This is a genomic window from Chryseobacterium sp. BLS98 (genome assembly GCF_001045445.1).
Taxonomy (GTDB): Bacteria; Bacteroidota; Bacteroidia; order Flavobacteriales; family Weeksellaceae; genus Chryseobacterium.
In genome coordinates this window covers 1-57,671 of the sequence record NZ_LFNF01000001.1, presented here as the reverse complement: position 1 = coordinate 57,671, position 57,671 = coordinate 1, and the positions used below count along the sequence as shown (strand labels likewise).

The 57,671-nt window shown below is 38.1% G+C and carries 51 protein-coding genes (1 of these 51 running past the window's edge); 28 read left to right on the top strand and 23 right to left on the bottom strand.

The features are described from left to right. Positions 1-191: the final stretch of a phenylacetate--CoA ligase family protein gene (locus ACM40_RS00250; protein ID WP_048500881.1), read on the top strand. Its footprint begins 1,102 nt before the window's first position; 191 of the gene's 1,293 nt are visible here — the last part of the coding sequence; its start codon lies beyond the left edge, outside the window; it ends in the stop codon at positions 189-191. 200 nt (positions 192-391) lie between these two features. On the opposite strand, the gene ACM40_RS00245 is transcribed toward ACM40_RS00250, so the two are convergent. Beyond that, entirely contained in the window at positions 392-1,642 is a 1,251-nt protein-coding gene (locus ACM40_RS00245; RefSeq protein ID WP_048500880.1) for an NAD(P)/FAD-dependent oxidoreductase, read from the bottom strand. Positions 1,643-1,739: 97 nt separating this feature from the next. On the opposite strand from ACM40_RS00245, the gene hutH reads away from it, so the two are divergent. The 8 genes from hutH (at position 1,740) to ACM40_RS00205 (ending at position 10,317) form a co-directional block, all read left to right on the top strand. Then, positions 1,740-3,260, top strand: a complete 1,521-nt coding sequence (gene hutH / locus ACM40_RS00240; protein WP_048500879.1) for a histidine ammonia-lyase — start codon at positions 1,740-1,742, stop codon at positions 3,258-3,260. Between the two features lie 76 nt (positions 3,261-3,336). Next, positions 3,337-4,068: a 3-oxoacyl-ACP reductase FabG gene (fabG, locus tag ACM40_RS00235; protein ID WP_048500878.1), complete on the top strand. Its 732-nt coding sequence runs from the start codon at positions 3,337-3,339 to the stop codon at positions 4,066-4,068. Between the two features lie 71 nt (positions 4,069-4,139). Further along, on the top strand, positions 4,140-5,360 hold the full coding sequence (locus ACM40_RS00230) for a beta-ketoacyl-[acyl-carrier-protein] synthase family protein (RefSeq protein WP_048500877.1): 1,221 nt from the start codon (positions 4,140-4,142) through the stop codon (positions 5,358-5,360). Positions 5,361-5,364: 4 nt separating this feature from the next. After that, positions 5,365-5,619: an acyl carrier protein gene (locus ACM40_RS00225; RefSeq protein ID WP_040999465.1), complete on the top strand. Its 255-nt coding sequence runs from the start codon at positions 5,365-5,367 to the stop codon at positions 5,617-5,619. A gap of 112 nt (positions 5,620-5,731) precedes the next feature. Continuing rightward, the gene (locus ACM40_RS00220) at positions 5,732-6,616 is read left to right on the top strand and encodes a lipid A biosynthesis acyltransferase (RefSeq protein ID WP_048500876.1); all 885 of its coding nucleotides are present in this window, start codon (positions 5,732-5,734) and stop codon (positions 6,614-6,616) included. A gap of 134 nt (positions 6,617-6,750) precedes the next feature. Continuing rightward, positions 6,751-8,286 (top strand): phytoene desaturase family protein, encoded by a 1,536-nt coding sequence (locus tag ACM40_RS00215; RefSeq protein WP_048500875.1) that lies wholly within the window; start codon positions 6,751-6,753, stop codon positions 8,284-8,286. Beyond that, complete coding sequence (locus ACM40_RS00210) at positions 8,273-9,955, top strand: acyl-CoA--6-aminopenicillanic acid acyl-transferase (RefSeq protein WP_048500874.1); 1,683 nt, start codon at positions 8,273-8,275, stop codon at positions 9,953-9,955. Before ACM40_RS00215 ends, ACM40_RS00210 begins: the two co-directional genes overlap by 14 nt. Next, positions 9,952-10,317 carry a DUF1648 domain-containing protein gene (locus tag ACM40_RS00205; RefSeq protein WP_048500873.1) on the top strand — a complete coding sequence of 122 codons (366 nt, stop codon included), beginning with the start codon at positions 9,952-9,954 and terminating at the stop codon, positions 10,315-10,317. Before ACM40_RS00210 ends, ACM40_RS00205 begins: the two co-directional genes overlap by 4 nt. A gap of 158 nt (positions 10,318-10,475) precedes the next feature. Here ACM40_RS00205 and ACM40_RS00200 read toward each other — a convergent pair whose 3' ends face one another. The 17 genes from ACM40_RS00200 to ACM40_RS00120 form a co-directional block, all read right to left on the bottom strand. Next, positions 10,476-11,648 (bottom strand): DUF2062 domain-containing protein, encoded by a 1,173-nt coding sequence (locus ACM40_RS00200; protein ID WP_048500872.1) that lies wholly within the window; start codon positions 11,646-11,648, stop codon positions 10,476-10,478. Positions 11,649-11,652: 4 nt separating this feature from the next. Further along, a complete protein-coding gene (locus tag ACM40_RS00195) occupies positions 11,653-12,129 on the bottom strand; it encodes a hypothetical protein (protein ID WP_048500871.1) in 477 nt (158 codons plus the stop codon). Between the two features lie 3 nt (positions 12,130-12,132). Then, entirely contained in the window at positions 12,133-12,504 is a 372-nt protein-coding gene (locus ACM40_RS00190; protein ID WP_083996752.1) for a 3-hydroxyacyl-ACP dehydratase, read from the bottom strand. A gap of 115 nt (positions 12,505-12,619) precedes the next feature. After that, positions 12,620-13,261: a hypothetical protein gene (locus ACM40_RS00185; protein WP_048500870.1), complete on the bottom strand. Its 642-nt coding sequence runs from the start codon at positions 13,259-13,261 to the stop codon at positions 12,620-12,622. Then, positions 13,227-13,853 carry a LolA family protein gene (locus ACM40_RS00180; RefSeq protein WP_048500869.1) on the bottom strand — a complete coding sequence of 209 codons (627 nt, stop codon included), beginning with the start codon at positions 13,851-13,853 and terminating at the stop codon, positions 13,227-13,229. The genes ACM40_RS00185 and ACM40_RS00180 overlap by 35 nt, the downstream gene beginning before the upstream one ends. After that, complete coding sequence (locus tag ACM40_RS00175) at positions 13,846-14,601, bottom strand: polysaccharide deacetylase family protein (RefSeq protein WP_053077077.1); 756 nt, start codon at positions 14,599-14,601, stop codon at positions 13,846-13,848. The genes ACM40_RS00180 and ACM40_RS00175 overlap by 8 nt, the downstream gene beginning before the upstream one ends. Before the next feature lie 64 nt (positions 14,602-14,665). Beyond that, on the bottom strand, positions 14,666-15,730 hold the full coding sequence (locus tag ACM40_RS00170; protein WP_048500868.1) for a beta-ketoacyl synthase N-terminal-like domain-containing protein: 1,065 nt from the start codon (positions 15,728-15,730) through the stop codon (positions 14,666-14,668). Next, positions 15,727-16,926 (bottom strand): beta-ketoacyl-[acyl-carrier-protein] synthase family protein, encoded by a 1,200-nt coding sequence (locus tag ACM40_RS00165; protein WP_048500867.1) that lies wholly within the window; start codon positions 16,924-16,926, stop codon positions 15,727-15,729. The genes ACM40_RS00170 and ACM40_RS00165 overlap by 4 nt, the downstream gene beginning before the upstream one ends. Before the next feature lie 76 nt (positions 16,927-17,002). Further along, entirely contained in the window at positions 17,003-17,260 is a 258-nt protein-coding gene (locus ACM40_RS00160; protein WP_048500866.1) for a phosphopantetheine-binding protein, read from the bottom strand. A 60-nt stretch (positions 17,261-17,320) separates the two neighbouring features. Beyond that, a complete protein-coding gene (locus tag ACM40_RS00155) occupies positions 17,321-17,881 on the bottom strand; it encodes a hypothetical protein (protein ID WP_048500865.1) in 561 nt (186 codons plus the stop codon). A gap of 2 nt (positions 17,882-17,883) precedes the next feature. After that, on the bottom strand, positions 17,884-18,450 hold the full coding sequence (locus ACM40_RS00150; RefSeq protein WP_048501663.1) for a 3-oxoacyl-ACP synthase: 567 nt from the start codon (positions 18,448-18,450) through the stop codon (positions 17,884-17,886). 10 nt (positions 18,451-18,460) lie between these two features. Continuing rightward, positions 18,461-19,594, bottom strand: coding sequence for a beta-ketoacyl synthase N-terminal-like domain-containing protein (locus ACM40_RS00145; protein ID WP_048500864.1), 1,134 nt, complete (start codon positions 19,592-19,594; stop codon positions 18,461-18,463). After that, positions 19,594-20,019, bottom strand: coding sequence for an acyl-CoA thioesterase (locus tag ACM40_RS00140; protein WP_048500863.1), 426 nt, complete (start codon positions 20,017-20,019; stop codon positions 19,594-19,596). Before ACM40_RS00140 ends, ACM40_RS00145 begins: the two co-directional genes overlap by 1 nt. Next, complete coding sequence (locus tag ACM40_RS00135) at positions 20,009-21,277, bottom strand: ABC transporter permease (protein WP_048500862.1); 1,269 nt, start codon at positions 21,275-21,277, stop codon at positions 20,009-20,011. The genes ACM40_RS00140 and ACM40_RS00135 overlap by 11 nt, the downstream gene beginning before the upstream one ends. Next, positions 21,264-22,022, bottom strand: a complete 759-nt coding sequence (locus tag ACM40_RS00130) for an ABC transporter ATP-binding protein (RefSeq protein ID WP_048500861.1) — start codon at positions 22,020-22,022, stop codon at positions 21,264-21,266. Before ACM40_RS00130 ends, ACM40_RS00135 begins: the two co-directional genes overlap by 14 nt. Position 22,023: 1 nt before the next feature. Next, positions 22,024-23,019, bottom strand: a complete 996-nt coding sequence (locus ACM40_RS00125; protein ID WP_048500860.1) for a BtrH N-terminal domain-containing protein — start codon at positions 23,017-23,019, stop codon at positions 22,024-22,026. 64 nt (positions 23,020-23,083) lie between these two features. Next, positions 23,084-23,488, bottom strand: coding sequence for a hypothetical protein (locus ACM40_RS00120; protein WP_048500859.1), 405 nt, complete (start codon positions 23,486-23,488; stop codon positions 23,084-23,086). Between the two features lie 246 nt (positions 23,489-23,734). On the opposite strand from ACM40_RS00120, the gene ACM40_RS00115 reads away from it, so the two are divergent. Next, positions 23,735-26,647 (top strand): M16 family metallopeptidase, encoded by a 2,913-nt coding sequence (locus tag ACM40_RS00115; protein WP_048500858.1) that lies wholly within the window; start codon positions 23,735-23,737, stop codon positions 26,645-26,647. A 306-nt stretch (positions 26,648-26,953) separates the two neighbouring features. Here the strand turns inward: ACM40_RS00115 and ACM40_RS00110 are convergent, their stop codons facing one another. The 5 genes from ACM40_RS00110 to ACM40_RS00090 are packed head-to-tail and all read right to left on the bottom strand — an operon-like array spanning position 26,954 to position 33,588. Beyond that, positions 26,954-27,397: an ABC transporter permease gene (locus ACM40_RS00110; protein ID WP_048500857.1), complete on the bottom strand. Its 444-nt coding sequence runs from the start codon at positions 27,395-27,397 to the stop codon at positions 26,954-26,956. 7 nt (positions 27,398-27,404) lie between these two features. Then, entirely contained in the window at positions 27,405-27,836 is a 432-nt protein-coding gene (locus ACM40_RS00105; protein ID WP_048500856.1) for a hypothetical protein, read from the bottom strand. Then, positions 27,836-28,975 (bottom strand): beta-ketoacyl-ACP synthase III, encoded by a 1,140-nt coding sequence (locus ACM40_RS00100; protein WP_048500855.1) that lies wholly within the window; start codon positions 28,973-28,975, stop codon positions 27,836-27,838. The genes ACM40_RS00105 and ACM40_RS00100 overlap by 1 nt, the downstream gene beginning before the upstream one ends. A 1-nt stretch (position 28,976) precedes the next feature. Continuing rightward, a complete protein-coding gene (locus ACM40_RS00095) occupies positions 28,977-29,891 on the bottom strand; it encodes a hypothetical protein (protein ID WP_048500854.1) in 915 nt (304 codons plus the stop codon). Between the two features lie 43 nt (positions 29,892-29,934). Further along, positions 29,935-33,588 carry an MMPL family transporter gene (locus tag ACM40_RS00090; RefSeq protein ID WP_048500853.1) on the bottom strand — a complete coding sequence of 1,218 codons (3,654 nt, stop codon included), beginning with the start codon at positions 33,586-33,588 and terminating at the stop codon, positions 29,935-29,937. A 331-nt stretch (positions 33,589-33,919) separates the two neighbouring features. On the opposite strand from ACM40_RS00090, the gene ACM40_RS00085 reads away from it, so the two are divergent. The 18 genes from ACM40_RS00085 (at position 33,920) to ACM40_RS00005 (ending at position 57,284) form a co-directional block, all read left to right on the top strand. Then, positions 33,920-35,059: an EpsG family protein gene (locus ACM40_RS00085; protein ID WP_048500852.1), complete on the top strand. Its 1,140-nt coding sequence runs from the start codon at positions 33,920-33,922 to the stop codon at positions 35,057-35,059. Between the two features lie 290 nt (positions 35,060-35,349). Next, positions 35,350-38,781 carry a T9SS type A sorting domain-containing protein gene (locus ACM40_RS00080; RefSeq protein ID WP_048500851.1) on the top strand — a complete coding sequence of 1,144 codons (3,432 nt, stop codon included), beginning with the start codon at positions 35,350-35,352 and terminating at the stop codon, positions 38,779-38,781. A 262-nt stretch (positions 38,782-39,043) separates the two neighbouring features. Then, a complete protein-coding gene (gene topA / locus ACM40_RS00075; RefSeq protein WP_048500850.1) occupies positions 39,044-41,602 on the top strand; it encodes a type I DNA topoisomerase in 2,559 nt (852 codons plus the stop codon). Positions 41,603-41,756: 154 nt separating this feature from the next. Further along, on the top strand, positions 41,757-42,824 hold the full coding sequence (locus tag ACM40_RS00070; protein WP_048500849.1) for a formimidoylglutamase: 1,068 nt from the start codon (positions 41,757-41,759) through the stop codon (positions 42,822-42,824). 11 nt (positions 42,825-42,835) lie between these two features. Continuing rightward, on the top strand, positions 42,836-43,612 hold the full coding sequence (locus ACM40_RS00065) for an SGNH/GDSL hydrolase family protein (RefSeq protein ID WP_048500848.1): 777 nt from the start codon (positions 42,836-42,838) through the stop codon (positions 43,610-43,612). Beyond that, entirely contained in the window at positions 43,609-44,595 is a 987-nt protein-coding gene (locus ACM40_RS00060; protein WP_083996750.1) for a glycosyltransferase family 2 protein, read from the top strand. The genes ACM40_RS00065 and ACM40_RS00060 overlap by 4 nt, the downstream gene beginning before the upstream one ends. Positions 44,596-44,709: 114 nt before the next feature. Continuing rightward, on the top strand, positions 44,710-45,837 hold the full coding sequence (locus ACM40_RS00055) for a glycosyltransferase family 4 protein (protein WP_048500847.1): 1,128 nt from the start codon (positions 44,710-44,712) through the stop codon (positions 45,835-45,837). A 29-nt stretch (positions 45,838-45,866) separates the two neighbouring features. Next, positions 45,867-46,727 carry a polysaccharide biosynthesis/export family protein gene (locus ACM40_RS00050; protein WP_048500846.1) on the top strand — a complete coding sequence of 287 codons (861 nt, stop codon included), beginning with the start codon at positions 45,867-45,869 and terminating at the stop codon, positions 46,725-46,727. A gap of 2 nt (positions 46,728-46,729) precedes the next feature. Beyond that, entirely contained in the window at positions 46,730-49,228 is a 2,499-nt protein-coding gene (locus ACM40_RS00045) for a polysaccharide biosynthesis tyrosine autokinase (RefSeq protein ID WP_048500845.1), read from the top strand. An 81-nt stretch (positions 49,229-49,309) separates the two neighbouring features. Next, positions 49,310-49,483 carry a bacteriocin-like protein gene (locus tag ACM40_RS20885; protein WP_407712616.1) on the top strand — a complete coding sequence of 58 codons (174 nt, stop codon included), beginning with the start codon at positions 49,310-49,312 and terminating at the stop codon, positions 49,481-49,483. Positions 49,484-49,814: 331 nt separating this feature from the next. Continuing rightward, positions 49,815-50,705: a DUF6089 family protein gene (locus tag ACM40_RS00040; protein ID WP_048500844.1), complete on the top strand. Its 891-nt coding sequence runs from the start codon at positions 49,815-49,817 to the stop codon at positions 50,703-50,705. Between the two features lie 5 nt (positions 50,706-50,710). Beyond that, positions 50,711-51,460, top strand: a complete 750-nt coding sequence (locus ACM40_RS00035) for an isoprenyl transferase (RefSeq protein WP_040999451.1) — start codon at positions 50,711-50,713, stop codon at positions 51,458-51,460. Between the two features lie 27 nt (positions 51,461-51,487). Then, positions 51,488-54,025, top strand: a complete 2,538-nt coding sequence (gene bamA, locus ACM40_RS00030; RefSeq protein WP_048500843.1) for an outer membrane protein assembly factor BamA — start codon at positions 51,488-51,490, stop codon at positions 54,023-54,025. Positions 54,026-54,033: 8 nt separating this feature from the next. After that, complete coding sequence (locus ACM40_RS00025) at positions 54,034-54,591, top strand: OmpH family outer membrane protein (protein WP_048501661.1); 558 nt, start codon at positions 54,034-54,036, stop codon at positions 54,589-54,591. 64 nt (positions 54,592-54,655) lie between these two features. Then, complete coding sequence (locus ACM40_RS00020) at positions 54,656-55,159, top strand: OmpH family outer membrane protein (RefSeq protein WP_048500842.1); 504 nt, start codon at positions 54,656-54,658, stop codon at positions 55,157-55,159. Between the two features lie 63 nt (positions 55,160-55,222). Next, the gene (locus tag ACM40_RS00015; protein ID WP_048500841.1) at positions 55,223-55,708 is read left to right on the top strand and encodes an acyl-CoA thioesterase; all 486 of its coding nucleotides are present in this window, start codon (positions 55,223-55,225) and stop codon (positions 55,706-55,708) included. 21 nt (positions 55,709-55,729) lie between these two features. After that, the gene (rfbD, locus tag ACM40_RS00010) at positions 55,730-56,593 is read left to right on the top strand and encodes a dTDP-4-dehydrorhamnose reductase (protein WP_048500840.1); all 864 of its coding nucleotides are present in this window, start codon (positions 55,730-55,732) and stop codon (positions 56,591-56,593) included. Position 56,594: 1 nt separating this feature from the next. Next, the gene (locus ACM40_RS00005) at positions 56,595-57,284 is read left to right on the top strand and encodes a hypothetical protein (RefSeq protein WP_228376110.1); all 690 of its coding nucleotides are present in this window, start codon (positions 56,595-56,597) and stop codon (positions 57,282-57,284) included. The last annotated feature ends 387 nt before the right edge of the window (positions 57,285-57,671 follow it).

Sequence of the window (57,671 nt, the reverse complement as noted above, 5' to 3'; positions counted from 1 at the left end):
GGTTGGATGAAATTATTATCAAACTGAGTACAGAACAGGATCATGAAACTTTCGTCAATGAAGTTCGCGATCATTTCCGTGCAAAATTGAGAGTAAGTCCTAAAATTGAAATCATAGATTTTGATATCCTTTCCAAGACCGTTTTCAATCCAAACAGCAGAAAACCCATTACATTTATAGATTTAAGATAAAAACCCAGCACAACCATGAAAAAAATATTTTCTTATCATTTTAGTAACTCTTTTCACAGACTTGACGGCGCAGAGGGTAAGGGTAGTTTCCGGCGATTATAAATTCCTGAAGGATGAAGTTACGGGTAAAAAACTCGGGGCGGAAATAAAGAAAGTACTTAAATAAAACAAAAAGGGTCTGAAAATATTCAGACCCTTTTTTATGATTGTTCCTGCTGTTTCTCCATTTTGATGAGGTTCGCAAGGTTTTTAATGACTGTATCGTGTTTTCTTACAAAAGGATTGTCCTTATTCCAGACATAACCGGCCAGAACTGCACATATTTTTCTCTTCACATCTTCATTTTCAGGCCTGTGGAAAAATAATTCCTGAAGATTTCCCGTATACCATTCCTTCACATAGGTGGTGAAAACATCCACGCCATAAAGAATATAATCCGTGTACTCTTTCTGCCAGTCGATTTGTTCGCCATTAAGCTGCCTTAAAGCTAATTTTGCGGCAAGCATCCCGGATTCTGTGGCAAATGCCATTCCTGATGAAAAAACAGGGTCAAGGAATTCAGAAGCATTCCCGGTAAGGGCATATCCGTCTCCAAACAGCTGCTTTACCGAGCAGGAATAATCTTTCAGATGTCTTGGTTCAAAAAGAAAATTCACATCGCCAAAACGTTTTACATAATAGTCAGAAAGAGAAATAGCTTTTCTTAATGCTTCCGTTGCATCACCGTTTTCAGATAGTTTTTCAATATATTCTGTAGGACCTACAATTCCCACACTCGTATTTCCGTTGGAAAAAGGAATCACCCAAAGCCATACTTCAGTTTCGATGATATCAAAAGAAATAAGAGTACCTTCTTCACCTTCTTCTCTGTTAATGTCCTCTACGTGAGAAAAAATGGCAGAATGAGGAGACAGTTTAGAAGGTTTTTCAAGATCAAGCAATCTGGGCAGCACTCTTCCGTAGCCACTGGAATCAATAACGAATTTAGCATGGATCTCCTTCGTTTCGCCGTCCTTATTTTTTACTGTGATAACAGAATCTGTACCGTTGAATCGGATATCAATGACTTCCGTTTCAAATTCAAGATCAATTCCTTTGTTGATGACTTCCTGGGCCAGTGTATTATCAAAATCAGCTCTGGGAACCTGCCAGGTCCAGTCCCAGCCCTCTCCGAATTTATCACTAAAATCAAAAATGCAGACTTCATTGCCTCTTAAAAACCGTGCTCCCAGCTTTTTTTCGAAGCCCATTTTATCCAGAGCCGGAAAAAGACCTGCTTCATCAAAATGATCCATTACCCTGGGAATTAAGCTTTCGCCCACAACCAGTCTTGGGAATTTTGTCTTTTCAACAACCTTTACGTTGACATTGTTCTTCTTTAAGTATGAAGAAGATACGCATCCGGAAGGTCCAGCACCGATTACGAGAACGTCAACAAATTCTTTGCTCATCTTGATTTTTTATTTTAATAATAACTTCTATCTTTGCCGCTAAATTAGTGACAAATAATTAATATTTTACAAAATTAGCAACTATTACTTTTAATTGATGAAAATAAATAACTTTTTAGAACTGAAGGATTTTCAAAAAATTATCATTGAGAACGGAAAAATTGAACTGGACGAATCACTTTTGGATAGAGTAGAAACGAGTTTTCAGTTTTTAAAGGAATTTTCGAAAAATAAAGTAATATATGGGGTCAATACTGGTTTCGGACCAATGGCCCAGTTCAAGATCAGTGATGAAGATACCCACCAGCTTCAGTATAACCTGATCAGAAGCCATTCTTCAGGAATCGGGAACCCATTGCCTGCAGAGGAAGTAAAAGCATGTATGCTGGCCAGGTTGAATACCCTTTCCCTTGGAAATTCAGGTGTTCATCAGTCTGTTATTCATCTGCTTAAAGAATTGATCAACAGAGATATTACACCGTTGATTTTCGAACACGGAGGGGTAGGAGCAAGTGGTGATTTGGTACAGCTTGCCCACCTTGCTTTAGTCCTGATTGGAGAAGGTGAAGTTTTTTATAAAGGCGAAAGAAAAGCCACAAAAGAAGTTTTTGCAACAGAAGGATTGGAGCCGATCAAAGTAGAAATTCGTGAAGGTTTGGCTTTGATGAACGGAACTTCTGTTATGTCCGGAATAGGAATTGTTAACGCATACAAAGCGAGTCAGTTAACAGATATTTCCATCAGGCTTTCATGTGCCATCAACGAAATTGTTCAGGCTTATGATGATCATTTATCAGAAGCTCTGAACGGAACCAAAAAACATTATGGTCAGCAGAAAGTGGCAGAAAGAATGCGTGAACACTTGGCTGACAGTAAGCTGATCAGAAAAAGAGAAGATCATCTTTATACCCACTTTGAAGAGCAGGAAAAAGTATTTAAGGAAAAAGTTCAGGAATATTATTCTTTAAGATGTGTTCCTCAGATCCTGGGACCTGTTTTAGATACTTTGGAGTATACTGAGAAAGTTCTTGAAAACGAGATCAATTCAGCTAATGACAACCCAATTATTAATGTAAAAGACAAACATGTATATCATGGGGGGAATTTCCACGGAGACTATATTTCGCTGGAAATGGACAAGCTAAAGATCGTTGTTACCAAGCTGACCATGCTGGCGGAAAGACAGCTGAACTATCTCTTAAATGCAAAGATCAACGAAATCTTGCCTCCCTTCGTAAATTTAGGTAAATTAGGCTTTAATTTTGGAATGCAGGGAGTACAATTTACGGCAACATCTACCACTGCAGAAAGCCAGATGCTGTCGAATTCCATGTATGTTCACAGTATACCTAATAATAATGATAATCAGGATATTGTAAGCATGGGAACCAATGCTGCGGTAATCTGCCGGAAAGTGATTGAGAATGCATTTGAAGTATTGGCGATTGAGGCCATTACTATTATTCAGGCAGTTGAATATCTTGGTTTTCAGGATAAAGTATCATCTTCTACCAAAGAATTGTATGACGAGATAAGAAAAATCATTCCTGCATTCTCAGATGATATGGTGATGTATCCGTATCTGGAAGAGGTGAAGAAATATTTAAAGGCTATGTAATTATCCCTGATAATGAATTGTCATAAAGGAAGAATAGGATTTAACTTAAAAAAACTAATAAAATAAACACTAACACATGAAATGTGCAATTGTCACAGGCGGCTCCAGGGGAATTGGAAGAGCAGTCTGTATAAAACTGGCGGAAGAAAAAAACTATCATATACTCATCAACTACGCTTCTAATGAAACCGCGGCAAAGGAAACTTTGGCTAAAGTAGAAGAGCTTGGAGCTACAGGAGAAATCCTTAAATTCGATGTAGCCAATGCTGAAGAAACCTTGAATGTTTTAACGGAATGGCAGGACAAAAACCCTGATGCCATTGTTGAAGTGATCGTAAACAATGCCGGTATTACAAGAGACGGATTATTCATGTGGATGCAGAGGGAAGACTGGAACAGTGTGATCAATACAAGTCTGAACGGATTTTTTAATGTAACCAACTTCTTTATCCAGAAGCTTCTACGCAACAAATATGGGAGAATTATTAATATGGTCTCTGTTTCCGGGGTAAAAGGAACCGCAGGACAAACTAATTATTCTGCAGCAAAAGCAGCTTTGGTAGGTGCTACAAAAGCACTGGCCCAGGAAGTTGCCAAGAGAAATATTACGGTAAATGCGGTGGCTCCAGGATTTATCAGAACAGATATGACCCAGGATTTTAATGAAGACGAGATGAAAACAACGATCCCTGCCAACAGATTTGGAGAGGCCGAAGAAGTAGCAGATCTTGTAGCCTTTTTAGCTTCCAGGAAAGCTTCATACATTACCGGGGAAGTAGTGAACATCAACGGGGGAATTTATTCATAAATCAGGTAGCAGATAAAAGGTAGCAGTGCAACCTGCAACCTGTAGCCTGCAATCTAAAATCTTAATTATCAATGGAAAATAGGGTTGTAATTACCGGAATGGGAATTTATTCTTGCATCGGGACCTCTTTGGAAGAGGTCAGAGAATCCCTATATCAAGGAAAATCCGGTATTGCTTTAGTACAGGAGAGAAAAGAATTCGGTTTCAGGTCCGGCCTTACAGGGGTAGTGCCTAAGCCGGATCTTAAAAATCTGCTTAACAGACGCCAGCGTGTAAGCATGGGGGAAGAAAGCGAGTATGCTTATCTTGCTACCATAGATGCATTGAAACAGGCAGGAATAGAACAGGATTTCCTGGACACTCACGAAGTAGGAATTTTATACGGAAACGACAGTGTTTCTCAGGCAGTTGTAGAATCTATCGACATTGCCAGGGAGAAAAAAGATACAACATTGATGGGGTCCGGAGCGATCTTCAAATCAATGAATTCAACAGTAACCATGAACCTTTCAACCATTTTTAAGCTGAAAGGGATTAACCTTACCATCAGTGCGGCCTGTGCGAGCGGTTCCCATTCTTTGGGGCTTGCTTACGTGATGATCAAAAACGGCTTTCAGGATATGATTATCTGCGGAGGAGCGCAGGAAACCAACAAGTATTCAATGGCGAGCTTTGACGGACTTGGTGTTTTCTCTGTAAGGGAAGACGAGCCTACAAAAGCTTCAAGACCTTTTGATGCCGAAAGAGACGGCCTCATCCCAAGCGGAGGAGCTGCCAGCCTTATTGTAGAAAGTCTGGAATCTGCACAGAAAAGAGGGGCTACAATTCTTGCAGAAATTGTAGGTTATGGTTTCTCTTCAAATGGCGGACATATCTCAACACCTAATGTTGACGGCCCGGCCTTAGCCATGGACAGAGCCCTGAAACAATCCGGATTAAAGGCAGAAGATATAGATTATATCAATGCTCATGCGACTTCTACACCAATCGGTGATGCCAATGAAGCTAAAGCCATCCATGAAATTTTCGGAAGCGAAGTTCCTGTAAGCTCTACAAAATCCATGACCGGTCATGAATGCTGGATGGCAGGAGCAAGTGAGGTGGTTTACTCCATTCTGATGATGCAGAACGATTTCGTTGCACCGAACATTAACCTGGAAAACCCTGACGATGAGGCGAAAAAGATAAATTTGGTCTCAAAAACGAAAAATCAAAAAATTGACGTATTTTTGTCGAATTCTTTCGGATTTGGGGGAACCAACTCCGCATTAATAGTTAAAAAATTTGATTAAAAACATGGAAAGGGAAAAAATTGTTGACATCGTTAATGATTTCTTAGTAAACGAATTCGAAGTGGATGGCGATGAGATCAGCAATGATGCCAACCTAAAAAAAACACTCGGGCTGGACAGTCTGGACTATATTGATATGGTCGTTGTTATTGAATCTAATTTCGGGGTGAAATTAGGGGAGGCAGATTTCAAAAAAATGGTAACATTTGATGATTTCTACACTACTATTGAAAATAAAATTGCTGAAAAAAACGCATAACTATCGATTGAACTTTATTTTTTAATAATGTAACAATAGAACAATGTACCAGTATAACAATAAATTAAGCTATTGTCATACTGGTACACTGATAAATTGGTAAACTGTACTTATGAACAAGTGGAAAGGTAAATCTAAAGGAACCATAACAGGATATAAAATATTCGTTTGGTGTATTAGAAATATCGGCATACGGAGTTCATATTTTGTGCTTTATTTTGTAGCTTCCTATTATTTTTTATTCCTTAAAAAAAGCAACCGGTATATCTTTTACTATTTTCAGAAAAGATTGGGCTATGGATATTGGAAATCAAAGGTTTCCGTATTCAAAAGCTATTTTACCTTCGGAAAAGTCCTGATTGATAAAACGGCAATTTCTGCCGGCTTAAGAGAAAAATACACCTATGAATTTGATGGTGTTGAAAACCTTACCAATCTTCTTGCTGAGAAAAAAGGTGGAGTTCTTATCAGTGCTCACATCGGAAATTTTGAAATCGCAGAACATTTCTTTGCAGATATCGATTTCGACTGCCAGATCAATCTGGTAACCACAGATCAGGAAGTAACCGTGATAAAAGAATACCTGGAAAGCGTTGCCGTAAAACAGAGCAATATCAAATTCATCTACGTCAAAGATGATATGTCCCATATTTTTGAGATCAACCAGGCTTTGTCCAATAACGAGCTGATCTGCTTTACGGGAGACCGTTATTTTGAAGGTTCAAAATATCTTGAAGCGGATCTTCTGGGCAAAAGCGCCAGGTTTCCGGCCGGCCCTTTCCTCATTGCCTCACGACTTGGTGTACCCGTAGTCTATGTGTATGTGATGAAAGAAAAGAACCTGCATTACCATTTATACGCAAGGGTGGCAAAAAATATTAAAAACCGTGATTCTCAGGGACTTCTCAATTCCTACGTACAGAATCTTGAAACCATGATCAGAAAATATCCGCTTCAATGGTTCAATTATTTCGATTTTTGGGATGATATTGATTAATTTTTCTAATTTTAACAACGAAAACTAATTAATAAACTCAAATCATCCGGCAATTCAGAAATGAAATATGGTTTAGCGCCATTTTCCTGCAACTGCATTTCCGTTTAAATTAAAAACACACAGCTTTTCCTCTTTTGAAAAAAGAATACGACATACTTGTGATCGGCAGCGGATTGGGAGGTCTGGTTTCGGCTCTTATTTTAGCCAAAGAAGGCCTGAAAGTTTGTGTCCTGGAGAAAAATAACCAGTATGGCGGGAATCTTCAGACTTTTTCAAGGGAGAAGCTCATTTTCGATACCGGAGTTCATTATCTTGGAGGTCTTTCAAAAGGGCAGAATCTTCATCAGTTTTTTTCCTATCTGGAAATTATGGGCGATCTGAAGCTACATAAAATGGATGATGACGGCTACGACAGGATTTCCTTCGGCGATGAAAATATGGAATACCCTCATGCACAGGGCTATGAAAACTTCATTGAACAACTGGCAGCCCATTTTCCCAACGAGAGGCAAAACTTAGAAAGCTATTGTGAAGAAATCCAGTATGTTTGCGCCCAGTTTCCAAGGTATCAGGTAATTGGGAAAGAAAGTTACAATGAAGAAATCCTTCACCTTAATACCAAAAGATTTATAGAATCTGTTACCCAGGACAAAAAGCTGCAGGCCGTATTGCTGGGTTCCAATTTTTTATATGGTGGGGATTCTGAAAATATCCCTTTTTATGTTCATGCGCTGACGGTAAATTCCTACATTCAAAGTGCTTACAAATGTGTAAAAGGAGGAAGCCAGATCACAAAACTGCTCATTAAAAAACTTCGTGAGCATGGTGCAGAAGTACATAAACATTCCGAGGTTTCTGAATTTATTTTCAATGAAACCGGAGTTTTATCTTCCGTAAAAACAAAAGAAGGAAAGGAATATGCAGCAAAGAAATTCATTTCCAACATAGAAATACGTTCCTTTATTAAGTTAATCGGAGAAGAAAAGCTCAGAAAATCCTTTCTGAACAGGGTCCTGAGCTGGGAACCTATTTCATCGTGCTTCAGTGTTTATCTGGTCCTGAAACCACAGTCGTTCCCGAGCTTCAATTATAATATTTACCACTATTCGTCAGAAGAAATGATATGGAAGGCATTCCGCTACAGCAAAGAAAACTGGCCGGAAACCTATATGCTTTCCTCTACGCCTTCAAAACACCATCCTGATTATGCTGAAAGCCTTACGGCAATCTCCTATATGGATTTTGAAGAAGTCAGAGCCTGGAAAGAAACTGTAAATACCGTTGCTGATGAGCATGAAAGAGGGTTAAAATATGAACAGTTCAAATTAGAAAAAGCAGAAAAAATGATTGCTGCTCTGGAAAGGAAAATTCCTAACCTCAGACATTCCATAAAAAGCATTTATACTTCATCACCCCTGTCTTACAGGGATTATATCGGCAGCTTTGAAGGAAATATGTATGGTTACATGAAAAACTCAGATAATCCGCTGAAAACAATGGTTTCTCCAAGGACAAAAATTGATAACCTGTTTCTGACAGGCCAGTCTGTGAATATGCATGGAATTCTGGGAGTAACGATTGGAGCTTTCAATACCTGTGCGGAAATCCTGGGAAAAGAACTGATAGACGGCCGTCTGAAACAAATGATCAATGCCCATGAAAAAAAATAGCAGACTTACCACCCTGTTCCTGGGAATCCGGTTTTTCCTTATCCTTTCCCTTATTTCATGCGGAATCTCAAAATCAGTCCACCATGTTCCCGATATAAGCACCTATGCTCTGGAAACTCCGGAAGTGAATAAGATCAACGATTCTACGTTCAGTTTCAACCGGAATTATTTAACCAAAAATAAGCAGCAGATCTGGGAACTTTATATCAAAGGAAATCCTTTACAGCTTGGATATAACAACGGAGCTTTAACCCAGAATCTGATGCAGAAGCAGGAAGAAATATTCTTCTCAAAAGTGGAAGGTTTCGTTCCTTCAAAATTTAAACAGAAACTGCTTCGCGGATTCCTGAAATGGTACAACAGAAAAATGTACCTCAATGTAAGGGAGGATTACCAGGCGGAATTATACGGTCTGTCGCAGTATTCCTCAGATAAGTACAATTTTATTGCACCCAAATACCTTCGGAGTCTGTATCTCCACGGAGCTCATGACATTGGCCATGCTATGCAGGATCTTGCTATGGTAGGATGTACTTCACTGGCTGTCTGGAATGAAAATACAGAAGACGGGGATCTTCTCATCGGAAGAAACTTCGATTTTTATGTCGGAGACGATTTTGCTAAAAATAAGCTGGTCGAATTTGTAGAACCGGAAACTGGAATTCCCTATATGTCCGTAAGCTGGCCGGGAATGATTGGTGTAGTCTCCGGGATGAATAAAGAAGGAATTACCGTAACGATCAATGCCGGGAAATCTAAAATTCCTTTGACTGCCAAAACCCCGATTTCTCTGGTAACCCGGGAAATTCTGCAGTATGCAAAAAATATTGATGAAGCAATTGCTATTGCTAAAAAAAGAAAAGTTTTTGTCTCGGAATCCATTCTGGTGGGCAGTGCACAAGATAAGAATGCCATAATTATTGAAGTTTCGCCTAAAAATTTCGGCGTTTATAAGGTAGAAAATACGAGCAAGGTGTTCTGTACCAATCATTTTCAGTCCGAAGCTTATAAAGACGATAAAAGAAACCAAAAGCATATTATAGAAAGCCACTCCGAATACCGTTATGAAAAGCTTCAGGAACTTCTTCAGGAAAACAAAAAACTTAATCCCGAAAAAATGGCAGCCATTTTACGGGATAAATCCGGTTTAAAAGGTGAAAAAATAGGCTACGGCAATGAAAAAGCAATCAACCAGTTACTGGCGCATCATGCGGTTATTTTCTCTCCTGAAAAAAGATTGGTTTGGGTTTCCTCAAATCCCTATCAGCTGGGAGAATTTGTATGTTATGACCTGAACGAGATCTTTTCCGGCAAAAAAGCTGAGGAAAGCTTACAGGCAAAAACGGTATTCAATATTGCCAGAGATCCTTTTGCGGATTCAGAGGAATACCATCATTATGAAATATCCAAAAAGTTGGGGGCGGAAATAAATAATGCCATCGATCATAAGGATATAGTATTGACAGACGATTTTATTCCCTATTATCAGTCCATGAATCCGGATTTTTGGCTGGTCTATTACCTGGCCGGGAGGTATTACTTCGGGATCAATGATTTTGAAAAAGCCAAAACTGAGTTTGAAACCGCTCTGACAAAAGAAATTACCACTGTTCCGGACAGGCAGAATGTGGAAAAGTACCTTAAAAAAACGCTAAAGAAATTAAAATGATCCCAAGACATATAAAACTGCTATTCTGCATTCCTTTGATAATTATTATCGCTTACACTGCTTACCTGTTTACAAGATATGGTTCTATTCCGGATATTATTCCCATCCATGGATACGGAGGAAAGAATGACGGGTTTGGAAGCAAATTGTTTCTTTTCGCTCCTGTTGTATTGAACCTTATTATTCTGGCTTTTATCTGGATGATGATCAGGAAACCGGAAAAAATTAAGTTTACTTTTGAAGTGAAAGATGAAGATAAAGCAAAAACCTACTATCAGTATCAGTTGGTCTTGATTATTCTTGCCCTGTTTGTTACCTTGATTATGAGTCCGTTATCATTTTCGGATGTTGTCTTTAAGTAATTAACCTGAGCTCGGGATAAGAAACTTAGGATAAATGGATGGAAGTTGGAAGCTTGGAGCTGGAAGTTATTATCAAAACTGCAATTTGTCTCAGTATTTCAATAACTTTCTTCTTCGGACTTCAAGCTACCTTACTTATTAAACAAAGTGTATTCAGGTTAATTATTCTCCGGGTTCAGTTTATTCAGGAAAAGAAAAGTCCCGACCCCGCAAAGGGCAGACATTGAAGTAGCCAGAATAGCACTTCCGATCACATACTGGAGAAGATTATTTTTAATCAGCTCAAAATTCAGTTCACTGCTTAAAATATTACTGTCACTATGTACAAAAGGTGATCCCAGAAACAGCGATGCTGCAATCACAAAAGGGATAAAAGGCGGAAGGCTTACATTGGACGCAATAAATGCCAGCACTTTATTCAGCTTAAAAAGAACAGATAACGAGATAACAAGTAAGGTATGGAATCCCCAGAAAGGAGAAAGTCCTATAAAAACGCCGAGGGCTATTGAAAAAGCCTTCGTACGGTTGCTGCCATCACTTTCCAGTACATCTTCCTTTAAGAATCTTTTAAAGCTTTTTTTTTTGAAATTATTCACGAAGTTTCTCGGAATAATGTAAAGCAGGGTTATCGTCACCAGAATCGTATTCAGGATACTGATTCTTGTGAAATCTTTGAATGGCCTGAAATGTGAAACTCTTTCTGCAGGATCATATAAAACCTTTACCGGGACATTTTTTACAGGAACATGCCTCCAGGCTGTTCTTACGATAATCTCGATCTCAAATTCAAATTTTGGGGTAAAATATTTCTTAGGAATTTTCAGCAGTGGGTACAATCTGTATCCGGATTGGGTATCTTCAAGCTTTATTCCGGTCTCAAACCAGAACCAGAAGTTAGAAAACCGGTTTCCAAAGCTGCTTTTTTTTGGAATTCCGTCCTGCGACATATTCCGGTTTCCAATCAGAAGCACATCTTCTTTTTCCTGAAGCAGGGCTTCTACGAATACAGGGATGTCATCCGGATAATGCTGGCCGTCAGAATCAATGGTAATAGCGTAATGATAACCCAGTTCTTTTGCTTTTCTGAAGCCGATTTTAAGCCCGTTACCTTTGCCTTTGTTCTCAGGCAGGGAGATCACCGTTATCTGAGAATATTGGGATAATATTTGCAGGGTGGAATCTGTAGAGCCGTCATTGACTACAATAATGCTTTCAGTGTATTCCAGCACGCCGTCTATCACTCTTTTCAGAGTTTTTTCATTATTGTAGGTCGGTATTAAAACGCAGATTTTCTTTTCAGAAATTGCATTTTGTACTTCAGGAAGGGTCATTGGTTTATTTTATGGAAGCTCTTTCAGTATCTGTAAAGGATTTGGACTGCGTCACGAATTTTTTCACATAGCTTTTCAGGGCTGTGTTCTGCTTGCTGTAGTTGTTGATCAGGAATGCTTTATCTTCTTTAATACTGCCTCTGTACCCAACTATTTTCGGAATGTTTTCCTGAACACTTAACCTAATCACCCTCAGTTCTATATTATTCGGGTTGCTTTTGATAATACTTTCAAGGCTGGTGGCACCGTTTTTTACAAGGGCTTTCCTGTCTTTTTTGGTAATCTTGGCTTCCATGATTTTAGCTGCTGCTTTATAGCCTGTTGTTACAGCATCAGAGCCGGACTGCTTCTCAGCAAGGCTGATGAATGCTTCAGTGTTGGCATTGGACGCATTGGCTTTTGCATAGCTGTTTCTTAAAGCTTCCAGATTGCTTTGAAAGAAAAAAATAAAAGCGGTGATGAGGGATAAGAAAAGTTTCATAAATTATTTTTTATAGCTTACTGACATTTTTAATGCAATAGTCTCGCCAAAAGAAGTTGTATTTTTTACTTTAACATCGTCTTCATTTTCAGTAATATCCAGTTGGAGTTTCAGGTCCGGAGTCTCAAAAGGGTTGATAATCGCCATGAACTTTACATTGGAAGCTGTTTTCAGAAATAGTTTGGAACCTGTAAACTCTTCCGTAAGTTCTTTTACAATCTGCATCATACAGACTCCCGGCGTTACCGGATTACCCGGAAAGTGGCCTTTAAAAATATCATGATCCTTATTCAGATGAATATGGGCGGTGAAACTTCCGTTTTCTGCCTTTTCATAAGATTCTAAAGTGTAAAAGTCTGTAAGAATAGTTTGCATAATGCTATTTTTTCATGTTAAATGTATAATAAAGGCCCGTCTGGAAAACAACGTTAGAGAGGTTTCTGTTGTAGTTGTCTACAGGGACAAAACCTTTTTTTGCCTGAGCTTCATGTTAATTCTGTTCGGTTTCGGTTATCTGAAATAGTTTTATATTGATCTTAAAGTCCTTGTGTTGCAGGTTTAAGCTATCCGCGAAGATATGTTTTTTTGCCTCAAAAGTAAAATCGATTTTTTCCTTATTGTTTTTGGTATAAATAATCTCTTTCAGAAGATTGTTTTCTTTATTGAAAAACAGGTAATAGGCTTTATTATCAATCTTTGACAGGTAAATTTTAGAATGATCATTTTCAAAAGATTCATTCACAGGATACTGCCTTTTCAACAGCTGCTGGAAATCGTTCTTTAAAAAATTAATCACAATTTTTTTATCCAGATCCGGAAGAACATAATTCAGTTTAAAATTATTCTCAGAAATCTCAAAATCAATCAGTTTGTTTCCGAAATCGGAGGTCATGGCTACGCGGTGAGTCGTTTCGTTCAGTTTTTTAATGATCAGAATTCCGCTGACGTGATTTTTATAAATATCCATCTGGCATTTATAAACATAGTCTTCATTTGAAGAAAAATATAAATTTTCTACAGTTTTTTCAGAGCCTTGAACCGGTTTTGCATCCGTAAGCTTATAGCTTTTACAAGAAACAAACAGCACAAGAATAAGGCTATAAGCTAAATTCCGAAGCAGCAATTGCGGCATTGATCTTTGTATTTTTGAAAACAATATTGGTAGTATCACCGGAAGCTTCCGTCATATTCACCTGCGAAACCGTAGACTGGTTTTTAGGGAAATGAAGTTCAATCTGTTTGATGTATTTCAGCAGCTGGGCAGATTTAGGAGTAAATTTTGCCACATTGAAGTTTCCGTTTTTGAAGTAGGAAACAGAAAATTCAGGATCGCTGAACATTTTTCCGTTTGAACTTCCTACAATCAGCTTATTGATCTTCTCGAAGGTTTTGCTTTTGGCATCCACGGAAGATTTTTTTCCCTGGTCGTTAATGAAAATTTTATTTTCCTTAAAAACGATACTGTACTGGTAAGGTTTTGTGTATTTCCAGCTCAGCATATTCGGAGTCTTTAGGGACATTTTACCATAAGTAACAATGTTTTTATCCAGAAAATCCATTTTTTTGGTCTGGGTGAAGTCGCTCTGTAGTGTCTTGATCTCCTGCGTTTCAGAAGATACTTTGGCTACAAATGCTTTTGCTTCTGCTCCTGACATTGCCGTCATTTGTGCAGAAATGAAGCCTGAAACTAATAAAAATGCTCCAAAAGCAATATTTTTAATCATTTTTCTTTGATTTTTGTATTGAATCGACTGTAAACGCCGAGTATTTTTTCTCCTTCAAAAATAGCAATAAATCTACCAATACGTTATACGTCTTTTCAGAGGTATCGTGAAGAAGGATGATACTGCCTTTTTTCAGGCCTGTGGTTACTCTCTTAAAGATTTTTTTTTCATCATCGGTAATGGTATCCAGCGAACGAACATTCCAGCCGATGCTTTTTTTATGGGTTCTTTTGATAGCTTTGGCAATACTTGGATTGGTAACCCCGAAAGGAGGGCGGTACAGTTCATTTTGTATATTACCGGTTTTCAACATCACTTCGTCACACTTCCTGATTTCCTCTGTCATTTTTGAAGCAGATAAAAATCCGGTATTATTGGAATGTGAATAGGTGTGATTCCCCACAGTATGGCCTTCCGCGATAATCCTCTGAAAGGTTTCAGGGTATTTTTCTATTTGTTTTCCGATGCAGAAAAAAGTGGCTTTTACCTGATATTCTATAAGTAAATCTAAAAATTGGGGAGTAAATTCAGTCGGTCCGTCATCAAAAGTCAGGGCAACCTCATTGATTTTTGTTCTTTTGTGAGTAATGCTGTTCACGAAATAGCCAAGGCCAATATCAAAAGAACCCCAGACCACTACGGCAGAAAAGGCTAAAAAACAAGCTATATAAACCCAAAAACTGCCATGAAACGCATAAATAAAAACGTTACAGAAAAGATAAAATATAATAAACGGATAATGTTTCATCTTTGAAATTTTAGTCGTTTTTAAATCAACGATTTAGCTTTTTAGTCCTTTTGTCCCTTTACCCTTAAAAAGCTCTCTCCAGCAATACCAAACTGTGGTCACTTCCCGCCAGATGATTATAAAGAAGAATATTTTTAATTTCAGTTTTCTTTTCTGAGTTAATCATCATTATTTCAGGGATTTGCTGCTCTTTCAGGATATGACAGGCCATAAAAATTGAAAAGCCACTCGCTGTGTTGAATTCACCGCTCAGATGTTTGTAATATAGTAAAGCTGAGTTTTGGAAAAGATCCATTGCCTTGTTATAATAAACATCAGATTTTGCATCTCCGCTGAAACCTAAGATGACAGCATCAATGTTTTCGTTGGTCAGATTATTTTTGGTAAGGAAATCCGTCACAAATGATTGTATTTCTTCTATGTCTAACCTGTTAATAATCTGAATGTCTGTAAGTTTTGCATAAGAATTTTCAGTTTTATCTTTTCCTAAAACAAAAAATGCTGCTGCTTCACCCCAAATCACGCCATCCGTCTCCGAATGCAGATAATCGGCGGGAAGATTTTCTTCTTTTTTGATGGTATTATTAAGACAGTAAAGTTCCATGGTTCTGTCGGTCTGTTCATCTGCTGCCCCTACAAGGACATTTTCTGCCTCTCCGTCATTGATCTGCAATTGAGCATCAAGGAACGAGAATTCCAGTGATGAAGACGTATTGACGTATGTGAAGTTGTACGCATGGCATTGAAGCCCCAAAGCAATTTGCCCTGCTACAGTATTATGAGTAGACTGGATGAAAAATGTAGGAGTTAAAAACTCTTCATGGTTATCGATCACATTTTTCAGGAACTTTTCAGAATCCTGAGAGCAACCCATACCTGTTCCTACGATAATGGCATCCGGTTGTTCAATTCCGGCTTCCTTTAAAGCGTAATGGGAGGCTACTGAACTCATTTTTACTGTTTTAGACATTCTTCTGCTCATCGCAGGCGGAATGAATTCTTTATAGTTCGGCTCTATAGCTTTTAAGATCTGAGCGGTATTTTTGAGCACCAGATCCTGGAAAAAATTATCTTTTAAAGTGTCCTGTGCAGAGATGCAGGATGCACTGTTGATGTATACTGCACTCATGTTTTTGAGAAAATTAAAGTAGAACAGTTGCCTCCGAAACCGAATGAATTGGAAAGGACATGGTTGATGTTTTTCTCTTTCAGCTCAGTAACGGGAGTCAGGTCAAATTCCTGCATTTTTGTTTTGAAATTCAGGTTGGGAAAAATAAGCCCGTGCTGCATGGCCAGAATGGAAAATACAGCCTCAATTCCAGCTGCTGCTGCCAAAGTATGGCCTGTAAAAGCTTTGGTAGAACTGAATTCAGGGACCTGATTTTCACCAAAGATCCTGATCATGGCAATCCCTTCCGATAAATCATTATTGGGTGTAGCTGTTCCGTGAACGTTGATATAATCGATGTCTTCTTTTGCCAGCCCGGATACTTTAAATGCCTGTTCCATGGCTAAAAAAGCACCCTGTCCGTTTTCTGACGAAGCAGTTTGATGATGGGCATCGTTTGCGTTACCATAGCCGGAAAGATAGGCGAGGACTTTTTTATTTTCTTTTTTTACCACTTCATCAGATTCCAGAACAATGAAGGCTGCGGCTTCTCCTAAATTCAAGCCTTTTCTGTCATTGTCAAAAGGAGTGTTGTAAGAATCTGTAAGGATCATCAGGGTATTGAACCCGTTCAATGTAAATTTTGAAAGGGAATCCGTTCCGCCAACAATAACACGATCCAAAACTCCATTTTTGATGAGTTTTGCCCCCATCATAATAGCATTAGCCGCTGAAGAACAGGCTGTACTGATTGTGGAAACCATGCCTTTCAGTCCCAGATAATCAGCGATAGCCAGCGAGGAGTTGCCGGCATCGTGGGAATCAATGTATTTTTGCTTTTCAGGAAAGTCTTCGTAAGAGTAGAAATATTTTTCCGTAATATCCATTCCGCCTACGCTGGTAGAGGAAATGAGTCCGGTTTTATAGGCATTAATATCTGTAATCCCGGCAGATTCTACAGCTTCTCTGGCGGCAACCATACCTAATAAAGATGTCCTTGTAACGTTATTGTCTTCAGGCAACTGAAGCTGGCGGACAAGTTCTTCATTAGATCTTTTTATTTCACCTGTTTTTATAGATCCGGCATGGCGGGTTTCAAACATTTCAATGTCTGAAATTCCATGTTTCCCGGTTTTCAGCGAAATAAGATTTTCTTCCACAGTATGTCCTATGGAAGAAATGATCCCCATTCCTGTTATGGCAATTTTTCGGCTCATGGTTTTTGATAATGTAACAGTGTATCAATCTGACAATTACTGGTACATTGATACACTGTTAAATGGGTACATTAATTTATTTCGTTCTGTTTTCTTCAATGAACGCAGCCATTGTATCGATAGACTGGAAAATTTCCTTTCCTTTCTTCGGATCAGCTAATTTTATTCCATAGTCTTTATCAAGAAGGACAATTAGTTCCAGAGCGTCGATAGAATCAAGGCCAAGACCTCCGCCGAATAACGCATCTGTATCTTTGATCTCTTCTACAGAAACGTCTTCAAGGTTAAGGACTTCAATAATTTTGTGCTTCAATTCTGTTTTTAAATTTTCCATAAATAATTTTAATAATAGTTACCACAGAATAATTACTCATTCTTCTAAATTCAAGAGATATTATCTTGACATTGGGGGAGGAGGTAATGTCTTTTGTGGTAGATAATTGTCAATTTGATTTTGTTTTAAAATATCTTTTTCTAGTTTGTCGAAATTGATATTAAATTTCGAAGTTTCAGCAGTATTTTGCTGTGAATATATCTTATCCTTCAGTGAATTTAATATTTTCAAAAATTCAGAATTCATAAAAGGTAAAATAAAACAAATTTCTTTTTTCTTTCCATTTTTTTGAAATGAAATATAATCTCTGCTCCCTGCATAACCGTGATTAGCATCTAATTGTTTTTTTGCAACAAAAGACTCGAGATTTTCTTTATCTAAACCGTTTATCAATTTAATTTCTGTTTCAGATAATTGATATGAATAATATTTTTTTTCTTTATATCCGTCAATATAAACATTAAGTTTTCCATTTCTATCTATAGTAGAATATGAATTAAATTCAACTCTATTGGATGAATTAATATCATAACTCACTAATTGGAAATTCTCAAGTTTAAACTTCTGAGCAAAACTTGTAAAACTTAATAAAAATGTTAATAATAAAAAAATATTCTTCATACTTAATGATAAACTTTAATGTTAGTTTTTTGGTTATTTAGCAAATATACAAAAGCTTTATAATTATCCTGATAAAGTTCGGTCCAGCCGCAGAGAACTTTTTCTGCTTTTCCGGACAGCAGGATCTGCTCTGCATAATCGTTTAAAAAATTTTCGTCAAATTCATCCAATACGAAAAAAGCATTTTCCGTCTGCATTTTGTGTTTAATGCTGATCTCGCCAACACATATGTTAGGTAAGGTATAGACAAATACGGCCGGACTCGGGAAATAATTTTCCTGAGAATTGATGCTTTCCTGGTATTTAAAATCCGTATCAAGGCTTGATGATCTGTTGGCAAAAACCACTGCTGTTCTGCTGTGATCTTCATCCTTGAGAATCATTTCTGCAGCCAGAAAAGCCAGTTTGCTCAGGTTATCCATCTTGTGGAATTTCGGATAACTGAGTTCTAAACTTTTATATGCTTCTTTGGCAAAATCATGAAATGTTCCGCTCTGGCTTTCAAAAATAAGGGTATCGTTGAGGGTTATTTTTGAATGTTCTATGGTGCAGCTGTCTGTTTTCTTCATCACTTTCATTTTAACATTTTTCCATCACAACCGCCGCATTACAGCCTCCAAAGCCAGAAGCTGTTTTTAAAATATACCGAACTCTTGCAGGCTGATTTTCTTTAATGATATTCAACGGCTGGGAAATACCTTCCTCATCAAAATTTTTGGAAGGGATAAGAACTTCGTGACGGGCACTTTCCATGGATATGATTGTTTCCAGAAGTCCGGAAGCACCCAGGCAATGGCCGTAATATCCTTTCATGCTGTTTAGCGGAACATGCTGAAGCTCCATTCTGTTGAAAGCAATGGCTTCCATTTCGTCGTTATATAAGGTAGCGGTTCCGTGGGCAGAAATAAAATCAACTTGTTCCTTGGTGATGTTGGCTTCTGTCATGGCGTTTCTGATGCTGGCATACAGTCCGTCTCCTGTTCTGGAAGGGCCGGAAATATGATTGGCATCATTCACTGCAGAATCTCCCAGTATTTTAAACCTGAACTTTTCGTTTTCATCCAAAACGGAAGTGATATATGCTGCTGCTGTAGCTTCACCGATATTGATTCCGTTTCTGTTTTTGTCATACGGTTTGCAAGGTCCTGTGCCAATGGCCTGGAAAGAATTGAACCCCGAAATAACAAACTCGGAAACTTCATCGCCCGCAATGACGAAGGCATCTTTATATTTTCCTGCAAGAATCATATTTTTAGCAACAGCAATGGCCATTACTCCTGAAACACAGGCATTGGAAACCACGATGGGTTTTGTTTTAAACCCGAAATAATCCGCAATTTTCTGGGCTAAATTGGAAAGGTAAGCGCCTTCCGGTAATTCAGTCTGGTTTTTTAATAAACTGATGTTTCCTTTGGTTGTGGATAATATAAAGGCGGTTTCTTCTGTAATGGAATGCTTTTCAACAAGAGGTTTTAAGCTTAGAAGAAACATTTTCTCCAGCCTGGTAAAACCTTGGCTGTCGAATTTATTGTTGAACTCTTCATTAAGTTTTTCAGTATCAATGATTGAAGCATAAAACGTTTCCTGGTTTTCAATCACTTTATGCAGGGCTACTCCTGAATTTCCCTTCACCAGATTATTCCAGTTAGAAGAAACATCAAATCCTAAAGGCGTGATGCAGTTGTAGTCTGTAATGTAAATTTCCTTCTTCATTATAATCCCATTTTATCTTTCCATGCCTGAAAAAAATCAGGGTTATAAAGGCATAAATTTCCGCTGCTGTCTAAGAATACCTGGACGGTTTCTCCACTGCAAACCAGCTGGTTATCCTGATTGAACAATTCGTAAGTATAGATCAGTTTGGCAGATACGGAATTCACAAAAGTGGTAACGATCCTGAATGTTTCCCCATATTTTAAAGGAAGAAAATGTTCGCAGGTACTCTTTACGATAGGCGTTACATATCCGGCATTCTGAATGTCAAGGTAAGTAAGGCCATGCTGTCTCCCGAAGGCTTCTCTTCCGTCTTCAAAATAGACAATATAATGACCGTGCCAGACAATTCCCAGCGGATCTGTTTCATTGAATCTTACCCTTACTTCTTCGGTACAGGTTAATATGTTTTCTTTAGACTGCATTTTGTTTTCTTTCGTAAAAAATAGAAATAGCTACCATGGCAATATAGAATGCAAACAGTAAGGCAAGTTCTTTGGCAATTCCTGCAATTCCGCTGCTTCTCAAAATAATATCGTAATAGGCATTCAGTCCCCAGTTCATAGGAGAAAATTTGGCTATGGTTTGCATGAATTCGGGCATTAAGAATACAGGAACCCATATTCCTCCGATAGCGGCCAAAACGACCACAGAAGTTGCGCCAAAAGGGGCAGACTGTTCCTGCGTATCGGCAATAGTTCCCAATAAAACGCCAAACCCAATGGCTGCAAGACCGGAAAATAAGGTCACCACAAGAAGCTGGAACATTTTCCCTGAAACATCGAATGCCGGAAGGTCCATATACGGGAAAAGATAAATTCCTACAGCTACCATCAGTAAAAACTGAATGATACAGATGATCAGGTAAGTGAATGTTTTTCCTAAAATATGAACGAAATAAGGGGTTGGACTGATTCTCGCCCTTACACTGGTGCCCTGGCTTTTTTCTTTAACTAAATTGATAGACAAAGGAACCACAATAAAAAATATCGCAAAAAGGGTCCATGCGGGAACGTTATGCTGAACGGAATTCGGCATTACTTCCATGGCTCCTTTTTTAGGGGTAATCTCTTTGAAACTGATGAGGTTTTTGTTCTCTTCAAGGTTTTCTTCGGTCCCCAGCTGTTCCTGGAATGCTTTGTAGATCTTTTTGTTTTCGATCTCAAAGACCATTTTGTTTACGGAATTCATGACTGAATTTTTGAATCCTGCATTGGTCGCCGGATCAAAATACAGGTGAATTTCCTTTGCTTTCGGAGCTGTTTTTTTAACCTTTGCAGAATCACCCTCAAGACCAAACGAACTTACAATCGCCTGAACTTTAGAATCAATGTTGGCATTCAGGTCTTTCGTTAAATTATCAGGAATAACGATAGCCATCTGGTAATCTCCTGAAAATACTGCATCCTGTGCTGACTTTTCATTATAATTGGTCAGCAGCTGGAAGGTTTTGCTGGCTTCCAGTTCGTGTTTTATGTTTTTTGAGACCTCAGACTTGTCATTATCAATAAAAATGATCGGGATTTTTGAGCCTTCAAGGTTTTTAAAGGTGGAATCCTGAATCAAAGTAATGGTTACAATTAAAAGTAACGGCATGACGAAAATAATCACTATTCCCCCTATATCCCTCTTCAGAAGAAGGATTTCTTTCACGAAGCTTCTCCAAAGTTTATACAACAACATCTCTTAATTCTTTTCCTGTTAATGATATGAAAACATCTTCCAAATTTTCGGCACTTGCCACTCTGTTCACCAGTTCTTCAGGTGTTCCTACCGCATGAATTTTGCCTCGGTCGATAATAGCAATCTTTGTACAAAACTCTTCCGCCTCAGAAAGGTGATGGGAGGTGTAAATAATACATGTCCCGTTTTTATTCAGTTCCTGTAAGAAATCGATAATAACTTTTTTGGACTGAACATCCACACCAACAGTCGGTTCATCCAAAAACAGAACTTTTGGATTGTGAAGGGTTCCTGCAATAAGGTTACAGCGGCGTTTCATCCCTCCGGAGAACTGGCCCACCTGTTTATCTGCAAATTTTGATAACCCCATGATTTCCAGGGATTCATCAATGGTTTTTTTTAATTTTTTGTGGCTTAAACCGTATAAACTTCCGAAAAACATTAAATTTTCCCTGGCTGTTAAAGTGGGATATAATGCATATTCCTGCGGAACAATTCCAATGATCTGTCTTAATTTGAAACCATCTTTATGAGGAGATAATCCATTGATTTTGAATTGTCCTGAAGTTGGTTTGATCAATCCGGAAAGCATAGAAATCAGAGTGGTTTTTCCCGCTCCGTTCGGTCCAAGAATTCCGTAGATCTCATTTTTTTCAATATTCAATGAAATGTCGTTGACGGAGAATTCTTCGGCATTCTTATACTTTTTATAAAGATTTTTAATCTCAATCATATTTTCTGCCATATCAGATCGCTTTTCTCAGTTTTTTGTAGAAAGCTTCTTCCAGATCAGCAATATGAAGCATGGATTTGGAAAGGTTGTTGTAGATATCGCTTTTTGAGTTCCTGTTTTTGTAAACACGGGCAATATCCACGGCAAAGTCTCTCCAAAGGTCGCCAATGGCTGTAATCTCTTTCGAAAGCTCTTTTAATTCATCATTTTTAAGAATAACTGCCGCTTCCTGAAGAAATGCACCGTAAATGAACCTGAAACCTCCACCGCCGGTACCAATTTCTTCCTGCATTCTGATCAACTGTCCAAGGTAGTGGTTGGTAACCTTAGTTCCTTTCTTTTCAGCCCATTTCGGGATGCTTTTTGCTACCCACCGCATGGCTTTTACCCCAATTAGAGGAACGGGAGCCAGCATATTTTTGCAGGTGTCTTTAATTCCTTTCCTGATAGCTTCCTCCAGATTGACGTGTTCCGGAATATAAGTAGGATAGTACATATGTCCTTTTGGTGGCAGTGCGCCTTTGGCATATCTTACTTTTTCCAGTTCGGCTTCCGTAAGGGTAGTGGTGTAATCCATCACCGGGTCGCTGATCAGGAATTTTCCGTCTTCCTTTCCGTATACCACAAGATTGTGGGCATTGAAATGGAATTTATATTCTTCAGGAAAATAAGTAAGGTTAAAAACTCCCACCTGAAGTCCTGTAGGAATGTTTTGGGTTAAGTTTCTTTCCAAAGCAGATTGTGCATCTTTAGGATTGGAAAACTTTTCTCTTTTGATTTTTATTCCCAATCTTTTGGCTGCTTTGCTGAAAATAGCGCCCGGCATCGGTCTGTAACTGAAGCCCGGTGCGAAATTCACTTTCAAAAATGGCAGATAGACAAAAAACAGTCCGGAACCGATCCCGAAGATCATGGGTTCACTGAGCTTTAAGCCTTTATTGAGTAACAGATTGGAGGCAACACCGTTTTCGCAATGTGCGGTCTGATGGTGTTCGAAGTTAAGTTTCATTTGCTGCTTTTATCTTTATCATTGACGGAATGAACCTGTGCATAATGTATGCCGTGTTTCAGCACTATTTCCCGTCGAAGTTCTTTAATTCATCCACTGAAATTCCGAAAGCATCGGCATATTTTTTCAGTACGGATTGGCTTAGTGTCTTAAATATTTTGGGCTTTGCATGTCTTTTTACACGCCATTGCCACATACCTACATAGGCTGCAAGAACCTGCAGATCCATTTTATTCAGTTCCATAAAATAAATAATAGGACTCACTACATTATTGGCAACATTCTGTCTGGCTTCTTCAATCCTTTCATGGATAAGCTCCATAGATTCGTCAAGGGCTGCTTTTTTAGCATCCCAGCCTATGCTGTTGGCGGTTGTATAATTATCATTCTCATCGGTCACATACAAGACTTCGGTCATGTTTGCCGATTTCAGATTGCTTTCGTCCTGAGGCAGGTCTTGTTTTTTCATGTAAACTGCATTATTTTTTTAATTTCAGATGAAAAATACTTCACCTTTTTGATTCTTTTTAATCGGTTGGCTAAAATAGTGAAAATACATTATATGTAAATCATATTAATTATAATGCCAAAAAACAGGTCTTTTACAGGTTAATTCAAATATTAATCCAAAAAATTATAATCTTGATTTGCTGTAACAAGTATATAGGAAATACAGACTTATTGGATTCTAGAAATTTGAATTAAATAATAACTTATGAAGAAATTTTTTATTTCCGTTTCACTTTTCTGTATGCTGAACGCAATGGCACAGAAATTTGAAACCCAAAAGATGACCGATAGCCAGGGATATACTTATGAAACGGTTAAGAATGACCAGTCCGGTGTTAGAGTATATACTTTGAAAAACGGACTGAAGGTTTATCTGGCGAAGAATGATGATGCACCGAGAATTCAGACTTATATTCCGGTAAGAACGGGATCCAATAATGACCCAAGCGACAATACCGGCTTAGCTCACTATCTGGAGCATATGGTTTTTAAAGGTACTTCACATCTTGGAACACAAGATTGGGCAAAGGAAAAGGTACTTCTGCAGCAGATTTCCGACCTTTATGAACAGCATAAAGCAGAAAAAGATCCGGAAAAGAAAAAAGCTCTTTATAAAAAGATCGATGAGGTTTCGCAGGAAGCTTCCAAATATGCCATCGCGAATGAGTATGACAAGGCAATTTCTTCATTGGGAGCTACAGGAACGAATGCCCACACATGGCTTGATGAAACCGTATATAAAAACAACATCCCATCCAACGAGCTTGAAAAATGGCTGAAAGTGGAGAAAGAACGTTTTTCCGAGCTGGTATTGCGTCTTTTCCATACGGAGCTGGAAGCAGTTTACGAAGAATACAACAGAGCTCAGGATAATGACGGCCGTCTTGTGAATTATGCTATGATGGAAGCCCTTTTCCCGAAACATCCCAACGGACAGCAGACAACTATAGGTACTTCGGAACACCTGAAAAGCCCTTCCATGGTTGCTATCCGTAAATATTTTGATACCTATTACGTGCCGAATAATATGGCTGTTGTCCTGGTAGGGGATCTTGATTTTGATAAAACAATCAAGCTTGTTGACCAGTATTTCGGTTCTTTTAAATATAAGGAGCTTCCTATGAAAAAAATGGTGAGCGAAGAACCTATGACAAATATCGTTGCAAGAACGGTAAAAAGTCCAAGCACACCAAGAATGACCCTGGCCTGGAGAACGGATTCCAATGGAAGCCAGAATGCAAGACTGGCAGATATGGTTGGAGAAATCTTAAGCAACAGGGGAGATGCGGGTCTTATTGACCTTAATATGAACCAGACCCAAAAAGTATTGGGAGCAGGAGCTTATGAGTCTGCTTTTAAAGCTTATGGTGCTTTTACCATGTCTGTGACGCCTAAAGAGGGACAATCTTTTGATGAGGCTAAAAAACTCTTACTTGATCAGTTGGATTTGGTGAAAAAAGGGCAGTTCCCTGACTGGATGCTGAAAGCCATCGTTAATGACAAGAAAGTACAGCGTATGAAGGCCTGGGAAACTGCAGACGGACTTGCCACAACACTGTATGACACGTATATTAATGAAAAAACATGGCAGGATGAACTGGATGACATCAACCAGTATGAAAAAATCACAAAAGCAGATGTTGTAAAGTTTGCGAATGATTTCTTTAAAGACAACTATGTAGTGGTTTACAAAGAAAAAGGAGTGAATGATAAACTGGTTCGTGTACAGAACCCCGGAATTACTCCTATCAAGCTTAACAGAGAAGCACAGTCTCCTTTCCTTAAAGATATTTTAAACAATAAAGTAGCTGAGACGAAACCTGAATTCATTGATTATAAGACTGCGATCCAGACTTCACAGATCAAAGATAAGAAGATAAGTTTTGTTAAGAACAAATACAATGATGTAGCACAGATCAGCTATATTTTCCCTTTCGGAACAGATAATGATAAGGAACTTCCGATTGCAGTAACCCTTTTCGAATATCTTGGAACGGATAAGTATACGCCTGAGCAGCTGAAAGGCGAATTCTATAAACTGGGAATCACCTACAGCTTCAGAACTTCCAACGATCAGGTAATTATTACACTAAGCGGCCTTGAAGCAAACATGAAGAAAGGGGCCGAACTGATGAATCACTGGCTGACCAATGTAAAAGCAGATAAAGAAATTTACGCAAAAACCGTAAAAACAATACTGGAAGCAAGAGCAGCCGGTAAAAAGGATAAAACAAGAATTATGGCTGCACTTTCGAATTATGCCAAATATGGTAAAAATTCCAGAATGACGGATATCGTTTCCAAAGAACGTCTTGAGAGCATTGATGCAACAGAGCTGATGAAAAAAGTCAAAGTACTGAACCAGTCTCCATATGAAGTGTTGCTTTACGGTCAGGACCAGTCAGGTTTGGAAAAAGCCGTTAAGCCATATATCACAGAGACCACTGTTCAGCCTGCGAAAGCTAAGGACTATCCGGAGCCTGCCGCAGAAGGAAAAGTATATTTCACGAACTACGATATGGTTCAGATGGAAATGGCTAAAGTAGCCAAAGGAAGCGAGGTGAACCTAAGTAACTTTGGAAAAGCCAATGTTTTCAACGAATATTTCGGAAGAGGTTTGTCGTCCATCGTATTTCAGGAGATCAGAGAAAGTAAGTCGCTGGCTTATACAGCTTATGTTTCTTACGCCAATGCAACAGAAAAAGGACATGCCAACTATATTACCAATTATATAGGAACACAGGCGAATAAACTTCCTTTAGCAGTAAATGCAATGAATGATCTTATGGTTTCATTGCCTCAGGTTCCTGCGCAGTTCGAGAATTCAAAGGGTTCTGCACTGAAGCAGATTGCCTCCAACAGGATCAACAGAACAAATATTTTCTTCAATCAGCTGGCACTGAAAAAGCTGGGGGTTGATTACGATATCAGAAAAGATATTTATGCAGAAATCCAGGGTCTTACATTACCTCAGCTTACCAATTTCTACGATACTGAAGTTAAGCCGGTAAAATACAATACAGCCATCATCGGTAAAAAAGAAAACCTGGATATGGAATCTATTAATAAAATGGGAACATTCCAGGAGGTATCTCTTGAAGAGATCTTCGGATACTAATCTTTTAGAATAGCAATTTTTTAAGCGGGGCAGAAATGTCCCGCTTTTTTATTTTACATTGATTGCATTTGGAAGTTAACCACAAATACCACAAATGTTTTTCCACAAATAATCACAATCCATTCAAATATCCATTAATAGGAAGGGCTTTAGCCCGTTTGCTTAATATTATCAAAATTCCAATCCGGTTTTAGCCAAAACCTAATTTTACAACGCAATCATTCGTGAAGATTTGTGTCATCCATGGCTAAAAACAAAAAACCGCACAAATTGTACGGCTATATACTTAAATCAAATTAATGATTTCTAAGATTTCACTTCCTGAATAAACAGATTAATCTCTCCTCTGATCAGTATATCATCATTATAAAATGTCTCGCAAAAAATATGACAGATATTTTCGTACTGGGAAATCAGTGAAGCTTTTGAAATGATCTTGTTTCCAATTTTAGGAAGAGCAAATACTTCAATTTTTTTAATGTTGGTGATGAAGCCTATCACTTTGGTATCTGCTTCAGGATTTTCAAAGAAACTCTGCCCCAGGATGGATGAGCAGGTCTGGGCAAGATTTTCAATCAGGCCGGCTTCTGCGAATTCACCATTGTGGACAAAAATATTGTCTTCTTTGATCTCAAAGGAAGTCACAACTTTTTCTTTGGTCAGTTCTAGGATATAATCTGCCATCAGCATCGGTTCGCGGTGCGGCAGAAAGTTGTGTATATTAATGATATTCTCTTCCTTGATTTCCATTTACAGTTTATTTTACGGCAGTTTTCATCTGAGATTTTGCAATGATCACACCATTTAATTTCGTGATAATATCTACCAGGGTTACTCCCATTATTTCATTGAGGATCGTTACTTCCGATACCAAACGGTCTCCTGTTCTGGGTAAAGTTTCCGCTTCAAAAGATTTAATGGCACCAATATATCCTGTAGGGGCATCTTTTCCCAGCAGGTAATATTTATAGCCTGTGTGTAAAGCAACGCTCTGTGCCTGATGCTCAATAAGGCCTGATGCCTGAAATACACCCTCCTGAATGAAAATATTGTTTTCCTTGATTTCAAACCCTGATACAAGATGTTCATCAGAATATTCCGTAAGCTCATGAACCATGACAAATGGAAAACGCTGCGGAATGAGACTTTCCACAAATTTCTGATCAGAAGTTGGCAGTCTGTTTTCCATTAGCAAACCGTTAACAGGGCACACGAGTAGGCAAATCTTCCGCTTTCAGGCACACAAAGCAGTACTTTTTCTCCTTTTTTCAACGTTCCGGAATTCATTAATTCTTCCAGTGCGATGAAAATAGAACCGGCACCGATGTTTCCTACTTCAGAAAGGTTATAGAACCATTTCTCGGAAGGGAAATCCATACCTTTTTTGGCAAACTCTTCTCTTAAGCCGTCTTTAAAGTAACCTGAGGAAATGTGGGCCAGAACATGATCTATTTTCGCCGGGTCCAGATTATGTTTGTCAAAAGAAGATCTCAAGCTTTCTGCTCCTTTTACAAGGATATATTTGTCAAGGATCTTTGTATCCTGTTTGATCGCAAAAATAGACTCTTTCAGCCATTCGTCAGATGGGTAGTCTGCCCATGATTTCAGGCTTCCGTCTTCCTGCTTGTCGCATCCGGCATACATACAGGCTTCAATTTCGTGGGCGTAAGAATAAAAATCGATGAATTCTATCTTTAGAGAAATCTGATTTTCTCTTGGCTTATTTTCTAAAAGGAAGGCACCTGCACCGTCAGAAAGCATCCATCTTAAGAATTCTCTCTTGAAAGCAATGATAGGTCTTTCTTCCAGTAATTTTAAGTTTTCAGCTTCGTGGTTGAATTTATCTGCAGTCATCCATGCAGACATTCTCTCGGAGCCTACGCAAACGGCATTTTCCTGTACGCCTGCCTTTACGGAAAGGAATCCATAGTTCAATGCGTTCATTCCCGAGTTACATAAACCGGTAGCGGTATTAATTTCAATAGATTTTCCGATATTCAGCTCACCATGAACCATAGAAGCATGTGAAGGCTGCATCTGATCCGGAGAAGTAGTTCCCACGGACAATAGCTTCATATCTTCCTTTTTGAAGTTTTCATCGAATAATCCTTCTACAGCTTTTGCTGTCAGCTGTGCATTGGTATGGGTAGGATTTCCTTCTTTGTCCAAAGCATAATATCTTGTGGTGATCTTGTTATTTCTTAAAATCAGTGATTTTGCTTTAGAAGGAACACCGTTGATCAGACCAAGATAAGTTTCCATTTCATCATTTGATACCGGGCTGTTGGGTAAATATGTTGATGCTTTTGTTATAAATACGTCGTACATTCTATTTTAAATTAATTCCTTGTAAATATGTTTTTTGTTTTTGTCTTTTAAACCAAAATATAGGGGTTGTCAGTAAGTGTAAAACTAAGACGACAGGTGAAATAATCCATATCGCAGCCATCAAATATACCTTAAAGAATTTTATCAGCAATGGGCGTTTCTCTTTTTTCTTAATAATGAGGTTGGACCATACGGTGAAGATCTTATTACCTACTTTTTCCACCCTTACTAAAAAAGGACGGATCTCTACAGCGCCATTCTTTACCAGATCAGGCTGGAGACCGGAGAGGTTCCCGCTGCTGAAATGTTTTTCTATAATATTCCCATACTTTACAGAACCTGCAATTTCTTCATCGGAGATTCCGGCGGCCGGCAGAATGCCTGACTTCTCTTTCTGTCCGGTGGTCAGCCAGCGTAAGATGGTCAGAACACTTGTATAATTGTCATGCCTGTCTACCAAGGCAATATTCCCTACCAATTTTGCGCCAAGATTTTTCAAATATACCTTTAGCTTCTCCTGAGAAAGCATCCACATGTTGCGGGTGCCTGAAATGGTAACCACATCCGTATCTTTCATGATCTTTTCCGCAAAACCGCTTTTCAGGAAAGAAATGATAGGAATGGATGGGGTAAGGTACCATACCTGGTATCCGAATAGGATGAGGTCGTACTTTTTGTTCAGGATCTCGTCGGAAGGCGGAAAGATCTCTTTAGGGATCTGAAGATAAGATTCAGGGAAGGTGTTGAAGAAAACATCTCCCGGCCATGGGAAGGGGAAGTCTTCTTTCAGTTTGATATTATAATAGGTAACATCGTATTCTTCCTTTCTGGCTTCGAAAGGCTGGGCTACATTCTTCACAATATCCTCCAGCTGGCCGGTTTGCGAATAGTAAATGATCAGTATATTTTTTTTCATTAATATTCTTTAGCGGTTACAAAAATATGCTTTTCATATTTATTTAGTGTTTTTTGAAAATTTTTATTGCTTCTGAACTGAATTCCTGCAGATAATCTGAATTTTTCAGGTCATAATGTGGTATGTTCAGCAGGATGATGGTCCCGGGAAGCTCCTTCAGTGTACTGATATCAAATTCCTGATCCGAAATCAGAAGAATGTCAATCTTTTTATCGATTTCCGGGATGCTGCTAATATATTTCAGTTTTCTTTTTTTTACCAAATAGGTTTGTTTGGCTGTTGCTCTTCTTTCTTCATCTTTAATGAAAGAAAAAATTCTTCTTTCCGCCTGGTAAAGGGTGAGCAGGATATCCTTCTGTCCGAAATCATCTGCCATGTGCAGAATCGATGCGTTTTTCGGAATATGTTTGTTCAGTTCAAAATAGACGGATTTGTTGGCATTAAAATCATCTTTGACTTCTTTTACCACTTCACTGTCTTTGTAGAGGTAGCTTAAAAATAATTTTTTTCTGAAATAATTCTCGTCTTCCAGTTCATTTCGCAGTTCTGCAAACTGATTCCTGAAATAGGCATTGATCTTTTTTGTCCTTTCAGAATAGTTCTTTCCAAAGCTGGCATTATCTTTACTGATCCTTTCGCCTACTTTTACGATAATGCTTCCGTCATAAATAATGAAGTCTCCTTTGGGCAGTACTTCGGAATTTCCGTGGATGTACAGCGGAAGAATATCCAATCCGAACTGTTCTGCAAGATAAAATGCTCCTTTATGGAATCTTTTCACATCGTTGGTATAAGAACGTTCCGCTTCAGGAAAAACAACCAATGAATAGCCCTGGTCAATTTTTTCTTTCAGCTGTCCCATCCCATTCTCTATTCCCTGAGAAACCGGAAAAAAGCCAAGCGCCCTTACCAGTCTTCCGAAAACCGGGGATTCGTAAACCCAGTCGTTCACCAGGTAAATAATTTTATGAGTGGCCATAGCAATGGCAAGCGTGTCAAGAAAAGAAGTATGGTTGGCAATGATGACAGCAGGTCTGCTGAAATCTTCCGCCGGATTTTTTATCACTCTTTTCTTTACAAATGGGTTGGTGTACAGTACTGATGTTAAAAATTTAGCTAAAATCAATTTAATAATATCTAATGTTCTTCCTTTTGACCTTTTGACAAACATACTTCCGACCAATGAAAAGACAAATCCTCCCAATCCATAATAAAAGAAGGATATGACGGATCTTAAAAATAATCCGAAGGTGATCGGGGAAAGTCCTTTTTTTGCCCTGTTTGTAATCAGTAACCTAAACCAGAACGGATAAAGCGTTGAGGTGATAATAATTACAGAGAACATCCCGATTAAGGCAACCAATGCAAGTGAATGCAATGCCGGATGTTTGGCAAAGATCAAAGAGCCGATCGACAAAACAGTAGTGAAAACGGCCAGAATAATAGAAGTTCTGTAGGTTGGAAGCTCGTTTTTTCCTGTTGTGTGCTCCTTCTGCATAGCTTTTGTAAGGAAAATACTGAAATCGTCTCCCACACCGAAAACCAGCGTACAGACTACGGTACTGAAAATATTTAATTCTAATCCCAGGAAATAAAGAATACCGGCCGTAACGATTCCTGTCAGTACAATAGGAAACATGGTGAGAACGGTAAGCTCAAAATTTCTGAAGAAAACGATGATAGTAAGGATGATGGCGAGAAGAGAATAGTTAATTAACGTGCCAAAATCCCTTTTCAGCAGTCCCAGGAAGTTTTCGTTCATCTGCTGACGGTCAATGGCCAGTGCATTGTGGTTTTTTTCAACGTCTTTTATGAAAGCATCTCTTTTCTTTTCATCTACTTTTACAACATTGGAAACAGTGTAAAATCTATTCTCATTGCTCAGGAATTCAGAGATTTGCAAGGCTTTGATTTTCTCATAATCCCGAAGGCTTAATGGGGTGTAGTTTTTATTTAAAATTTCATTGAAATTATCAAAAGCACTATTATTGAATCCAAACTGGTTCCCGCTGCTTACCAGCTGTGAAACCGTACGGCTTTTTTTATCTCCATCCCAGAATTGATTCCAGGTTTTAATCCTTTGTTTCTGGTCTTTTTCTGAAAGCACAACGTTTCCAATGGAATTGTAGCTCAGGATCTTTCCTTCCTTCTTTTCCCTCTCAAGGAAACTGCTTAGCCGGGTATTTCTTGCGAGCGCCTTTTCTTCAGAATCTCCGTAGGAAATGGTGTAGATGGATTTGGACGTGATGTCGGAAAGCTTCTGAAGCTTAGCCTCACTTATCTTTAATTCTTTTGGGATATAATTCAGGTCCCCGATATCTTCATTGAATCCCACATGCCTGAAACCGAAAAGGCAGGCAATAATAATGATGGAACATCCTATGATCAGCGGTTTGTTTTTCTCATAAGGATAAGAACCGATCCTGTCTATAAAATTAGCATTTTGTTTGTCCTCTTTCTCTTTGGGATGATAAAGCTGGGGAACGATAATCAGTGCAGTAATGGAGGATAATATAACAGTAATAGCTGCAAAAAGACCTAGATCTTTCAAGGCCTCGGAGCGTACAAATACCAGGCATAAAAAGGAAACGGCCGTAGTGGCGCTGCTCAGTACAATGGGCTGGGTGATTTCTTTGTAAAGCTCTTCAATATTATTGTTGTGCTTGTAATGGGTGAGAATATGAAGGGCATAATCTATCGTAATCCCGATAAGTATGGCTCCCACACTCAATGAAATAGCTGAAATTTTATCTTTTATAAAATAAAGGATCAGCAGGGCAAGCAATACAGAAAATGCGGTCGGAAGAAATACAATAATCGGAGTAAAGAAATTCCTGAAATAATACATCAGCAGAATCAGCAGCACTGCCATGGAGATCATGACCGTATTCTGGATGTCTTTTTTGATCTGCTGTGCATTGGCTACGGCAATCACCGGGGAACCGAAATAGCTGAGTTCTGTTTTTCCCTTAAACTGTTTATTAATATCGTCCTTGATCTGGTTGAGCTGATTGACGAAGGCTTCGTTACCTTTGGTATCATTGCTTTTATTTTTAGGGTCAATGAAAAGCAAGAGGTTTTTTCCGTCTTTCGTAACTATATAATTGTCTTCGAGCTTAAAATCTTTGCTGATGTTTAAGGCATTTAATTTCTTAATTCCCAGATAAGTAATTCCCAGAGGATCTTTTTTGATAAAATCCTTGGTGACAAGGCTTGTAGGGGATACCAGGGAAACATAGTTGTTCTCTACCTGTTTGGCGATGCTGTCTTTTTGCAGTTTTCTTTCAATTTCCTTATAATCGTTTTCATCAAGAAAAAGAGGCAGATTCTGGCTTACAAAATCAAATGTTTCCGAAATTTCACTGTCGTTCACCTTTCCCTGTACGTCACCGATGTATTTTTTCAGAGGTTCAATTTTTTGCAGGAAAGTATCTGCCGTTTCAGAAAGCAAAAAACCGTCTTCCCTGGATTTGTTCTCTATAATAACTATGATTTTATCCGAAAAGTTCAGCTGTTTAAGAACTTTTGCCGTAAGATCGGATTTTTCATTTTTAGGAATAATCTGATTGATATCTTCCTCAAAATTAATTTTTGAAGCAAAAAATCCGCATATCACAGCTATTCCTAAAGCAATAATTACTGAAAGAACCCAGTTTTTAGAAATCAGATAATATAAAAATATAAAAAAACGATGCATCAGCGTATGGAATCAAGTCTGCAAATTTAATTTTTTCAGTATTAGTTCAAAATATTTCGGCTATAAGTTTTGTCTGAAAATCAACAAAATATTCTAGGCGGAATAAAAAAATATTCTACTTTTGCAAAAGTTCCCTCTCAAAATATATTTTAAACCAATATTTTATTAAAGAAATAAGAATCTGTTTTAGATATGTTGAAAAAAAATGATGAAAAAACAAACGGATTGCTATTTTGTAGTGGTATTCCTTTTCTATTGTCTGTGTTATCTTACGTACAGGTTCACATCTTACTTTTGTATACCCAATCCATTAAAACCACATTAGATTAGCATGAGTCTGTTACATCCTTATTTTCTCGTTGCGATTGTGTACATGCTTTTTTTTAGTGTACAGGAGGTTTTCGGGAAAAAAGTAGATAAGAAATGGTTCTGGTTTTTAGGGATTTATCTCATCATATTGGTAGGTTTCCGTGATAATGTGGGACCCGACTACGGAAGTTATAAAGGACTTTATATTTATTCCGACACGAAGAGCTACTACAGTATTTTCATGAAGATGCTTCATATGCAGGGCCCTGACCAGCTGGAGGTAGAGTGGCTGTATACCCTGATCAATAAGATATTGCTGAATGTCTTTAATGCGCCTTTTTATGTTCTTACCCTGGTTATTGCCATCTGTGCTATTTTCTTTAAGATAGAATATACGGAAGACAATACTTTTTACCCTTTTACATTTACCCTTTTCATGTTCGTTCCCTACTTCTTTGTTGGAGAAAGCGGGCAGATCAGGCAGAATCTTGGGACATTCATCGTTTATTTCGCCATACGGTATATCAAGCAGCGGAAATTGTGGCACTATTTGTTTTTCATATTTCTGGCATCTGGAATACATACTGTAAGCTACCTGTTTCTCCCAATGTACTGGCTGGCCCGTGTTCCATTGAACAAAGCTATAATGCTCACCCTGATCATTATTTCTGTATTTCTTTCACCATTCGAGATATACCGTGTCTTTGGAAGCTTTTTGGAGGGTATGGCTTCAGACAATATTCTGGTAAATGGTTTAAATGGATACATGTATGAATCCACAGAAAGGTTGAATGGAGGTTTCGGGATTCCCGAAGCGATGATGATGATTCTGACCTTCTTCCTGTTTACATTCGATACCAAAATGAAAGAAAAATATCCCTATTACGAATACCATAGAAACTATGCTGTTGTCGGGATCTGTTTCTATTTTATTTTCAGAAATAACCCTGTATTCTCGTCAAGGCTTGTAGGCGCATTTGTTGGGTTTTCCTATGTGTTGATCCCCAATACGATGTATGTGGTTTCAAGCGGAGTAAAAAAGATCATTTACGCTTTTATCATCGCGCTTGTTATCTTTAACATTGTGGTGTTCTCTTCTTTCATAAATATTAAAGTCGGTCGATTTACCATTGATCTTTATAAAAACCATATCCTTCCGTAAAAATTAATTTATTACTATCATACATTGACAAAGACAGCACTGCAGCTGTCTTTTTTCTTGGCTTCCGTCATTGTAAAGTTTTAGATTGAGCCAAATCATAAGAAATTTTAACAAAAACAGTTACTTTTGTGTGAAAAGTAGAAATTGCTGTTTTTGTATTTATAATCTTTTAATTATTTGTTATTGTTAATTCCATCAATATATAATTTAATTATTTATAATATTAATTGATTATTAACAATAAAGGCTTAAAAGTTGTATTTCCTTTGATAGCACACAAATCTAAGGATATGAAAAATTTAGTTAAAAATTTTGCGGCAATTTTTTGCCTAGTGTCGATCTGTACCTATTCCAGGAATAGTAGAGAAGTAAAAAAGATCTTTCCTGACCCCTTTGCAGGAAAATCAGTGCTCACAGCAGGGGATAGTTTAACGAAACCCAACAATAAAATTTTAGCAGTCCCCGACTGGACAAAAGCCCCCAACAGTTATATTTTTGATCCCAGGCAAGCCAGTGAAGGCTTATTGATTCCGGTAAAAAAAGCATATGCTATGTGGAAAGGTGACGGATACATCAAAAGTGACGGGATTCCTTCCGGAAAAATGACAGCGGATGTTCTGTGGGAAGATACCCATGGTCTTATTAAATCCGGCCCCGGATATTCGCTGGAAGTCATGAGCACCAATGAAAATGCCAAAATAAGAGTCCCTATTAACAAGGCTAAGAAAGGAAATGCAGTTATTGCCCTGAAAATAAACGGTGAAATATATTGGAGCTGGCATATATGGGTAACTGATGATCCTACCAACGGATCCAAATATAAAAGCTTCGATAATATGACAAGAATGAGAGCGGACGGAACAGTTGAAGAAATTCCCGATTCCGATTGGGGATGGATGGACCGTAATCTTGGTGCCTTAAGCAGCTCTATTACTTCTTCAGACTGGAACAGAAGCGGCGGACTTCTGTATCAGTGGGGCAGGAAAGATCCTATCCCGCCTTTAGTGACAAGAGGAAATGATTTCTATGAGGTTTCCGGATCCATAGGAAGAGTAAGGCATAGAGGCGCAAAGAATATGACCGGTGCTGTAAATATTGATAACCTTACGAAATACGTTCCCCTTTCAGGTGCCGAAGTGACCAATAATATCAGGCTTTCCATAAAGAACCCGCTTAGCCTGATTTATGTGAACAAGGACGATAACAGTGGTCAGGCATACTATAATAACAACCTGAATCTACCGGTCAACTGGTTCGGACGTTCAGCAGAGCTACCTGATAACAGGCTTTCGGAGCTTAACCTTTGGTCTGACAATTCCCAGGGATTTATCAGTACCGGATATAACAACGATACCAGTGCCCGGCCATACAGAGATAAATCATCTTATGATCCATGCCCAAACGGATGGAGAATGCCTTCAATGCTTGTCGCCAATCTGGCCTCCCAGACTTATGTGGATGATATAAGGCTCGATTTTTCCCCTTTCGGAGTCAGAACCAACATGGCGAAAAATGTTTTCGAAACCAATAAATACCACATCATAAAGCCTACCGATAATGGGATGCCATCCTTCATGACCGGATTTAAAGTTTACCCTAATTTAGGTTTTGATCTTTCCAATGCAGGAGGAAATAATATGGGTATTTTCCCCGGAACAGGACAGCTGATAAGAGCAGCTCACCAGGGGCAGTATACCGATCAGCACCATGTTGCTTTATGGACAGCAACCATGACCCGACACTTTGATGCTTCTCCGGCAGTAACTACCAGAGGGCTTTTTATGATTCCCGACAAAGGCCAGCCGGATGTACCGGATCCTAATTATCCCAATATTAAAGGACGGTATTTTTATATGCCAATGTCAGGAATGTATACTTCCGAAGCCAATGGATGCAGATGTATTAAAGATCCTCTTTATATTGTAGACAACTATGATTTTCCTTCAGAATATCTTGATCCTCTGGCAGAATACAGAGAAGGGATCGATAATCCCAATACCTATCAGGCAGTTAAAAAATCAAGCCTTTTTACGGTAGAAATTCCTGTAAGCAAAGCTTTCTCGGTGCAGAGCCAGCTTTTAAATAACCAGGATATATTGGTTCCTGCTAATTTTAACAGTTTAAAAGCAAATGTACTCTGGACCACTAATACGGCTTTGATTAATAAGATATCAGTGATTAATCCTTCCCCTAATTCGCTTCAAAGCCTCAGCGATTCAAAAATTTCAGTAGACATCAATCCAAATCAGAGTGGAAATGCAGTGGTAACCCTGCATAACGGAAGCATTACTGCTCCGGTATATTGGAGCTGGCATATCTGGATAACCGACTCTCCTCTGGGATCTTATACCTATAAAACTGAACTTCCGGCAGCGGAAGCTGTGAACTACATCAATTATGTAAATAAAGCCGATGTTATATTTCAGACAGAATTTATGGACCGGAACCTTGGAGCGGTAGATGCATTTCCAATCGTTGCTAATGCCCTTACGCCTACTGCTGCTGAGCTTGCCCAAATACGGGCCTCTACAGGAATGCATTACCAATGGGGAAGAAAAGATCCGATTCCGACATTCCAGCATGCGGATAATAGAGCTTCGTATAGTGTATTTTTAGGGACGGCATCAGCAAACGGAACCATTGCCTATACTACTTTAACGTATGCTGCTTACAATAATATGTCGGGAAGCTATATAGTTCCTTATAATACTTACGCAGCTTCGGTGGCACAGGGTACAGATAAACCGGCAGATAAAATAGCAAAAGTGCTGTCTTATTCTGTGAAAAACCCTTTAACATACATGATTCCTAGCACTTTTGCTCCTTATAACAGTAGTATGCCCAACTATACCAATGGAACCGACTGGCTTGCCAATGAGCCGAATCTTGCTCCTGACCGATGGGGAAGAGGCGGGGAAAAGTCTCCTTTTGATCCATGCCCGGAAGGCTGGAGAATCCCGGATCTGAGCAACATAGCCTTAATTTCGAATCAGGATTTCGGACAGTCGCCTTGGTATAAAAAAGACAAGAATGTAGCTACATTTTATAGTGTAAGTACGGACTATTCGGGATACAGAGTAAGAAATCCATCTACCACTTCCACCATAGGCTATATGCTGATAGGGTCATCTTACATCGTTGGAAATTATCCGGATTCCGGCATGCGGGGGTACAGAAATGTGATAGCTAATCAGACTTCTACGGGAACATTCAATAATGTCAATTTCCAGTATCCTGCGGTTTGGACGGCAGGTTTGGCTTCAAATTACCTGGGAAGATCAGTGAATGTAATGTTTGATGCAGCTTCTACAGCCAACCGTTTTATTGCCTTTAATGATAATAATGATCCTTATTTTGCAACAAGCTGCCGATGCGTAAGAATACAATATGATGCCCAAGGAAATGAGGAAGGTCCTATTCCAAGGCTACCGGTTACAGCTCTGGCTTCGGGAAAAGCATCAGCAGCTCTAAGCAGTGCTGAGGTAATAGAAAAAGTAAATAAGAATAAAATTTCTTTATTTCCCAATCCGGTAAAAGATATTCTGTATATCAATACTCCGGAAAATGATGGCTATTACTATCAGATCTATAACGTCTCCGGACAGCTGGTGAGATCCGGAAAATTTGAAAACGGCAAAACAGATCTTTCTGCACTCAGTTCAGGAATATATTTGGTACGAATTAATAATGCTGAAGAAATTGTGAAGATTATTAAACAGTAGAATTAAAATAATATTAGATAAAGCAGAATAGGATTTTCCTGTTCTGCTTTTATATGTTTTACATCTATCACCATTGATGAAAAATTCTATATCATCTTTTTCATCCAGGATGAATTTTGCGCTAAACCGTACACTCTAAAGGACTTGATATATTTGGAAATGCCCTCAGGAACGCCTGTTAAACCCATCTAAAAATTAAATTAAAACGTTTTAACAAAAAGTATATAATAAAAAAGCTTTACTTTTGCAAAAAATTTTTAGAATGTCGAAAAATTTAGTAATCGTAGAGTCACCGGCAAAAGCAAAAACTATTCAGAAATATTTAGGGAAGGATTTTGAAGTGAAATCGAGTTTCGGACACATCCGTGATCTTCCAAAAAAAGGAATGGGAATAGACCTTGCCACATTCAGTCCTGATTACGAAGTTTCGGCTGATAAAAAGAAGCTGGTAACAGAATTAAAAGCTGCCGTAAAGAAAGCTGAAATGGTATGGCTGGCTTCCGATGAAGACCGTGAAGGAGAAGCTATTGCATGGCACCTGGCGGACGAATTAAAATTAAAGCCCGAAAGCAGGAAAAGAATTGTTTTCCATGAGATTACTAAAAATGCCATTCTAAAAGCCATTGAAAACCCGAGAGATATCGACCAGAACCTTGTCAATGCCCAGCAGGCAAGAAGAGTTCTGGACAGGATTGTAGGTTTTGAAATGTCTCCGGTACTTTGGAAAAAAGTAAAACCGGGCCTTTCTGCAGGAAGAGTACAGTCTGTAGCCGTAAGGTTAATTGTAGAGAGAGAAAAAGAGATTCGTGAATTTGTTCCGAAGGCAAGCTTTAAGCTGGATGGTATTTTCTTAAATAAAACCGAGCAGGAAATTGCTGCAAGGCTTAAAAAAGACTTCGAAAAAGAAGAAGATGCAGAAAAATTCCTTGAAAAAGCAAAAACTACAGAATTTAAAGTTCTGAATGTTGAGACAAAACCGGGAACACGCTCTGCCTCTGCACCATTCACCACTTCTACTCTGCAACAGGAAGCCTCTTCCAGATTAGGATACAATGTAACCAACACCATGCGTCTTGCACAGAGGCTGTATGAAGAAGGATATATTACCTATATGAGAACCGATTCCGTGAACCTTTCGCAGGAAGCAATTGAAGGAGCAAAAAAACAAATCGTTTCAGAATACGGAGCGGAATACTCATCACCAAGAAATTATACCACAAAATCTGCCTCTGCACAGGAAGCTCACGAAGCGATCCGTCCGACTGATTTTGCGGTAAAAAGCATCGGTGATGCCCAATTAAACAGATTATATCAGTTAATATACAGAAGAACACTGGCTTCACAGATGGCTAATGCTAAAATTGAGAAGACAGTAATTGAAATAGGAAACGCTTCATTGCCCCAGCATTTTGAAGCACAGGGAGAGGTGATCATCTTTGATGGTTTCTTAAAAGCTTATGGCATTGTAAAAACAGAAGACGATGATGAGGAAAACAACGAAAAGCTTTTGCCTAAAGTAAGTGTTGGTGAAATTTTAAGCTATAAAAAGATCACTGCTTCAGAAAAATTCACAAGACCGAGCGCAAGATATACGGAAGCCGGTTTAGTGAAAAAACTGGAAGAACTGGGAATTGGCCGTCCGTCTACCTATGCACCTACGATCCAGACTATTCAGAACAGAGAATATGTGGACAAAAGAGAGATCGATCCTCAGACCCGTGAAGTGGTGAAAATGTCCCTTACAAAAGACAAAATCAAAAAAGAAGTTCTTGAAGAAAAATTCGGGGGCGACAAAAATAAATTTGTACCTACAGATATCGGTGAAGTAGTGAATGACTTCCTGACAGATAATTTCAAAGAAATTCTGGACTATGGATTTACCGCCAGAGTAGAAGAAAGTTTTGACGAAATTGCCAACGGAGACCAGAAGTGGAAAGAAATGATGACCAATTTCTACTCAAAATTCCATCCCAGAATTGAAGACGTAGAAGAAAATGCAGACAGAGCCAATGGAGACAGGCTTCTTGGAGTAGACCCTAAAACTGGTAAGAACGTTCATGCAAGAATCGGAAGATTTGGCGCCATGATCCAGATCGGTGAAACGGAAGATGAGGAAAAACCTATTTTCGCCTCATTAATGACAGGCCAGAATATTGCAACGATCTCTTTAGCCGAGGCTCTTGAGCTTTTCAAGCTGCCTTTTGAGCTTGATGCATTTGAAGGACAGCCGGTTTCAGTAGGAGTAGGAAGATTCGGGCCATATGTAAAGTGGGGCGAAACCTTCATCAGCATTCCGAAAGGAGAAGACCCTCTTTCTGTCAACCAGGCGCGTGCAGAAGAGATTATCAATGAAAAGAAAAAAGCAGATGCACCGATCGCGACTTATAAGGGAGATCCTGTAACGAAAGGAACAGGAAGATTCGGGCCGTTCATCAAATACAAAGATATTTTTGTGAATGTTCCTAAAAGATATAATTTCGACAACCTTTCCCAAAGTGATATTGATGAACTGATTGATGCCAAACTGGAAAAAGAAGCCAACCGATACATCCAGCAGTGGGAAAAAGAGAAAATCTCTATTGAAAACGGAAGATGGGGCCCATTCGTCAAATTCGGAAAGGCTATGTTCAAGATCCCTAAGAAAAAAGATGATACGAAATATGAAACAGAAGAGCTGAAGGAAGTATCCCTTGATGAGGTTAAAAAATGGATCACCGATCAGGATAAAAATGCTTTTGCAGAGAAAAAGAAGCCGGCTGCAAAGAAACCTGCCGCTAAAAAAACAACCGCTGCAAAAAAGACAGTGGCCAAAAAAAAGTAATAGTAAAATATCTATATATCTATACAAAGCCGTTAACATAAGTGTTGGCGGCTTTTTTTATTAATAAAAATACCGCAGTATATCAACTTGCTGTGGTTTTTTTGTATGTTTGTTCAATAATAAATTAACATATTCTCAAGTTCTCGGATTACATATGGATTTTGAAGATTTTATCATTTCACCAAGGAATTTCAAAGCAGAAAACTGGCAGATCGGCAGCAGGATCACAAAAGATATAAAGGAAGACAGCATTGTCCTTCTTTTTGTCTCAGATTACAGAGGTACGGGCGGTGATGCAGAAGTGCAGGACTTTACAGCAGTGAGAAAAGAATTTTATAAACTTTCACAGCTCGATTTTGAAGTTCCTGTCGTAGATCTTGGAGATCTGGTTTCCGGAAAATCCGTTCAGGACTCCCATTACATCCTGCAGGAGGTTTTGTCGGCATGCCATTACAAAAGAGCTCTTCCGGTGATTATCGGAGGGTCCAATGATTTTGCCTTTTCATTATTCTCAACATTGAATTTTCACAAGCAAAATATCAACTATACCCAGATCAGTAATATTATTTCCCTGCAGCAGGGCGAAACAATTAACGAACATACCTTTTTGGGGAAAATACTAGGTTCCAAAAATTTTTCCATTAAAAATTACCACCATCTGGGCTATCAGAAACATTTGAACGAAACAGATTCAATAAGACTGATCAAAGAAGTACAGTTTGATATTGTCCGTCTGGCGGAGATGATGAATTCCACGGAAAAAACAGAGCCGTTTTTCAGAAAAGCAGATCTGGTCACCTTAAACTGTGATGCCATTGAAAGCTTCAGTGAGCCGTTTTCCATGAATCCCCAGGTCAACGGACTGAACAGGAGGGAGATATGTGCCTACATGAAAGAAATAGGACTGAGTGAAAATTTAAAATCTGTAGGAATTTTTAATTATAATATTTACTCCGAAAACCAGCTCAACCACCAGCTGCTCGCACAAATGCTCTGGTACCTGATTGAAGGGATCAATATCCAGCGGTCTCACCCGAAAGAAAGACATTACGAACTGTTCTACGTTTTGATTGACGATGAACAGTATGCTTTCAAAAGGGATACTTTCAGCAATCTCTGGTATTTTGGAGAAGATGAAAATATAGAAAACTGCATCCCATGTTCTAAAAAAGATTTTGAAGAAGCAAAAAAAGGAACGCTTAATCCCAGGCTGACTTTTTAAGTACACATAAGATGAAAAAAAAATTATTAATAAGTATTGTTCTGTTAGCCGGAGTATTCTGCTTCGTGTATTTCTGGAATAAATATTCCTATGCCGGCGAGAAAGATTATTTTTCTTCCCGTACTAATCCGGAAAATGGGTTGCAGATCGGCATTATTGGTGACAGCTGGGTTGTAAGGCAAAATCTGGATTCACTTTTACAGAAAAAGCTTTTGGATAGAGGAATACAATCCGAGATCTATTCATCAGGAAATCCAGGGGCTAAAACCAAAAAGATCTACGAAAACCTCTTTAAAGATGACACGGAAGAATTTTCATCCAAAAAAATTATAGAAAAAAAACCGGATTACTGCATCGTAATTGCCGGGGTGAACGATGCCGCAACCCATGTGGGACCTGAATTTTATACCCATCATATGGTGATGATCATTAAAACGCTTCTGCATTATAACATCAGGCCGGTTATAGTTTCCCTTCCGGAATTTGGTGTGGAAGAAGATTTTAACAATAAAAATATAATCAGCAGCCTCAGTAACAGAGGTGCTGAGCTGGTTTTAAATGAAGGTAATCAATTTAAAATACCGGAATACAGAAATGCTCTGTCCGAAGAATTAAAAAACGACGGCCTGAATAAAAAGGTGATTATGCTCAATTTCGATGAAGTAAGCTCTGATTATGATAAAGACCGGAACTTGTATGCAGATCCTCTACATTTAAACAAGCAGGGGTATCAGAAATTCAGCGAATTTCTGGCAAACGGAATTGCTAATTTAGAAGGAAAAAAATGATGGTCTCTGTTATAGTTCCCGTATACAATGTAGAAAATTATCTGGCGAAATGTCTGGATTCCCTGGTAAACCAGACTCTTCAGGATATTGAGATTATAGTTGTTGATGACGGCAGCAAAGACCGCTCGGGACTTATTATTGAAGAATATGCGAAGAATTTTTCTGATAAAATAAAATCTTTTTCCAAAGAGAACGGCGGCTTAAGTGATGCTCGAAATTTTGGAATAGAAAGAGCTTCAGGAGCCTATATCGGTTTTGTAGACAGTGATGACTATGTTACGGAGACGATGTTTGAAGAAATGCTGCATCTGGCAGAAAAACATCAGGCTAAAATGGTCATCTGCAACATTCAGAAAGTAGATCAGGACGGAAAAGTAACCCAAAAGCTGACCCAGATTCCCAATATGTCTGAAAAAATAGAACTGGAAGATCATTTCTCTGTTTTTTCGGATCTCAGCTACTTTGCCTGTAACAAGCTGTTCAAAAAAGAGCTTTTCGACCGTAAAAGGTTTAAAAAAGGAGTTCATTTTGAGGATATTCAGCTGATACCGCAGTTACTTCTTGAGTGCAGCGTTTTGGCTCAGACCCAGAATTTTCATTATCAATACCTGGAACGCACAGATTCTATTACAAAAACCCATACGGAAAAAGGCCTTGATATCCTGAAAGCAGTAAAAGACGTGGAAGCCGCATTTGAAAAATCAGGGTATTCCCACAAAAGAAAAGAACTTAAAAACTTTCAGATCTTTGAAGGAGTATATTCTTTTCTGGCTTACCTGGCTTTTGTAAAAGACAGCGGAATATTTTATAAAATGGATGCTGAACTGGCCGTTTTTATGGATGAAAGAAAAATAAAAATTCGAGATATATTAAACTATAATCGTTTTGGTAAGAATTATCTTTTATCTTTGCCGATGAAAAAAAAGATTTTTTATCTGTTGTTTTTTGCAGGACAAAAGAAGCTGATAAGAAGATTATTATAACACAAATGATAAGTACAATTATTTCAGTCATTATATAAAACATTGATAGTTAGCTTTTTGTAAGGTATTTTGATGTTTTTTTAGGAATGTTGATGATGTGCTTAATAAAAAAAAATGAAGAATTTTGAATTGTTCTTAAGCGAATCAGGAATTTCTATTTTTTATGTGAAAATAGGATTAGGGTTTCTATTCTCTTTTTTAATTACCTTTTTCTCCATTCCTACCATCATTAAAATATCCAGAAGAAAAAACCTTATGGATGAACCTGGTATAAGGAGCTCCCACCTCAGGAAAATCCCCAATCTTGGAGGGATTGCCATTTTTTATTCAATAGGAATCTGTGCATCGATTTTTGCCTATGAGCTTTTTGATTTGTACAAATTTTTATTTGCCTCATTAATCATTCTTCTTTACATTGGAGTGATGGATGATATTGTTGTGATGAGAGCTTATAAAAAACTGGTGGCACAGATTATGGTGTCTTCACTGGTGGTAATAGGTTCCGATATCAGGATCAGAAGCTTATTTGGGATCTTCGGAATTTATGAAATGGGCTATTTCGTGAGTGTTTTGTTCAGCATCATTACTTTTATTATTCTGATCAATGCATTCAACCTGATTGATGGAATAGACGGGCTGGCCGGGGGATATTCAGTAATCTGCAGCGGTCTTTTCGGAATAAGCTATTACCGCCTGGGAGAATATAATTACCCGCTCGTGGTTCTTTCCGTTATTATCATAGGAACTGTACTCGCCTTTTTGTACTATAATTTATCCAATTACAGGACGAACAAAATATTCATGGGAGATACGGGATCTATGCTTCTGGGGTTTCTTCTGGCATTTACTTCCATTTGTTTTATTGATATTTTCATAGATAGAGAACTTCCCAACGTTCCAAGGTATCACCTTCAGTCTGCACCGGTGATAGCGGTTGCCATTCTTATTTTGCCTATTGTGGATACGCTGAATGTAATCATTATCAGGCTGTGCAATAAAAAATCACCTTTTGATGCGGATAAAAACCATATCCATCACAAATTGCTGAAGCTGAACCTTACCCACAGACGGTCTACATTTTATATCATTGTATATTACCTGATGATTGTCATTGTGGCTTATTATCTAAGGCATATCAATATCAATCTCCTTTTAATGATAATTATTTCATTAGGTTTTTTTGGAGCTTATTTACCGGATCTCATTTATCATTTAAGAAATAATAAGAAAATAAGAATTTAATTTTTACTTTTGCAAATAACATCCCAAATATGATGAAGAATTTGAAATATTTATTTTTATTACTGCCCTTTTTTATGACTTCCTGCATCACCAAAAAAGATGTGAGGTATTTACAGCCCAGCGAGAGCTTGGTAATCAATGAAGAAGGACTTATTCCCTACAATATTCCCACCTACAGAATTACGAAGAATGATATTCTTAATCTTAATATTGTAACTACGCCTAAGGGAGATGCGGCCCAGTTTTATTCATCTTTAAATACCTCCGGAGGATTAGAGGGCGGTGGTGCTGCTAATCCTGCTTTGACAGGAGGCCGTAATGCAGGCGCTGGAATAGGAGGTAATATGAATTTCTATTTCAACGGCCTGAAAGTAGATTCCAAAGGAGATATCAACGTATTCGGGATAGGATATGTTAAAGCTGAAGGAAGAACACTGGAAGATGTTACCCAGGAACTTCAGGAAAAAGTGAATGAAAACTTCCAGGAAGGAAAAGCAGAAGTAAGACTGAATACAGACGGAATTACCTACTACATTCTTGGAGATGTAGAAACAACAGGTCTTTCCGGAGAAAAAGTAGCGCACAAAAATACATTGACTATTACAGAAGCATTAGCTATTAACGGTGGTTTAAACAGAACCGTTGACCGTACCAATATTGTTATCCACAGAAAATTGCCGGAAGGGATAAAAGTGGCAAAACTAGACCTTACCCGCGAAGATATTATGAATTCCCCGTACTATTATGTACAGAACGGTGACGAAATCTATTTGAATACCAGAGGAAAAAGCTTAAACGGATTCGGAAAAGATCCTGTACAGACTTTAACCACTGGGGTATCGGTAATTACTACAGCATTATCAATTTATCTGCTTCTTAAAAACCTTTAACCATGATTCCAGACAGAGACACCACCATAGGGAAAAACGAGCCCCAGAAGGAAAAGTATGGATCGTTTGCATTATTTGATATTGAACATTTCCTGAGAAGAATACTCAGAAACTGGTATTGGTTTGTATTCATGCTGCTTATCGGTTATGTTATTTCATGGGTATACAGTAAATATTATGCACAGAATATCTATGCATCAGATCTTTCTCTGAGTATATCCAATAATACGTCCAGTTATTTTACGCCCAACCAGTCTATCAACTTTATCTGGGGCCAGAGCGGAAACCAGGACGGAGTTTACCTTAAAAAAATGCTGTTATCCAGATCTCATAACGAGTTTCTGGTAAAAGAACTGGATCTTTTTGTTAATTATTCTACCAAAGGTCTTATCAAATCAACCTATATTGATAAAACCGATTCGCCGGTTTTTCTTCAGATTGATAAAAAACACCTTCAGCAAATTAATTATCCTATTACCCTTGTTCCAAAAGGTGGAGATTCTTATGAAGTGGTTCTCCCGGAAGAAGGGCAGTCTACCAGTTTGTACAGTTATGAATCAGAAGGATTTCAGTCCGTTAGCGGATATAACAGGCCTGCCAATAAGGTTATAAGAATCAACGAATGGTATAATTCTCCAAATCTGCGTTTCAGACTTATCAAGAATACCACGACTCCTAATATAAAGGTTAATAATGTTATTGTAAATCTTAGTACGGTCAATCAGAGTGTTAATGACATTGTTTCTACCATAGGAGTGGAATTTGATAAAGAGATTGCAACCATTATGATCATTTCCAAAAAAGGTTTCAATCTTAACAGTACAGTAAACTTCCTGAATAAATCAGTAGCTGAACTTCAGAAAAAAAGACTGGCGGATAAAAACATTGTTAACAAGAATACAGATCTTTACCTGCAGACCAATATAGATGGGATTCGTAAAAAACTGGATTCAAGTGCAGCGGTTCTGAACTACCTCAAAACTTCAGAAAAGTTGTATAATATTAAAGACAGAGACGAAAAATCTTTAGACAAAATAAAAGAACTTGAAGCAAAGAAAGCTGACATCATAAGCAAGATCAGCTCACTGAATAATATTAAAAACACCCTTCAGGCTCAGAATTTTGATAAAATGATCAGCACCAATGCTGCCGGTTTTGAAGATGGTTTCTTTACTGCTTCCGTTTCAGAGCTTAAAGCCTTATATATAAAGAGAAGAGAAATGGCAACCATTTATAAGCCGAACTCCGAGCCTATGAAAGAGATAGACAGGCTTATTAATGAGGCTAAAATGGGTTCATCCGGTGCTTTGAGAAACTATTATACAAAATATTACGACGAGATCAATAAAATAGACCGTCAGGTAGCTGAAGCCAATTCTGATCTTACTTCTTATCCTGAAAAAGAAAGAAAATATCTTGATGCAGAAAGAGGATATAGCATGATTGAAGCTACTTATAACAGCCTTTTGGGAAGACAGAATGAAGCACAGCTTAAAGTCGCTACCAACCAGTCTGATATTACAGTAATCGACCCTGCCAAGAATTTGGGTCAGGCTCCGATTGGTCCTAACGTAAAAGCAATAAAATCAGCAATTATGTTTGGCCTGTTGCTGTTTCCATTATTGTTCATCCTGATTGGTGAAGCATTGGATAACAAAATCCGAAACATCAAAGAGCTCTTGAGTGCAACAAAGATTCCGCTTCTTGGAGTTATCGGGAACAATACCAATGAGAATATGCTAACCGTTTTGGAACAGCCTAAATCATCTGTTTCAGAAGCATTCAGGGGAATCAGGGCCAATATGAGATTCCTGATGGAGAACAGCAGGGAAGATGGCAAAGGAAAAATAGTTTTGATAACTTCCTCCGTTGGTGGTGAAGGGAAAACCTATATTTCCATTAACCTGGCATCCGTAATAGGTTTGAGTGATAAAAAAACAATCCTGCTTGGGATGGACCTTAGAAAACCTAAGATCTTCGGGGATTTTAAAATTGATAATAAATACGGGATCTCCAATTACCTGACCGGAGAAGTAGAAATAGACCAGATTATTAATAAAACAAGAATCCCTGGCCTTGATGTGGCTACTTCCGGACCGATTCCTCCAAACCCTTCAGAGCTTTTAATGAGCGACAGAAACATCAGGTTCCTGGAAGAGCTGAAAGAGAAGTATGATTTCATTATCATCGACTCGCCTCCGGTAGGTCTGGTCGCTGATTCCTATGAACTGATGAAATATTCTGATGCTAATATCTATGTCGTTCGTCATGAATACACAGAAAAATATATGCTGAAGATGATAACAGAGAAATACCATAACCATGAGGTGGAGCATTTAGGACTTATCTATAATGATTACAATAAAAAACAAGGCTATGGATATGGCTACGGATATGGTTACGGATATGGCTACGGGTATTTTGATGAAGACAAAAACTATAAAGAACCCCTTCTGATTAGAATACGAAATAAAGTACGGACAATATTTAACAAAAAATAATAGTATTCTGTTAAATATTATTCCAACACATGGTGATATATGTTATTTTTTATATATTGCAGAAGAATTAAATAAAATAACATGAAAAATCTAAAAAAACTGTCAAAAAACGATTTAAAAATGATTAATGGAGGGAAGCAGCTGCAGCCACTTACAACGCATTGTTTTAGTAACGCCGGATGCCCTTCAGGACAAATTTGTGTTACCTGCTCTGGCCCGGATTGCGGTAGTTTAGGTAGCGGAATTTGCATCTAATACAATTATTCTTGAAAACAGTGACTAACAGTTTTTATTTATATTTTAAACAAATTGCTGTTAAATCGCGCTGTTTTGATTTTTTAATATCAGAATATTTTCAGGAAAATTAAAAAAAGCCCTCACCAATGAGGGTTTTTTTTATGTTGTGAGTTACTTGCATTGTATAAATAGTATATAAAGAAATATTTTTGGCACTTTGCCGTTTACTTTATAACAAATTATGTTTTTTTGTTTATTTTTAACTAAACATTAAGGATATCTTTAATATAAAAATGTTTTATATTTGCAAAAATTAAATTTTAAAATAACCATAAATCCATATTCTTTTATGAATAAAAAATTATTGTTTAGCTTTATTGCCTTCCTGGGAATGGTAAGTGTTAAAGCACAAAGAAACGAATTGGGAGTTCGTTTGGGTATGAGTAACCTAGTTGGGGATATTGGAAGGACCAATTATATTTTACAAAAGCCGTTGGATTTAGACAGAATGTCAGACTGGGGGTTCCCGTTTTATGGAGGTTTATTATATAGATTTAATTTTAACCCGCACCAGACCGTTAGATTGGATTTAGGATACAACCAGATTCAGTTTAGTGATAAAGCTGCAAAAGAAGAATATAGAGTAAATAGAAACTCATACGGAAAAAATAATGTATACGAAGCAAGTTTGATGTTTGAATACAATCTTTTCCCTGTCAATAATGAGCAGGTAAGCATGGTAAGCCCTTATATCTTTGGTGGTATAGGTGCTTTGATGTTTGATGCCCCTAAAGCTGATCTTGTCAATGATTTCAGAAGAGATGCAGACGGTGTGGCACAGGCGCCGCTTAATGAACTTGACTTTACAAGCACTCCTGTATACTCATTAGGAAAAAAAGTAACCATGCATATCCCTTTTGGGGTAGGATTAAAATACAAGTTCAATCATAATTGGGCTATATTTGCAGAAGCTACATTCAGATATACACTGACAGATCAGCTGGATCACAGCAGATTGCTTTCAAAAGATCTGACGTCTAGCTATAATGGAGATATTTTAGATCCTGCCACCGGCGCTTCGCTGCTGCAGTCAGGAAATTATTATGCAGTCTCTAAAGAAAGAGAACAGGAGCTGCTTAACAAAAGAAATATAGGGGATGAAAGGTCTAAGGACTGGATGAATACTTTTAGTTTAGGATTGACCTATTCATTCGGAAGACCTCCGTGTTATTGTGATTAATTAATATGTCGTTGATTAAAGATAAAATAAATTCTCAGAATTTACCGAAACACGTCGCCATTATTATGGACGGCAATGGAAGATGGGCAAAAACACGTGGCGAAGAAAGAACTTTCGGTCACAGGAATGCCATTGATGCAGTAAGAAATGCCATTAATGCATGTAATGAGATTAATATCCCTTACCTGACACTGTATACATTTTCTTCCGAAAACTGGAACCGCCCTGCAAACGAAGTAAATACACTGATGAACCTGCTGGTGGAAACCCTTTTGCTGGAAGCTGAAGAGATTTTTAGCAAAGGACTCAGAATGCATGTTATAGGGAATTTAGAAAAGCTGCCTCCCCTTGTGAGAGAACAGCTTGAACGTGTGGTAGAGCTTACAAAAGAAAACACAAAAGGCAATTTAGTACTGGCAATAAGCTATGGCTCACAGAATGAAATACTGAATGCTGTAAAAAGCATCAGTTCCGATGTGAAAGAAGGAAAAGTTGATATTGAGAATATTGATGAAAAATTATTCGAAAATTACCTTTATACGAAAGACTTTCCGCCTGTAGACCTGCTGATCAGAACCAGCGGGGAAATAAGAATAAGCAACTTCCTTCTTTGGCAGATCGCTTACGCGGAATTACAGTTTTTGGATGTCCTTTGGCCGGATTTTACAAAAGATATCTTCTTCCAGTGTATTGTAGATTACCAGAATAAAGAGAGAAGATACGGTTTAACTGGCGACCAGATAAATGCCCAATAAATTTAAAGAAAAGAAAGACTCGATAAAATGAAGTTTAGACTATTACCCATCATCATGTTTGCTGCTTCGGCACATTTTTATGGACAAGTAACTCCTCAGGACAGCACTAAAGTAAATAATGCTGTACATGCAGAAAATGAAGCAGGAACTTACACTCTTAAAGACATTGTTGTAGATGGGGTAAAAAAATATACACCGGCACAGATCTTAAGATTTACGGGATTAACTAAAGGAGAAGCTGTAGATATTCCGGGACAGAAAATCAGCAACGCTGTGAAAAAGCTTTGGGATACCCAATCGTTTTCAGAAGTTGAAGTGTATGTTCAGAGTATTGAAGGGCAGACTGTAATTTTAAGATTCTACCTGGAAGACCTTAAAGAACTTGGAGAAGTAAAATTCACAGGTAAAGGGATTGGTAAGTCTAAAAACGAAAAGATGGCAAAAGATAACAATCTGAAGCCAGGGACAAAAATTACTCAAAACCTGATTTCCAGCCTTAAGACAAAAGTTCCAAAGGATTACGTGAAGAAAGGGTATGCTGATGCCAGAATTACCATTCAGGATAAAGTGAATGCCAATGATCCGTCTTTGGTAGACTGGACTATCAATGTAGAGAAAGGTAAAAGAGTAAAAATTGACCATATCGAATTTGAAGGCAACCAAAGCGTTACAGATGCAAAGCTTAGAAAAAAAGCCTTCAAAGAAACCAAACAAAAGAGATTTGGTATCGGTGGAATCCTGAAATCTTCAAAATTCATTGAAGAAAAATATCAGGAAGATAAACAGAGCCTTATCAGCTACTATAACTCACTGGGTTACAGAGATGCTAAGATTGTTTCAGATTCCGTATGGAGAAACAAAAGAAATAACTACGAGATCAATGTAAAACTTAATGAAGGTAAAAAGTATTATATCGGAGATGTTACATTCACCGGAAATACCGTTTACTCCACAGAGTATTTACAGAGATTATTAGGATACAAGAAAGGAGATATTTACGATGCTGTTGGGTTTAATAAAAAAGTTGGAGAAGACGGAGGTAAAGAAGATGACTCAGATATCAAATCTGTGTACATGAATAATGGTTACCTTTTCTCTAATGTAACTCCTGTGGAAAAATCCGTGTCAGGAGATGCTGTAAACCTGGAAATCAGAGTTAATGAAGGAGAACAGGCAACTTGGAACAAGGTAACATGGCAGGGGAATACAACCACCCATGACCACGTTGTGCTTAGGGCTCTGAGAACTAAACCGGGAGAGCTTTTCAAGAAAACAGAGATCAAAAGAACCTATTTCGATCTTGCCGGGATGTCTTTCTTTGATCCGCAGCAAATTAAATACGATATTAATCCCAATCCTCAGGACAATACGGTGGATGTAAACTGGAGTCTTGTTGAAAAAGGATCTTCTCAGGTACAGTTACAGGCAGGTTACGGAGGTAATAGCTTTATCGGGACGTTAGGACTTACGTTCAATAACTTCTCTTTAAAGAACTTCCTTAAATTTAAAGACTTTAAACCGGTACCTCAGGGGGACGGTCAGACTTTATCGATCCAGGCACAGGCCGGACAGTATTTCCAGAATTATGGGATTTCATTTACTGAACCATGGTTATTCGGAACAAGACAAACTTCCCTTTCAGTAAGTGTGAACACCTCAAGAGTAAAATATAACGACACCAGTGGAAATGATCAGAAGCTTAATATCTTTTCCGCATCAGCGGGTCTGAACAGACTACTGAACTGGCCGGATGACTACTTCTCTTTATATACAGGAATCCAGTTCCAGAATTATAAATTCAGTAACTATCCATTCCAGTTCGGAGATACTACAGAATACTATGGAGACGCAAACAACTTAAGTCTTAACTTAGGTTTAAGCAGAAACTCAGCAGGTATCGACCCTATCTTCCCGACAACGGGTTCAAATATTGAAGTTTCCGCGAAATTAACTGCGCCATATTCATTGTTCAGCAACAAAGATTACTCTACAATGTCGCCGGTTGACAAATACAAGTGGATGGAATTCTACAAAATCAAGTTTAAGGCAGACGTGTACAACGAAGTTGTTGGAAAGCTGGTATTGAGATCTTCCGCTGAAATGGGATTCATGGACGGATATAACAAAAAACTTGGAGCTCCGCCATTCGAAAGATTCTATGTAGGAGGTACAGGTTTATTTGGAGGTAGATATGACGGACGTGAGTTGATTCCATTGAGAGGTTACGAAAATGCTTCAACATATGGAGGAGAAATAGATGACATTACCCAAAGAGGGGGAGGTACAATCTATAACAGATTTACACTGGAATTAAGATACCCGATCTCAATGAACCAGACCGCTAAAATTTATGCACTTACCTTTGCAGAAGGTGGTAACGTATGGAACTCATGGAGTACATATAACCCATTCCAGCTGAAAAGATCTGTAGGAGTTGGGGTAAGAGTTTATATGGGAGCCTTTGGTTTGATCGGATTTGACTTTGCTTACGGATTCGATAAGACCGTTTCCGGAACAGAGCCTTCTGGATGGAAAACACACTTCCTGATGAACCAATCATTATAATCACACATATGAAGAACCTTAAAATCATTTTCACATTTGTATTGTTCCTGCTTTTTGGATTTTCAAACGCACAGAAAATTGGAATAGTAGATACAGGCTATATTTTAGATAAACTTCCTCAATACAAAGAAGCAGAAGCAAGATTAAATTCTCAGATCGATACCTGGCAGTCAGAACTTCAAAACCTGCAGTCAGAATACGAAAGAAAAAAATCGGCATTTGAAAGTGAGAAAGTATTGCTGATAGGAGACCAGCTCAAGCTTAGAGAAAAAGAAGTAATGGACCTTGAAAAAAACATCAAGACCACTACAAGCTTACGTTTTGGAGCCAATGGCGAGATTACAAAACTAAGAACAAATCTGGTTGTACCCTTCCAGGATCAGATCTGGACCGCCGTTAAAACAATGGCTGAGAAAAATGGATTGGGCACGGTTCTTGATAAATCCGATAACAATGTGCTTTTCCTTCTGCCAAGATATGATTATACAGAAAAAGTATTAGCGATCTTATTAAAAGGATCTGAATCTGATAAAAAAGAAAAGACAAGCAGCAAAAGTAAAAAGTAATATGTATTAACTTTTGCTCAAAATTAAAATCTAAAAACAAATTAAATTATTTATTTTACCAATTATGAAAAAATTAAGTGTATTATTTGCCGCGGTAATAATGGTTGTATCGGTAAGTATGGCGAAAGCTCAAAAATTAGCTTCTGTAGATTTAATGGGGGTTCTTAATGCAATGCCTGAAAAGAAAAAAGCAGATACTGATATAAAAACTTTCTTAGATGCAAAACAAGCTGAAATTAAGAAAAAAGCAGATGCTGCTCAGGTTAAATTCCAGCAATACCAAACTGAAGCTCCTAAAAAAACAGCTGATGAAAATGCAGCTAGAGAAGCAGAAATGAAGAAATTAGGAGAAGAAATCCAGCAAATGCAGGAAAAAGCTCAGAAAGACCTTCAGGCTAAACAGGATGTAGCTTTCGGACCTATCGAGAAAAAGCTGAACGACGCTATTGAAAAAGTTGCTAAAGCTAACGGTTACGACTTCATCCTTGATGCAAACGCTGGTGCTCTTGTATACAAAGGAGGTGCAGACGCTACAGCTGCTGTTAAGAAAGAATTAGGAATCAACTAATAAATTAACAAAGTTTTATAAATTAACCGTCTCTTTTAGAGGCGGTTTTTTTATTTTTGCGCTATGGAAAAAGAAGTATCAACAACCGTAAAAGTAAGGTTCAGCGATTGTGATCCGATAGGGCATTTGAATAATGTAAAATATTTGGACTATATGTTCAATGCCAGAGAAGATCATGTAGAAACATTTTATGGATTCACATACGAAGAATATACCAAGAAAACAGGATGCACTTGGATTGCCATTCAAAATGAAATTGCTTACCTGAGAGAAGTAAGATACAATACCCAGGTTGTGATCAGTAGCAAAACAATAGAAATTCAGGACAGGACGGCCAAAGTGGAAATACTTATGAAAAGTCTCGACGAAAAAACCGTACATGCAGTTCTATGGGTTACAGTGATTTATTTCAACCTTAAAACAAGAAAATCCGAAATTCATCCCGAAGATATCAAAGAAACATTTCATAAATTCTATGTAGATCTTGAGCAGAAAGACTTCCAGTCCAGAGTGAAGTTCCTTAGGTCTCAGAACGCAAAAAATTCGTGATAAAAAAATAAAGAATTACACATGAAAAAAATAGCAGTAATAGGAGGCAACGGACAGTTAGGCAACTGTATCAGGAAAATTGCACCTGATTTTGAAAATACGTACGAATTTATATTTACAGATTCCCAGACTCTGGACGTTACAGATGAAGAACAGGTCAATGACTTTTTCTACGATAACAAACCGGACTACTGTATTAATGCTTCCGCTTACACAGCTGTTGACTTAGCCGAAAAGGAAAAAGACAAAGCATTTGCTGTAAACGCTTACGGAGTTGCCCATCTCGCTCAGGCCTGTGCAGATCAGAAATGTATACTTATTCATGTTTCCACCGACTATGTTTTTGATGGGGACACCAACCTTTCATACTCAGAAGATGATTTTACCAATCCGACCGGAGTATATGGCGAATCAAAAAGAAAAGGAGAAGAACTGGCTCTGGAAATTAATCCCAAAACCATTATTTTAAGAACCTCATGGCTGTATTCAGAGTTTAATAAAAATTTTGTTAGAACAATGCTTAGCCTGTTCTCTCAAAAAGACGAGCTCGGAATTGTTGCCGACCAGTTTGGGCAGCCTACCAATGCAAACGATCTTGCCGAAGCAATCATGAATATTATTGAAGCCCCAAACAAAATCTTCGGTATTTTTCATTTTTCAAATTATCCAGAAACCACCTGGTTTGAATTTGCTAAAAAAATTGCTGAATTTTCAAACTCTTCGGTGAAACTAAACCCTTTGACGACGGATCAGTATCCTACCCCCGCGAAAAGACCGGCCAGAAGCACCATGTCTTTAGATAAAATAGAAGAAGTATATAAAATAGAACTCAGACATTGGGAGAACAGTCTCGAAGAATCTGTCAAAATACTAACCCAGCAATAATATGATCAAGAACCTGGCAGTTGCCATTTCAATATTCTGTATCCATCTTTGTAATGCACAGAATGTATATCTCTCAAAAGTTGAGAAAACAAACGACAATACAGACAAATTTCTCTATAAAAAAGCAGAAACCATAACTGATGCCGAGTATCTTGGAGAAATTGAAGTTCAGGGGTTCTCAAAAGATGATGCAGCTGTTTTTTCTCTCATCTATAAGAAAGCAAAAGAAATTGGGGCCAATACTTTCTCACTTAAACCATTTGAAAATATTGATGGTACTCCTCAGCCTTTTAATCCGGCCAATTATAAGATAGCTCTTTATTATACCCCAAACGGGAAATTGAAAGACCAGGATGGTAAATTATATATTTTCGCTTCTTCAGATAAAGAGCAGAAAATTAGTATAAATAAAAAAGACTATTTACTGGCACCCAGGTCTTACCTTACCCGGGATATTATTTCCGGAGAAGCATTTATTATATCAACAAAGAAACTTCTAGGCTCTACAATTAAAGTTCAGCCTAAAGCAAATAAAGAAAACCTATACTTCCAGGTATCCTCTTTAAAAGTAAAATCAGATACTTCCGGAGTGGGCGGTTTAAATCTGAAATCCGGCGACATCATCGGATTAGAGAAATCTTATGCAGAGTTTTTAAGCCTTATATACACTAAAATAAATAGTAAACCGTAATTCTGGAAAGGGAGGTGAAAAAAATTAAACATTAGTTTGAAAATTTTACTACTGTATACCAGCTTCTTACGGCTTTACATGAACTAAAAATGAATTTTATGTTAACTATATTTGTTTTGTGATGTAATAAGGGTGTATCTTTGCCCCACTGAAAACGAGAGTATACGGTAGCGCAGAAGAGCTTTTAGATAAGCATAATATTTAAAAAGCTTAAAAAAGATATAAGTAAAACGAGCTTAAAACTTTTTAGAAATAAAAGGTTGCGGGTTTTAAAAAATTTCATATCTTTGCAGTCCGGTTAAACGGGGAGCAGGAGCGATAAAGATTAAGGTTTAGGAAAGAGTTTAGGGTTGCTAAAAAAACTTTAAATTTCTTTTGAAAACATTT

Excerpts from the sequence above, each read along its gene's own strand:
- ACM40_RS00055 (WP_048500847.1), top strand. The coding sequence starts at position 44,710 with ATGAAGAATTTTGAATTGTTCTTAAGCGAATCAGGAATTTCTATTTTT.
- topA (WP_048500850.1), top strand. The coding sequence starts at position 39,044 with ATGTCGAAAAATTTAGTAATCGTAGAGTCACCGGCAAAAGCAAAAACT.
- ACM40_RS00185 (WP_048500870.1), bottom strand. The coding sequence starts at position 13,261 with ATGCCGCAATTGCTGCTTCGGAATTTAGCTTATAGCCTTATTCTTGTG.
- ACM40_RS00040 (WP_048500844.1), top strand. The coding sequence starts at position 49,815 with ATGAATAAAAAATTATTGTTTAGCTTTATTGCCTTCCTGGGAATGGTA.
- ACM40_RS00135 (WP_048500862.1), bottom strand. The coding sequence starts at position 21,277 with ATGTTGTTGTATAAACTTTGGAGAAGCTTCGTGAAAGAAATCCTTCTT.
- ACM40_RS00225 (WP_040999465.1), top strand. The coding sequence starts at position 5,365 with ATGGAAAGGGAAAAAATTGTTGACATCGTTAATGATTTCTTAGTAAAC.
- ACM40_RS00205 (WP_048500873.1), top strand. The coding sequence starts at position 9,952 with ATGATCCCAAGACATATAAAACTGCTATTCTGCATTCCTTTGATAATT.
- ACM40_RS00125 (WP_048500860.1), bottom strand. The coding sequence starts at position 23,019 with ATGAAACTTAACTTCGAACACCATCAGACCGCACATTGCGAAAACGGT.
- ACM40_RS00035 (WP_040999451.1), top strand. The coding sequence starts at position 50,711 with ATGTCGTTGATTAAAGATAAAATAAATTCTCAGAATTTACCGAAACAC.
- ACM40_RS00060 (WP_083996750.1), top strand. The coding sequence starts at position 43,609 with ATGATGGTCTCTGTTATAGTTCCCGTATACAATGTAGAAAATTATCTG.
- ACM40_RS00050 (WP_048500846.1), top strand. The coding sequence starts at position 45,867 with ATGATGAAGAATTTGAAATATTTATTTTTATTACTGCCCTTTTTTATG.
- ACM40_RS00005 (WP_228376110.1), top strand. The coding sequence starts at position 56,595 with ATGATCAAGAACCTGGCAGTTGCCATTTCAATATTCTGTATCCATCTT.
- ACM40_RS00015 (WP_048500841.1), top strand. The coding sequence starts at position 55,223 with ATGGAAAAAGAAGTATCAACAACCGTAAAAGTAAGGTTCAGCGATTGT.
- ACM40_RS00245 (WP_048500880.1), bottom strand. The coding sequence starts at position 1,642 with ATGAGCAAAGAATTTGTTGACGTTCTCGTAATCGGTGCTGGACCTTCC.
- ACM40_RS00020 (WP_048500842.1), top strand. The coding sequence starts at position 54,656 with ATGAAAAAATTAAGTGTATTATTTGCCGCGGTAATAATGGTTGTATCG.
- ACM40_RS00165 (WP_048500867.1), bottom strand. The coding sequence starts at position 16,926 with ATGAGCCGAAAAATTGCCATAACAGGAATGGGGATCATTTCTTCCATA.
- ACM40_RS00140 (WP_048500863.1), bottom strand. The coding sequence starts at position 20,019 with ATGCAGTCTAAAGAAAACATATTAACCTGTACCGAAGAAGTAAGGGTA.
- ACM40_RS00095 (WP_048500854.1), bottom strand. The coding sequence starts at position 29,891 with ATGAAAAAAAATATACTGATCATTTACTATTCGCAAACCGGCCAGCTG.
- ACM40_RS00150 (WP_048501663.1), bottom strand. The coding sequence starts at position 18,450 with ATGAAGAAAACAGACAGCTGCACCATAGAACATTCAAAAATAACCCTC.
- ACM40_RS00175 (WP_053077077.1), bottom strand. The coding sequence starts at position 14,601 with ATGAAACATTATCCGTTTATTATATTTTATCTTTTCTGTAACGTTTTT.
- ACM40_RS00220 (WP_048500876.1), top strand. The coding sequence starts at position 5,732 with ATGAACAAGTGGAAAGGTAAATCTAAAGGAACCATAACAGGATATAAA.
- ACM40_RS00230 (WP_048500877.1), top strand. The coding sequence starts at position 4,140 with ATGGAAAATAGGGTTGTAATTACCGGAATGGGAATTTATTCTTGCATC.
- ACM40_RS00190 (WP_083996752.1), bottom strand. The coding sequence starts at position 12,504 with ATGCAAACTATTCTTACAGACTTTTACACTTTAGAATCTTATGAAAAG.
- ACM40_RS00025 (WP_048501661.1), top strand. The coding sequence starts at position 54,034 with ATGAAGAACCTTAAAATCATTTTCACATTTGTATTGTTCCTGCTTTTT.
- ACM40_RS00210 (WP_048500874.1), top strand. The coding sequence starts at position 8,273 with ATGAAAAAAAATAGCAGACTTACCACCCTGTTCCTGGGAATCCGGTTT.
- rfbD (WP_048500840.1), top strand. The coding sequence starts at position 55,730 with ATGAAAAAAATAGCAGTAATAGGAGGCAACGGACAGTTAGGCAACTGT.
- ACM40_RS00105 (WP_048500856.1), bottom strand. The coding sequence starts at position 27,836 with ATGGAAAACAGACTGCCAACTTCTGATCAGAAATTTGTGGAAAGTCTC.
- ACM40_RS00180 (WP_048500869.1), bottom strand. The coding sequence starts at position 13,853 with ATGATTAAAAATATTGCTTTTGGAGCATTTTTATTAGTTTCAGGCTTC.
- ACM40_RS00045 (WP_048500845.1), top strand. The coding sequence starts at position 46,730 with ATGATTCCAGACAGAGACACCACCATAGGGAAAAACGAGCCCCAGAAG.
- ACM40_RS00195 (WP_048500871.1), bottom strand. The coding sequence starts at position 12,129 with ATGAAACTTTTCTTATCCCTCATCACCGCTTTTATTTTTTTCTTTCAA.
- fabG (WP_048500878.1), top strand. The coding sequence starts at position 3,337 with ATGAAATGTGCAATTGTCACAGGCGGCTCCAGGGGAATTGGAAGAGCA.
- ACM40_RS00090 (WP_048500853.1), bottom strand. The coding sequence starts at position 33,588 with ATGCATCGTTTTTTTATATTTTTATATTATCTGATTTCTAAAAACTGG.
- ACM40_RS00160 (WP_048500866.1), bottom strand. The coding sequence starts at position 17,260 with ATGGAAAATTTAAAAACAGAATTGAAGCACAAAATTATTGAAGTCCTT.
- ACM40_RS00085 (WP_048500852.1), top strand. The coding sequence starts at position 33,920 with ATGAGTCTGTTACATCCTTATTTTCTCGTTGCGATTGTGTACATGCTT.
- bamA (WP_048500843.1), top strand. The coding sequence starts at position 51,488 with ATGAAGTTTAGACTATTACCCATCATCATGTTTGCTGCTTCGGCACAT.
- ACM40_RS00170 (WP_048500868.1), bottom strand. The coding sequence starts at position 15,730 with ATGAGTGCAGTATACATCAACAGTGCATCCTGCATCTCTGCACAGGAC.
- ACM40_RS00130 (WP_048500861.1), bottom strand. The coding sequence starts at position 22,022 with ATGGCAGAAAATATGATTGAGATTAAAAATCTTTATAAAAAGTATAAG.
- ACM40_RS00100 (WP_048500855.1), bottom strand. The coding sequence starts at position 28,975 with ATGTACGACGTATTTATAACAAAAGCATCAACATATTTACCCAACAGC.
- ACM40_RS00110 (WP_048500857.1), bottom strand. The coding sequence starts at position 27,397 with ATGGAAATCAAGGAAGAGAATATCATTAATATACACAACTTTCTGCCG.
- ACM40_RS00080 (WP_048500851.1), top strand. The coding sequence starts at position 35,350 with ATGAAAAATTTAGTTAAAAATTTTGCGGCAATTTTTTGCCTAGTGTCG.
- ACM40_RS20885 (WP_407712616.1), top strand. The coding sequence starts at position 49,310 with ATGAAAAATCTAAAAAAACTGTCAAAAAACGATTTAAAAATGATTAAT.
- ACM40_RS00155 (WP_048500865.1), bottom strand. The coding sequence starts at position 17,881 with ATGAAGAATATTTTTTTATTATTAACATTTTTATTAAGTTTTACAAGT.
- ACM40_RS00200 (WP_048500872.1), bottom strand. The coding sequence starts at position 11,648 with ATGACCCTTCCTGAAGTACAAAATGCAATTTCTGAAAAGAAAATCTGC.
- ACM40_RS00065 (WP_048500848.1), top strand. The coding sequence starts at position 42,836 with ATGAAAAAAAAATTATTAATAAGTATTGTTCTGTTAGCCGGAGTATTC.
- ACM40_RS00145 (WP_048500864.1), bottom strand. The coding sequence starts at position 19,594 with ATGAAGAAGGAAATTTACATTACAGACTACAACTGCATCACGCCTTTA.
- hutH (WP_048500879.1), top strand. The coding sequence starts at position 1,740 with ATGAAAATAAATAACTTTTTAGAACTGAAGGATTTTCAAAAAATTATC.
- ACM40_RS00070 (WP_048500849.1), top strand. The coding sequence starts at position 41,757 with ATGGATTTTGAAGATTTTATCATTTCACCAAGGAATTTCAAAGCAGAA.
- ACM40_RS00120 (WP_048500859.1), bottom strand. The coding sequence starts at position 23,488 with ATGAAAAAACAAGACCTGCCTCAGGACGAAAGCAATCTGAAATCGGCA.
- ACM40_RS00115 (WP_048500858.1), top strand. The coding sequence starts at position 23,735 with ATGAAGAAATTTTTTATTTCCGTTTCACTTTTCTGTATGCTGAACGCA.